This window comes from Vibrio sp. 10N.247.311.51 (assembly GCF_041467855.1).
GTDB lineage: Bacteria > Pseudomonadota > Gammaproteobacteria > Enterobacterales > Vibrionaceae > Vibrio > Vibrio coralliirubri.
The window spans coordinates 1-56,775 of sequence record NZ_JBFSVK010000026.1 but is presented as its reverse complement, the minus strand read 5'-3'; the positions used below and the strand labels follow the sequence as shown (position 1 = coordinate 56,775).

At 44.4% G+C, this 56,775-nt stretch carries 56 protein-coding genes; 26 read left to right on the top strand and 30 right to left on the bottom strand.

The features are described from left to right. Window positions 1-176: 176 nt before the first annotated feature. A complete protein-coding gene (nagB, locus tag AB6E85_RS19895) occupies window positions 177-977 on the bottom strand; it encodes a glucosamine-6-phosphate deaminase (protein ID WP_019819998.1) in 801 nt (266 codons plus the stop codon). A gap of 607 nt (window positions 978-1,584) precedes the next feature. Then, complete coding sequence (locus AB6E85_RS19890) at window positions 1,585-1,938, bottom strand: DUF413 domain-containing protein (protein WP_019819999.1); 354 nt, start codon at window positions 1,936-1,938, stop codon at window positions 1,585-1,587. Window positions 1,939-2,092: 154 nt separating this feature from the next. Here AB6E85_RS19890 and AB6E85_RS19885 point away from each other — a divergent pair, with 154 nt between their 5' ends. Beyond that, window positions 2,093-2,983: a LysR family transcriptional regulator gene (locus AB6E85_RS19885; protein ID WP_029405267.1), complete on the top strand. Its 891-nt coding sequence runs from the start codon at window positions 2,093-2,095 to the stop codon at window positions 2,981-2,983. A gap of 215 nt (window positions 2,984-3,198) precedes the next feature. On the opposite strand, the gene AB6E85_RS19880 is transcribed toward AB6E85_RS19885, so the two are convergent. Continuing rightward, window positions 3,199-3,402 carry a hypothetical protein gene (locus AB6E85_RS19880; RefSeq protein ID WP_048614087.1) on the bottom strand — a complete coding sequence of 68 codons (204 nt, stop codon included), beginning with the start codon at window positions 3,400-3,402 and terminating at the stop codon, window positions 3,199-3,201. 243 nt (window positions 3,403-3,645) lie between these two features. Between AB6E85_RS19880 and AB6E85_RS19875 the strand changes: the two genes are divergently transcribed. The 3 genes from AB6E85_RS19875 to AB6E85_RS19865 all read left to right on the top strand — a co-directional run bounded on the left by AB6E85_RS19875 (window position 3,646) and on the right by AB6E85_RS19865 (window position 6,087). Continuing rightward, window positions 3,646-5,022 (top strand): AlkA N-terminal domain-containing protein, encoded by a 1,377-nt coding sequence (locus tag AB6E85_RS19875; RefSeq protein ID WP_372143862.1) that lies wholly within the window; start codon window positions 3,646-3,648, stop codon window positions 5,020-5,022. 25 nt (window positions 5,023-5,047) lie between these two features. Further along, window positions 5,048-5,530: a methylated-DNA--[protein]-cysteine S-methyltransferase gene (locus tag AB6E85_RS19870; protein ID WP_372143860.1), complete on the top strand. Its 483-nt coding sequence runs from the start codon at window positions 5,048-5,050 to the stop codon at window positions 5,528-5,530. Between the two features lie 170 nt (window positions 5,531-5,700). Continuing rightward, the gene (locus tag AB6E85_RS19865) at window positions 5,701-6,087 is read left to right on the top strand and encodes a hypothetical protein (RefSeq protein WP_372143858.1); all 387 of its coding nucleotides are present in this window, start codon (window positions 5,701-5,703) and stop codon (window positions 6,085-6,087) included. A 14-nt stretch (window positions 6,088-6,101) separates the two neighbouring features. Here the strand turns inward: AB6E85_RS19865 and nhaD are convergent, their stop codons facing one another. Further along, window positions 6,102-7,541 carry a sodium:proton antiporter NhaD gene (nhaD, locus tag AB6E85_RS19860; protein ID WP_372143856.1) on the bottom strand — a complete coding sequence of 480 codons (1,440 nt, stop codon included), beginning with the start codon at window positions 7,539-7,541 and terminating at the stop codon, window positions 6,102-6,104. 254 nt (window positions 7,542-7,795) lie between these two features. Beyond that, window positions 7,796-7,972 (bottom strand): hypothetical protein, encoded by a 177-nt coding sequence (locus AB6E85_RS19855; RefSeq protein WP_017061524.1) that lies wholly within the window; start codon window positions 7,970-7,972, stop codon window positions 7,796-7,798. Between the two features lie 526 nt (window positions 7,973-8,498). On the opposite strand from AB6E85_RS19855, the gene AB6E85_RS19850 reads away from it, so the two are divergent. From AB6E85_RS19850 to AB6E85_RS19835, 4 genes are all read left to right on the top strand, one after another. Further along, window positions 8,499-9,236 (top strand): nucleoside recognition domain-containing protein, encoded by a 738-nt coding sequence (locus tag AB6E85_RS19850; protein WP_048610036.1) that lies wholly within the window; start codon window positions 8,499-8,501, stop codon window positions 9,234-9,236. After that, window positions 9,236-9,703 carry a YjiG family protein gene (locus AB6E85_RS19845; RefSeq protein WP_004737023.1) on the top strand — a complete coding sequence of 156 codons (468 nt, stop codon included), beginning with the start codon at window positions 9,236-9,238 and terminating at the stop codon, window positions 9,701-9,703. Before AB6E85_RS19850 ends, AB6E85_RS19845 begins: the two co-directional genes overlap by 1 nt. Before the next feature lie 626 nt (window positions 9,704-10,329). Next, window positions 10,330-10,716 carry an MAPEG family protein gene (locus AB6E85_RS19840; protein WP_372143913.1) on the top strand — a complete coding sequence of 129 codons (387 nt, stop codon included), beginning with the start codon at window positions 10,330-10,332 and terminating at the stop codon, window positions 10,714-10,716. Between the two features lie 8 nt (window positions 10,717-10,724). After that, window positions 10,725-11,249 carry a hypothetical protein gene (locus AB6E85_RS19835; protein ID WP_017061527.1) on the top strand — a complete coding sequence of 175 codons (525 nt, stop codon included), beginning with the start codon at window positions 10,725-10,727 and terminating at the stop codon, window positions 11,247-11,249. 42 nt (window positions 11,250-11,291) lie between these two features. Here the strand turns inward: AB6E85_RS19835 and AB6E85_RS19830 are convergent, their stop codons facing one another. Both AB6E85_RS19830 and AB6E85_RS19825 read right to left on the bottom strand, forming a co-directional pair. Next, a complete protein-coding gene (locus AB6E85_RS19830; RefSeq protein WP_050632577.1) occupies window positions 11,292-11,927 on the bottom strand; it encodes an START domain-containing protein in 636 nt (211 codons plus the stop codon). A gap of 181 nt (window positions 11,928-12,108) precedes the next feature. Next, a complete protein-coding gene (locus tag AB6E85_RS19825; protein WP_372143853.1) occupies window positions 12,109-12,585 on the bottom strand; it encodes a YHS domain-containing (seleno)protein in 477 nt (158 codons plus the stop codon). 110 nt (window positions 12,586-12,695) lie between these two features. On the opposite strand from AB6E85_RS19825, the gene AB6E85_RS19820 reads away from it, so the two are divergent. Continuing rightward, a complete protein-coding gene (locus tag AB6E85_RS19820) occupies window positions 12,696-13,520 on the top strand; it encodes a cupin domain-containing protein (protein WP_372143851.1) in 825 nt (274 codons plus the stop codon). 231 nt (window positions 13,521-13,751) lie between these two features. After that, entirely contained in the window at window positions 13,752-14,630 is an 879-nt protein-coding gene (locus tag AB6E85_RS19815) for a 6-carboxytetrahydropterin synthase (RefSeq protein ID WP_081229076.1), read from the top strand. 125 nt (window positions 14,631-14,755) lie between these two features. On the opposite strand, the gene AB6E85_RS19810 is transcribed toward AB6E85_RS19815, so the two are convergent. After that, the gene (locus AB6E85_RS19810) at window positions 14,756-15,796 is read right to left on the bottom strand and encodes an acyltransferase (RefSeq protein ID WP_372143849.1); all 1,041 of its coding nucleotides are present in this window, start codon (window positions 15,794-15,796) and stop codon (window positions 14,756-14,758) included. A gap of 123 nt (window positions 15,797-15,919) precedes the next feature. After that, window positions 15,920-16,876 (bottom strand): AEC family transporter, encoded by a 957-nt coding sequence (locus AB6E85_RS19805; protein ID WP_048610304.1) that lies wholly within the window; start codon window positions 16,874-16,876, stop codon window positions 15,920-15,922. Between the two features lie 161 nt (window positions 16,877-17,037). On the opposite strand from AB6E85_RS19805, the gene AB6E85_RS19800 reads away from it, so the two are divergent. Continuing rightward, the gene (locus AB6E85_RS19800) at window positions 17,038-17,631 is read left to right on the top strand and encodes a TetR/AcrR family transcriptional regulator (RefSeq protein ID WP_065676404.1); all 594 of its coding nucleotides are present in this window, start codon (window positions 17,038-17,040) and stop codon (window positions 17,629-17,631) included. A 192-nt stretch (window positions 17,632-17,823) separates the two neighbouring features. Next, window positions 17,824-18,672 (top strand): alpha/beta hydrolase, encoded by an 849-nt coding sequence (locus AB6E85_RS19795; RefSeq protein WP_048610017.1) that lies wholly within the window; start codon window positions 17,824-17,826, stop codon window positions 18,670-18,672. 158 nt (window positions 18,673-18,830) lie between these two features. On the opposite strand, the gene AB6E85_RS19790 is transcribed toward AB6E85_RS19795, so the two are convergent. Both AB6E85_RS19790 and AB6E85_RS19785 read right to left on the bottom strand, forming a co-directional pair. Then, the gene (locus AB6E85_RS19790) at window positions 18,831-21,365 is read right to left on the bottom strand and encodes a glycosyl hydrolase family 18 protein (RefSeq protein ID WP_372143847.1); all 2,535 of its coding nucleotides are present in this window, start codon (window positions 21,363-21,365) and stop codon (window positions 18,831-18,833) included. Window positions 21,366-21,763: 398 nt separating this feature from the next. Then, window positions 21,764-22,228 (bottom strand): DUF2850 domain-containing protein, encoded by a 465-nt coding sequence (locus AB6E85_RS19785; protein ID WP_372143845.1) that lies wholly within the window; start codon window positions 22,226-22,228, stop codon window positions 21,764-21,766. A 307-nt stretch (window positions 22,229-22,535) separates the two neighbouring features. Here AB6E85_RS19785 and AB6E85_RS19780 point away from each other — a divergent pair, with 307 nt between their 5' ends. Then, complete coding sequence (locus AB6E85_RS19780) at window positions 22,536-22,817, top strand: pyrimidine/purine nucleoside phosphorylase (protein ID WP_017057600.1); 282 nt, start codon at window positions 22,536-22,538, stop codon at window positions 22,815-22,817. Between the two features lie 211 nt (window positions 22,818-23,028). Here AB6E85_RS19780 and AB6E85_RS19775 read toward each other — a convergent pair whose 3' ends face one another. Continuing rightward, complete coding sequence (locus AB6E85_RS19775) at window positions 23,029-23,901, bottom strand: pirin family protein (protein WP_372143843.1); 873 nt, start codon at window positions 23,899-23,901, stop codon at window positions 23,029-23,031. Between the two features lie 157 nt (window positions 23,902-24,058). Between AB6E85_RS19775 and AB6E85_RS19770 the strand changes: the two genes are divergently transcribed. Next, the gene (locus AB6E85_RS19770; protein ID WP_048610314.1) at window positions 24,059-24,343 is read left to right on the top strand and encodes a hypothetical protein; all 285 of its coding nucleotides are present in this window, start codon (window positions 24,059-24,061) and stop codon (window positions 24,341-24,343) included. 25 nt (window positions 24,344-24,368) lie between these two features. On the opposite strand, the gene AB6E85_RS19765 is transcribed toward AB6E85_RS19770, so the two are convergent. Beyond that, entirely contained in the window at window positions 24,369-25,559 is a 1,191-nt protein-coding gene (locus AB6E85_RS19765) for a GGDEF domain-containing protein (RefSeq protein ID WP_372143911.1), read from the bottom strand. A 302-nt stretch (window positions 25,560-25,861) separates the two neighbouring features. Between AB6E85_RS19765 and AB6E85_RS19760 the strand changes: the two genes are divergently transcribed. Then, a complete protein-coding gene (locus AB6E85_RS19760; protein ID WP_372143841.1) occupies window positions 25,862-26,200 on the top strand; it encodes a DUF1840 domain-containing protein in 339 nt (112 codons plus the stop codon). A gap of 250 nt (window positions 26,201-26,450) precedes the next feature. Here the strand turns inward: AB6E85_RS19760 and AB6E85_RS19755 are convergent, their stop codons facing one another. Next, entirely contained in the window at window positions 26,451-28,523 is a 2,073-nt protein-coding gene (locus tag AB6E85_RS19755) for an alkyl/aryl-sulfatase (protein WP_372143839.1), read from the bottom strand. Window positions 28,524-28,711: 188 nt separating this feature from the next. On the opposite strand from AB6E85_RS19755, the gene AB6E85_RS19750 reads away from it, so the two are divergent. Then, on the top strand, window positions 28,712-29,614 hold the full coding sequence (locus AB6E85_RS19750; protein ID WP_048609931.1) for a LysR family transcriptional regulator: 903 nt from the start codon (window positions 28,712-28,714) through the stop codon (window positions 29,612-29,614). On the opposite strand, the gene AB6E85_RS19745 is transcribed toward AB6E85_RS19750, so the two are convergent. Further along, window positions 29,611-30,510 (bottom strand): DMT family transporter, encoded by a 900-nt coding sequence (locus AB6E85_RS19745; protein WP_372143837.1) that lies wholly within the window; start codon window positions 30,508-30,510, stop codon window positions 29,611-29,613. The genes AB6E85_RS19750 and AB6E85_RS19745 overlap by 4 nt on opposite strands. 196 nt (window positions 30,511-30,706) lie before the next feature. Between AB6E85_RS19745 and AB6E85_RS19740 the strand changes: the two genes are divergently transcribed. The 5 genes from AB6E85_RS19740 to AB6E85_RS19720 all read left to right on the top strand — a co-directional run bounded on the left by AB6E85_RS19740 (window position 30,707) and on the right by AB6E85_RS19720 (window position 35,142). Beyond that, complete coding sequence (locus tag AB6E85_RS19740; RefSeq protein WP_061037880.1) at window positions 30,707-31,096, top strand: VOC family protein; 390 nt, start codon at window positions 30,707-30,709, stop codon at window positions 31,094-31,096. A gap of 51 nt (window positions 31,097-31,147) precedes the next feature. Continuing rightward, window positions 31,148-31,672 carry a hypothetical protein gene (locus AB6E85_RS19735; protein WP_372143909.1) on the top strand — a complete coding sequence of 175 codons (525 nt, stop codon included), beginning with the start codon at window positions 31,148-31,150 and terminating at the stop codon, window positions 31,670-31,672. 170 nt (window positions 31,673-31,842) lie between these two features. Next, complete coding sequence (locus tag AB6E85_RS19730; RefSeq protein ID WP_372143835.1) at window positions 31,843-33,282, top strand: 6-phospho-beta-glucosidase; 1,440 nt, start codon at window positions 31,843-31,845, stop codon at window positions 33,280-33,282. A gap of 98 nt (window positions 33,283-33,380) precedes the next feature. Then, complete coding sequence (locus tag AB6E85_RS19725) at window positions 33,381-34,379, top strand: LacI family DNA-binding transcriptional regulator (RefSeq protein ID WP_372143833.1); 999 nt, start codon at window positions 33,381-33,383, stop codon at window positions 34,377-34,379. 202 nt (window positions 34,380-34,581) lie between these two features. Continuing rightward, window positions 34,582-35,142 (top strand): sugar O-acetyltransferase, encoded by a 561-nt coding sequence (locus tag AB6E85_RS19720; RefSeq protein ID WP_372143831.1) that lies wholly within the window; start codon window positions 34,582-34,584, stop codon window positions 35,140-35,142. A 45-nt stretch (window positions 35,143-35,187) separates the two neighbouring features. Here the strand turns inward: AB6E85_RS19720 and AB6E85_RS19715 are convergent, their stop codons facing one another. The 9 genes from AB6E85_RS19715 to AB6E85_RS19675 form a co-directional block, all read right to left on the bottom strand. Continuing rightward, a complete protein-coding gene (locus tag AB6E85_RS19715) occupies window positions 35,188-36,114 on the bottom strand; it encodes a LysR family transcriptional regulator (RefSeq protein WP_372143829.1) in 927 nt (308 codons plus the stop codon). Between the two features lie 156 nt (window positions 36,115-36,270). Further along, window positions 36,271-37,626, bottom strand: coding sequence for a GGDEF domain-containing protein (locus AB6E85_RS19710; protein ID WP_372143827.1), 1,356 nt, complete (start codon window positions 37,624-37,626; stop codon window positions 36,271-36,273). Window positions 37,627-37,678: 52 nt separating this feature from the next. Then, entirely contained in the window at window positions 37,679-38,560 is an 882-nt protein-coding gene (locus AB6E85_RS19705) for a hypothetical protein (protein WP_372143825.1), read from the bottom strand. Next, window positions 38,553-40,967 (bottom strand): fimbria/pilus outer membrane usher protein, encoded by a 2,415-nt coding sequence (locus tag AB6E85_RS19700; protein ID WP_122081312.1) that lies wholly within the window; start codon window positions 40,965-40,967, stop codon window positions 38,553-38,555. Before AB6E85_RS19700 ends, AB6E85_RS19705 begins: the two co-directional genes overlap by 8 nt. 44 nt (window positions 40,968-41,011) lie before the next feature. Next, window positions 41,012-41,689 carry a molecular chaperone gene (locus AB6E85_RS19695; RefSeq protein WP_122081311.1) on the bottom strand — a complete coding sequence of 226 codons (678 nt, stop codon included), beginning with the start codon at window positions 41,687-41,689 and terminating at the stop codon, window positions 41,012-41,014. Window positions 41,690-41,741: 52 nt separating this feature from the next. Continuing rightward, the gene (locus AB6E85_RS19690; protein WP_122081310.1) at window positions 41,742-42,404 is read right to left on the bottom strand and encodes a hypothetical protein; all 663 of its coding nucleotides are present in this window, start codon (window positions 42,402-42,404) and stop codon (window positions 41,742-41,744) included. A 122-nt stretch (window positions 42,405-42,526) separates the two neighbouring features. After that, window positions 42,527-43,171 carry a response regulator transcription factor gene (locus AB6E85_RS19685; RefSeq protein ID WP_122081309.1) on the bottom strand — a complete coding sequence of 215 codons (645 nt, stop codon included), beginning with the start codon at window positions 43,169-43,171 and terminating at the stop codon, window positions 42,527-42,529. A gap of 33 nt (window positions 43,172-43,204) precedes the next feature. Continuing rightward, window positions 43,205-43,963 (bottom strand): helix-turn-helix transcriptional regulator, encoded by a 759-nt coding sequence (locus AB6E85_RS19680; RefSeq protein WP_372143822.1) that lies wholly within the window; start codon window positions 43,961-43,963, stop codon window positions 43,205-43,207. 391 nt (window positions 43,964-44,354) lie between these two features. Then, the gene (locus AB6E85_RS19675; RefSeq protein WP_061037890.1) at window positions 44,355-45,545 is read right to left on the bottom strand and encodes an MFS transporter; all 1,191 of its coding nucleotides are present in this window, start codon (window positions 45,543-45,545) and stop codon (window positions 44,355-44,357) included. A gap of 281 nt (window positions 45,546-45,826) precedes the next feature. On the opposite strand from AB6E85_RS19675, the gene AB6E85_RS19670 reads away from it, so the two are divergent. From AB6E85_RS19670 to AB6E85_RS19660, 3 genes are all read left to right on the top strand, one after another. Further along, window positions 45,827-46,708 carry a LysR family transcriptional regulator gene (locus tag AB6E85_RS19670; RefSeq protein ID WP_048609914.1) on the top strand — a complete coding sequence of 294 codons (882 nt, stop codon included), beginning with the start codon at window positions 45,827-45,829 and terminating at the stop codon, window positions 46,706-46,708. Window positions 46,709-46,991: 283 nt separating this feature from the next. Further along, on the top strand, window positions 46,992-48,200 hold the full coding sequence (locus AB6E85_RS19665) for an anaerobic sulfatase maturase (RefSeq protein WP_372143820.1): 1,209 nt from the start codon (window positions 46,992-46,994) through the stop codon (window positions 48,198-48,200). A 30-nt stretch (window positions 48,201-48,230) separates the two neighbouring features. Next, window positions 48,231-49,715 carry a sulfatase gene (locus AB6E85_RS19660; RefSeq protein ID WP_372143818.1) on the top strand — a complete coding sequence of 495 codons (1,485 nt, stop codon included), beginning with the start codon at window positions 48,231-48,233 and terminating at the stop codon, window positions 49,713-49,715. Window positions 49,716-49,844: 129 nt separating this feature from the next. Here AB6E85_RS19660 and AB6E85_RS19655 read toward each other — a convergent pair whose 3' ends face one another. The 5 genes from AB6E85_RS19655 to AB6E85_RS19635 all read right to left on the bottom strand — a co-directional run bounded on the left by AB6E85_RS19655 (window position 49,845) and on the right by AB6E85_RS19635 (window position 53,368). Further along, window positions 49,845-50,519, bottom strand: coding sequence for a Crp/Fnr family transcriptional regulator (locus AB6E85_RS19655; RefSeq protein WP_372143816.1), 675 nt, complete (start codon window positions 50,517-50,519; stop codon window positions 49,845-49,847). A 145-nt stretch (window positions 50,520-50,664) separates the two neighbouring features. After that, window positions 50,665-50,955: a putative quinol monooxygenase gene (locus AB6E85_RS19650; RefSeq protein ID WP_017062386.1), complete on the bottom strand. Its 291-nt coding sequence runs from the start codon at window positions 50,953-50,955 to the stop codon at window positions 50,665-50,667. A 206-nt stretch (window positions 50,956-51,161) separates the two neighbouring features. Beyond that, complete coding sequence (locus AB6E85_RS19645) at window positions 51,162-51,659, bottom strand: hypothetical protein (RefSeq protein ID WP_372143814.1); 498 nt, start codon at window positions 51,657-51,659, stop codon at window positions 51,162-51,164. A 223-nt stretch (window positions 51,660-51,882) separates the two neighbouring features. Continuing rightward, on the bottom strand, window positions 51,883-52,674 hold the full coding sequence (locus tag AB6E85_RS19640) for an oxalate:formate antiporter (protein WP_372143812.1): 792 nt from the start codon (window positions 52,672-52,674) through the stop codon (window positions 51,883-51,885). Window positions 52,675-52,834: 160 nt separating this feature from the next. Next, on the bottom strand, window positions 52,835-53,368 hold the full coding sequence (locus tag AB6E85_RS19635) for a dihydrofolate reductase family protein (protein ID WP_248642147.1): 534 nt from the start codon (window positions 53,366-53,368) through the stop codon (window positions 52,835-52,837). Window positions 53,369-53,461: 93 nt separating this feature from the next. Between AB6E85_RS19635 and AB6E85_RS19630 the strand changes: the two genes are divergently transcribed. Beyond that, window positions 53,462-54,025 (top strand): TetR/AcrR family transcriptional regulator, encoded by a 564-nt coding sequence (locus AB6E85_RS19630; protein WP_050620365.1) that lies wholly within the window; start codon window positions 53,462-53,464, stop codon window positions 54,023-54,025. A 161-nt stretch (window positions 54,026-54,186) separates the two neighbouring features. Beyond that, window positions 54,187-55,719, top strand: a complete 1,533-nt coding sequence (locus AB6E85_RS19625; RefSeq protein WP_372143810.1) for a phospholipase D family protein — start codon at window positions 54,187-54,189, stop codon at window positions 55,717-55,719. A gap of 120 nt (window positions 55,720-55,839) precedes the next feature. On the opposite strand, the gene nfsA is transcribed toward AB6E85_RS19625, so the two are convergent. Further along, window positions 55,840-56,562, bottom strand: coding sequence for an oxygen-insensitive NADPH nitroreductase (gene nfsA / locus AB6E85_RS19620; RefSeq protein ID WP_012600115.1), 723 nt, complete (start codon window positions 56,560-56,562; stop codon window positions 55,840-55,842). Window positions 56,563-56,775: the final 213 nt, after the last annotated feature.

The following is a 56,775-nucleotide window of genomic DNA, read 5'->3' as shown; positions in this document are numbered from 1 at the left end:
GGCGGTTTCTCTCGTTGGAGAAATCGCTTTGTTGTTTTTGTGCTTCTAAAAAATATCCGAAACATCTCCTCATTAAATACAAAAGCAGCAGGCACAAAAAAAGCCACATTCAGTGGCTTTTTCTATTCAAGACGCTCTCTTTATTAAAAACGTCCTACTATTCAAGACTATGAGGATTATAGGTCTTGGATGTTCTCAGCTTCTAGCTCTTGGAAGTAGCGTAGAGTCTTAACTTTTAGCTCTTGTTGAGCTGGCTCATCAGCAACGATGATAGCTTTACGGTGCATCTGTAGAGCGGTAACAGTCCACATGTGGTTTACAGAACCTTCGATAGCCATTTGAAGCGCTTGAGCTTTGTTGTGGCCTAGAGAAAGGATCATCACTTCTTCTGCATCTAGAAGAGTAGCAACACCGATAGTTAGTGCGTATTTAGGAACTTGGTTGATGTCGCCATCGAAGAAACGAGAGTTCGCGATACGAGTGTCTTCAGTCAACGTTTTGATACGAGTACGTGAAGATAGAGAAGAACCTGGTTCGTTGAATGCGATGTGACCGTCGATGCCTACGCCACCCATGAACAGGTTGATTTTGCCGTATGAACGGATTTTCTCTTCGTATGCTGCACAGTGAGCATCGATGTCTTCAGCTTTGCCGTCTAGCAGGTTGATGTTTTCTGCTTGGATATCAACGTGGTTGAAGAAGTTCTCGTGCATGAATGTGCGGTAAGATTCTGGGTGGTTTGGTTCGATACCAACGTACTCATCCATGTTGAATGTTACAACGTGCTTGAAGCTTACTTCGCCAGCTTTGTAAAGTTCAATTAGCTCAGCGTAAGTAGTTAGAGGTGTGCTACCAGTAGGAAGACCTAGTACAAATGGACGCTCAGCAGTTGGAGCGAATTTGTTGATCGAATCTGCGATATGACGAGCAGCCCATTTACCTACTTTTGCTTTGTTGCTTAATGGAATAAGTCTCATTGATTTTGCCCCTAGAAATAAAATTTTATAGTGTTCTGAAACATTAATTCGCATTATAAAATAAGTTATCCAGTTCCGCTATTGTTTTAGGTCAAGTTTTTGCTTTTTTCGTCGTATCTGTGACTGGAACTCTCAAAATTGCACAATTATTGTATGGATATTTGGTGGCGTTAAACAAGATTAATACGTTTGTCATATACAGCAATATCGATCTAATTCAGCACCTGAAAGGGTTGGTGTGTTTCTATGTTTTGATACGCTTTTGCGATAATGGCGTCGCTCTAGCCATTGACGAACTTTGGTGTATTAACGTGTTTCGGCGTATAGACAAGCGTTGGAGGTAAAGTTGAAGCTAGAAAAATAATGATGGCAATGGAGCGCTATCGTGATAAAAGACAGGGGCAGGATGAAGAACGATGAATCTCAGTGGGATGAATACCCATAAGATTGAACGAGAGCTGTGTTTTAGTCACGCTATCGCTATGAATTGTATATAAATATTGGTAAAAATGGACAGGTTGGCTAAACTTACCAATTACAAAGAAGATGTGTGTTTGAAGGCAAAAAAAAAGCCCAAAGTGATGAGGTATCACTTTGAGCGATTTTACTAATCTTCTAACACTAACTCACTTTCGTATTCTTCCCTAGGCACTTCGCCGCGTTTGCAGCCGTTTAGGGTGTGAAAGCGACGGCGTCCACGAGCCAGTTGAATGTACTTCAACCAAACACGCTCTAACTTGGACTTTGCCTTATGAGGGTGAGACAACACTTTAATGAAGTGTTTTTCTTCTGCATTGATTGGTGCTAGTTCACCAGTTTCAAGTGCAAGCATAGTGTCACCAAACAAGGTTAGGATTTCCTCTTCTGAAAGAGTAAAATCACCCGACTTAGCGAACCCTCTCGGGAATTTAATGGTGTCATAAAAACGTTTTTTTCCGTGTCGGAATTCGGTCTCAGACATATCAGCCTCAGTAATGTGGTTAGATAGAAATTAGTGTTTATTGCTCACGCGAAAATATTGTTAAAAGGCTAAAATAGGAAACAAAACGTTTTTGCCTTTACGATAAACAATCCTAGATCGGCTAGTTAGCAGATTTATTACAGAGATGTATTTGATGGATGTGAAAGTATTTAGAACCTTTCTTGAGGTTGCAAGGGTGCGCCATTTTGGGCGTGCAGCTGAAAACTTGTATTTAACACAAGCGGCGGTGAGTGCGCGGATCAAACAGCTTGAAGGCTATTTTGATACTCAACTCTTCATTCGTGACCGCAATAACATCAAACTCACATCTTCCGGTGAACGTTTGATTGGTTATGCCGAAGTGATGGTGTCCACCCTACAACAAGCCAAGTTTGAGCTGTCGTTAGAGAGTGGTAAAGCCTTGCAGTTAACGCTGGGCGGCACGCCGAATATTTGGGATGCGTATCTGCAAAACTGTTTAAGTGTGGTGACTGACTCTTTTGGTGGTTACGGCTTTATGGCAGAGGTGATGGGGCGCGAGCAACTGAACCGTAATTTGTTAGAACGAACCTTAGATATGGCTTTCGCGTTCGATCAGATCAAAGCAGAAGAGCTGAACTGTAAAAAAGTCGCTGACTTGGTTTTGGTGTTGGTATCAACGCAGCAAGATGATCTGGAATCTGTATTCCAACACAAGTATGTGTATGTGGATTGGGGAACACGTTTTGGTTCTGAACACGCAGAACGTCACCCTAAAGTGCCAGCACCGTACTTACGTACCTCTACAGCCCGTATCGCCCTCGATTTCATTTTAGAGAAAGGCGGCAGTGCGTATCTTCCGGTGTCTCTAGTCGAACCTTTTATCGATTCGGGTCAGCTGCATAAGGTGAAAGGGGTTGAAGACTGGTATCGCCCAATTTATCTGAGCTACCGTAAAAGCAGTACTTCGGTTGATGCGATCATGCAGGTTGAGAAGTTGGTTAATGAGATTGACCCGTCGACGGCTTACACATTGCAGCAAGCCGCGGAACAAGCGCCTGAGTAACGGCATTCGTGGTAAGCAATGGCTTTGTTGATTAGATTCAATAAAAAATGGCTCCCAACTAATTGTATAGTTGGGAGCCATTTTTGTTTTAAACCAGAAATGTACTTCTTTTCGGAATTAGAGATCGTTTCTAATTCCATAAATATCGTTTAAGCCTGGTATGTGTAGCCTTTTTTAAAAGCCCTATCACTTCAAAGCACTATTCTTCGAAAATTCTAGAGATTCATTAAATTCTCAATAGACTCTTCAAGAGAGTGTGACATGTACGAATGGATTTTATTGCCATCCGTTGCGTCAATCTCAATCATAGAAATCCCGTTGTCCGCTTTGTCTTCAAGAAAGCTTAGAGACTGCTCGACTGATTGACTGGTGAGAACCTGTTGGTTTGATAAAACAATACGACATGTGTGAAGAACCATAGCCTTTTCCTTTTTATATTTATATTCGATCGGTCTCTGCATCTTGGGCGTGCTAAGTACCGATCGTTGACGTTGTGAGAAGATTGGCTTCTCTAGGTTAAATTTAGTCGAATTGAATAAAATTAAAACCCTTTTTTGTGATTTATCTGACCTTCGCTTCCGAAAGTGGCTAGCGACAATGGTGGTTCACGGTAAACTTTTAGGTATCGGATCAAACGCTATGGTCAATGGGAAGAGTACGGCATGTCGAAAAATATTAATCACAACAGCACCTTAACCAGTGAGCAGTGCCATTTGGCTCGATATGCGCGAGATGCTCGCTTTGATGGGATGTTTTTTACAGCGGTGAAAACGACAGGGATTTTTTGTCGCCCGATTTGCCCAGCAAGTCCGCCCAAAGAAGAAAACGTCGAATATTTTTCCCATCAAGCTCAAGCATTGAAAGCGGGGTATCGTCCTTGTTTACGTTGCCGACCAGACAGCGCGCCTTTTTCGCCGGCTTGGAAGGGCGTCGAAACCACTTTCTTGCGTGCGATGCAGCTGATTGATAATGGCGCACTGAATTCAGGATCTATCGTCGACCTTGCAACGCGGTTAGGTATTTCCGATCGTTATTTACGAACCCTATTCGACAATTACATCGGTGTGTCACCCAAGCAATATAGTCTGTACAGCCAATTGATGTTTGCCAAGCAGTTGCTGCACACCAGCAGCATGAGCATTACGGATGTCGGCTTTGCTAGTGGCTTCAATAGTACGCGCCGTTTTAATGATGCCTTTCAAAAAGAGCTGCAGCTTTCGCCAAGCCAAATTAGGCGAGCGAAGCCAAGTGACACTCTGAGTAATCATATTCAGCTTGGTTTTCATGGACCCTTAGATTGGAACCACTTGTTGGGGTTCTATCGACGAAGAATGATTGAGGGCTTAGAAGACGTTGGCGAAGATTATTATAAGCGCACGGTAAATGTGAACGGGTCAAAGGGTTGGTTCAAGGCGACTTTAGCCAAAGAAAACAGCTTGGATATTGAATTTGAGTTGGATGATATAAGCCAATTAAGAAGCTTGATTGCGAATATCCGCCGGATGTTCGATCTTGATGTCGATATTGCCAAGGTCGAGGCCTTCTTTACGACTATCGATCCTAACTTGGTGGCTAAGAGTGGCATCCGTATTCCTGGCGTGTGGAGTGCTTGGGAGGCAGGCGTGAGAGCGATTCTCGGGCAGCAAGTCTCGGTAACGGCGGCGATTGGTCAGCTTAACTTATTGGTGAAAGAGCTTTCTGATGAGCATGAGAAAGCCAGCTTCCCAACACCAAAACAGATAGCGGACGCTGATGTTAGCTTCTTGAGAATGCCGGGAAGCCGCAAAGAGACCCTAAAGCGTTTTGCCGAATACATGGTCGACAATGAAGCTGAGCATCCTTCCAAATGGATTGAGCTAAAAGGGATTGGGCCTTGGACGATTCAATATGCACTGCTTCGCGGGTTAAGCGAACCTAATCATTTGTTGGTTGGTGACTTGGTGGTGAAGAAGTTTATTGAGCATCGCCCCGCCATCAACACGGAGAGTGTTTCGCCTTGGGGTAGTTACGCCACGTTCCACTGTTGGAATCAGTCTTAATCGGAATACTAAGCTAGGAGATATCATGGACAACCGTTTTACTTACTATGAGAGCCCATTGGGAACCGTGACGTTACAGGCGAACGATGAAGGCTTGCTCGGCCTTTGGTTCGAGACACATACCACCAAGCCGGAACAGTTGGGTGTTCAAGATGATAGCTTTCCAATCTTTGTATTGGCTATCGAGCAGCTAAATCGCTATTTCTCAGGCGAAGCTATTCAGTTTTCTGTGCCGATCGCAGCCAAGGGCACACCATTTCAGCAGTCGGTTTGGCAGGCGCTGACGACCATTCCTTATGGAGAGACTTGGAGCTATGCACAACTGGCTGATGCGATAGGCAACCCGAAAGCCGTTCGTGCTGTAGGTTTGGCGAATGGCAAAAATCCGGTTTCAGTGATTGTGCCGTGTCACCGTGTGATTGGTAAAAATGGCAAGCTGACGGGTTATGCAGGTGGCGTAGAACGCAAACAGCGCTTACTGGTGATAGAGGGAAGAGAGCAAGACTAGCAAGCGATTTGGCAATGAGTTCGTTGAGATGCTGGCTAAGGATCACGTACTACTCATAGTGAAGGCGAGTGGTTCTTAAAATGTGACTTTGCATTAAAATCAACGCTTTCTGGAAAATATTGATTTGGTTGCATATTCTTTGACTATGTTCTCTAGGCAAGGATGCCCAAATGAATAGATTCCCGTTACTTATATCTGGCTGCAGCTCTGCATTATTGCTGACAGGTTGTTTAACTGATACCAGCCGACCTTTCGAGGTTCCACAGCTTGCTCTGTTCAAAGGTATGTATGAGAACGCAGATAATGACAGTTATCTACTTTTTGAATCCGGGCAAGTGACTTATCAAACAACGGACAATTCCGTGACTCGAACCTATCGTGTTGATGATGACTTGATCACCATTGAGTTCAATTCTGGAAGCAGCCGAACTGACTCTAGATTGGTGATGCGAATTCAACATCAGGGCGAGATGTTAACTTGCAACCAATGCCCTGCGATACAATTGAGTAACGTCTGGACACGTGTTGATAAGCCTTTGAAAGACAGTTCGAATTAGAAAAGATCTCCGAATTAGAAAAGCCCACCATTAAGCCATAGGTGAGCAGCGATACTGACGGCATAGCCAATCATAATCACTGGCATCCATTTCAAGTGGCCAAAGAAGGTGTATTTGCCATGCGCCGCGCCCATTAACGCCACACCTGCCGCACTACCAATAGATAACAAGCTGCCGCCAACGCCTGCGGTTAAGGTGATCAGTAGCCAGTTACCCATCGACATTTGAGGCTCCATGGATAACACGGCAAACATCACCGGAATGTTATCGACAATCGCAGATAAGATCCCCACCATGACGTTGGCCCAAATTGGATCCCATTGGCTGTACATCACGCCAGAGGCAAGCTCCAAGTATCCCAGTAGACTCAAGCCACCGACACACATCACCACGCCGTAGAAGAACAACAGCGTGTCCCATTCGGCATGCGACACTCTTCGAAATACATCAAAGGGTACGACTGAACCGAGCCTTTTCAATGCCCCCTCATCATTGTTGGCAATCGCCACCGCTTTTTTCTTCGCCAGAGAATTTGGCAAGGTCTTACGCAAGAAATAGCCAAAGAACTGTAGATATGCCAGCCCCATCATCATACCCATCACAGGAGGGAAGTGGAGCACGGCGTGGAAAGCAACCGCAGTGCCGATGGTCATGATGAACAACAACACGATGCGTCTTGCACCGCGTTTTAATTCAACGTGCTGATGAACCGTGTCAGGTTGAGTTGTGGGAACAAAGTAAGACATGATCAGGGCTGGGACGAGGTAATTCATCACTGAAGGGATAAACAAGGGAATGAATTCACTGAAGCTCACATAGCCAGCCTGCCATACCATTAGCGTTGTGATGTCACCGAATGGGCTGAATGCGCCGCCAGCGTTTGCGGCTATCACGATGTTCACGCACGCTAGGTTAACGAATTTAGGGTTAGATCCTGCGACTTTCAGAACCACGGCGCACATCAATAGAGCTGTGGTGAGGTTGTCGGCAATCGGTGAGATAAAGAAGGCCAGAATACCGGTTAGCCAGAACAGAGAGCGGAAATTAAAGCCTTTGCCTACCATCCATGCTTGCAGCGCATCAAACAGTCTTCTCTCTTCCATGGCGCTGATGTAGGTCATCGCGACGAGTAGGAATAGTAGGAGCTCAGCGTATTCCAGTAAGTTGTGTTCGAGTGCTTGCTTAGCGACTTCAACAAGGTTGTGTTCTTGGTAGATAAAACCAATGATTATCCAGATCAGGCCTGCTGCAAGTAACACTGGCTTAGATTTTCGGAGCTTTAGGTACTCTTCCATCATCACCACGATGTAGGCGACAACGAAAATGGTCAGGGATAGGTAGCCAGCGAATGAGTTGGTGAGCTTGAGTGGTTCTCCCAACTGAGAAGTGGCAGCACCTGCTACCGTAGAAAAGAGTAACAAAGAGAGAACAGCAGAAAGCTGGATACCTAACATGGATTACGCTCCGAAGTTAATAAGTTATTAACACGGGTAAAAGCGTAGACCTAAATAACCATGTGCAGTGTGATAGATATCTTAATAATTCAATAGATTATAGTGAAAGCAATAGACTGTGATGCGAACGAAATACGGTCTTGCATACTCAAAATTACTGTCTTCCACACTTAAGTTAAAGACTAAAGACTAAAGACTAAAGAAAAAGCCCTACCGGACTCAGTGCCGATAGAGCTTATTCGAAATTGCCAACATTATGCAGCATTGAGATCAAACGTCAGTGTTTGTTCTGCTGCACATACTTCAACAGGCCAGCCATAGGATTGGTATTCAAGCGCAAGTTTGTCCGCCACTACGCGAGATACCGTTGCAGTGATCCACATGCCTTTGCCCATTACTTGATATTTAAGCGTTCTCATTTCCATAGTCATCACCGTTCTCCTTCTATATTGGCTGCGCGAAGTCTATAGCACCTCTGAGGGCTGAAATTTCGAATTAAGCTCAAATTCTTTATAAAATGGCTCACTGTTTGAGCTTGGCTCAAAACTCAATCAACTAAGGGAAAACGGTTGCGTTCTGGAAGCGGAATCACTCTTTAAGTCTCTGTATTATAATCGAATTAAAATTGACCAAAAAAGTAATGTAAGAGATCTCTTACAACATTATCAGAGATCGCACTAGGTAAAAACTTCTCACTAGAAGCCAGATTTGTGTGGTGATTGTGTGCGTTTTTGGTTGCGCTGTTGAAGCAATATTTGTTTAGTTTTGTATGTGAAATATTCTAATTTATTTAGCGTATGGTCCTGCTTTTAAATCCAAATCACAGTTTTATATGTTGCTGTGCTTCTTTTATTCAAACCGATACGCTATTTGATTTTGGTCATTAATCTTTCGCTCATTAGTTTGCACTATCTATACGTGTTCTGTTCCACATAAACGAGATGTATAGAGGTCCTTATGACTAATCCAACCAAAACCGATCGTAAAGTCACGATCGGCAGCTATATCGCACTCGCGTTCGCGATTGTGTTCTTTTCAGGCTTAATGCAGTCCAATGAATGGTATGGAGTGTTCGATTTTACAACGCTCAACGGTTCATTCGGTAAGGTCGCTTACGATGTGAGTGAAACGGCCGATGGTATTCAAGCGGCAACGACGTCACTGCGTGGTAAAGGCGGTAGTGGTGCTCGCGACGGTTTCATTTTTGCTTTGACACTTATTCCGACCGTAATGTTTGCACTGGGTATGATCAACGTACTTGAGCACTACGGTGCACTGGATGCGGCTCGTAAACTGCTGACACCTCTGCTTCGCCCTCTGATGGGTATTCCGGGTAACTCAGGCTTGGCATTGATCGCGTCTTTGCAAAGTACCGATGCTGGCGCAGCGATGACACGTCAGTTGAAAGATGAAGGGCATCTCACTAAGCGCGAAACCGATGTGTTCACCATGTTCCAGTTTACGGCGGGTGCGGCGATCGTTAACTTTTTCTCTTCAGGTGCGGTGCTGTTCACTCTAACCGCGATGGACGGCTCTTTAGCGGTGACGTCGTCAATTGGTTTGGCTGTTGCTGTGATGTTTATCTTTAAATTTGTCGGCGCGAACCTGTTCCGTATTTACCTCAACATTACTGAAGGCAAAGAAGACAAACCAAAATCAGACAAAGAACAAAAACTGGAAGAGGAAGTAGCATAATGAGCGAAGTTAAAGCAAAGAAACCAATGGTTACTGATATTTTCGTTGAAGGTGCTAAGAAAGGTTGGGTTATTGCGACTACCTCTACGGTACCGAATGTTCTGATGGCGTTTGTGATCATCAAGGCATTGCAGATAACGGGTGCGCTGGATTTGATGGGCAGTGTATTTGCTCCAATCATGGCGGTATTTGGTTTACCTGGCGAAGCGGCAGCGGTATTGATCGGTGCGTGGATGTCGATGGGTGGCGCGGTGGGCGTGGTTATCACGCTGTTTGACCAAGGTATTCTGAACGGCAACCATATTGCAATCTTGGCGCCGGCTATCTACTTGATGGGTTCTCAGGTGCAATACATGGGCCGTATTATGGGGCCAATTGGTACTGAAGGTCGCTACATCCCGGTGATGATTGCGATTTCGGTATTGAATGCGTTTGGTGCAATGTTCTTGATGAACATTATTTTGTAACGTGACTTTGAACGGTTAGCTGCGAACAGCTTTCAGACGTTACAAAAAAGGAAACCCCGTTTGGCTTTCACCAAACGGGGTCTATTCTTTTCGTAGCCATCCTGCTACTGCGCGTTACTTATCTTTCAATAGGTAACTGGTGCTCCCTGCATCGTTCCTTGACGTGGCTAAATCCTTTAACCTATCCAATTCATCGCCGTCCTAGCGGTGTCCTTGCTAACTCATCATCCTGACAAGTGACTCTATCCTAGAGCATAACTTCCTTGCTGATAACTCATCCTAAGCCATCAAATCTTCATCCTGAAGATACCTAATCCGTTAGGCTTTTTCCTGTTCCTGCCAACTCCCTGTCGACATGTGTATTAAACACTGCAGAGGCTTTACTCACAATCCACCTCAAGAAATAAATGTACCCAGTGATCGAAAGAAATATGCGTGGATTCATACAAAACAATGGCTTGGGTTTGTATTTTAGGAATTTTCTGCGAAGCTTGATTGTGATCTCTTACGTTCGGTGTGAGAGATCTCTTACAAGTGCTCGGGCGCGATTTTCATTTTATCTCGGCGGGTGTTGTCGAACAGATAAGAAAGAACACTGAGTAAACACAAAATAATAGGGAAATATGATGGTTACAGCACTTTACGCAGCCTTGTTGACGGTCGTAATGATTTGGTTAGCGATAGAGGTGATCAAGCAAAGGCGAATCAATCTTGTTGCTCATGCTGATGGCGGTGTTGAGTCGTTACAGATAGCACGTTCGGCACAAAGTAACGCTATGGATTACATCCCAATCACCGTGATTTTGATGGGATTGTTAGAGATGAATGGTGCCAGTGTGTGGCTGATTCATATCATTGGTGTGGCGTTTATTGTGGGGCGAGTGATTCATGCGAAAGGGATCTTAGCGAAGAACTTCAAAGGTCGAAAAGTGGGGATGGTGTTAACGCTTATCTGCATGATCTCTTTGATTGTCCTAAACTTAGCTTACCTACCTTTTGATAAAATGTTCTAGGGAGCATTATGGCGTTGCGTCTTCCTCCTGCTTGGGCGATTGTCCTCGCAGGCTTGATACTCAACATCATGGCGATTGTCATGTCGAGCTTGGTGCTCGATAAAATTGAAGCTGAGAAAGCGGAATACAACGATCGAAAATACGGCAATGTGTACTCAATACAGCTTGCTTGGAATACGATTGAAACCCTAGAGCGCAAGCGTGAAGCGATTCTGATTCACCTTGATAAGCCAGAAACGGTGCAGCCAACCACAGTTCTCGATGAAGCACTGCGTGGGCAACTTAGGCGTTGGGTGAGTAGCGAAGTGCCAAGTATCTCTTTGGCTCACTTACCGAAACTGATGATGCTGATAAACAGTGCACAAGAAGCGCAACGAACCCGAATCGATGACTACTATTTGGATAACCTGACCTTGGTTGAGTTAATCCAAAGGCTTGATGAGAAAATGGCTTTCTATAAGAACATCGCCCTGTTTCTCCAAGTGTTTGGTTTGGCGCTTATCTTAGCTCGCGATCTCGCTAGAAGACCTTAACCTTTAACCTTACTTCCTCCATTTACTTATCGACTTGTACCGTTAGCGAGACTCACTTGGCAGATTAGGGTGCTGTTGGCCTTGGTACTTTGGTAACTGTTCTTTTAGCCCTTTAAATGTGCTCAGTGCACTGCCTATTGATAACTTGTTCATCAACCAATTTGGTAAGATGCCCCCTGCGTTCGCATACGCGGTGTAGGTGATGTAGGTATTGCCATTAGTCAGCGGTTGCAGCGTCCAAAGAGCGTCCACATCGTAGATTCGAATGTACCCCGACTCTTTCGCCAAATAGTTCGACGCATCCTTTATCGACAAGACAAACTGCCCATCCTCGATGCTGTACTTTGAGTAGGTCACCATGTCTCGATCTCTAGCAGGCCACGGTGCTTTGAATTGGGTATAGACGATGTTTTCATCTTCAGATATCTGCATCAACACGCGGCTTTGCGATACATTATCTATCCAGTTTGGCACGTTCTCACTGTCTTCCAATAACAGTAAAAAACCGGAGTAAGTGGTGGGCGTTTGCATTTGCGCTCGTATTTCGACCAAGCCTTCGCTGTGTGGCCTTTTATCAATCATGATGCCATCTTCACTTTTGACGAACTGCCAAGGGTTGGCATAAGTCAGTGTCGATAGGGCGCAGAGGCCAAGTACCAAAATCCTAGGTAACGTCATTATTCTTCCATAAAAAGAAAAGCTTATCTGCTAGAAGTATAGAATAGAAATGGGCTTGGTAGGTGTTGCTAATCGCTTTGGGTTGACCTCTTTGGGGAGATCCCAATGAAAACGGAAGCGTTCGGTCGCTTCCGTTTTATTCGTGGGCAATGGATAAGCGCTATAGACTAGAACTTAGAACCTAGAGCTTATAGGCTTCTACGGTTTTGATGGTTGTCCAGTTGCTGTTGGCGTCTTGGATGAACTCTTGTGTATTCTCCAGCCAACGTTTTTGAACCGATTTGTCTAAGTTCAGATACAACTTCCCATCTTCTACCTTCCAAGCGAGAGGGTCGGTTTCAAACTTCTTACCCATGGCTACTCCAAACGCGCAGTAACCGCCATATTGAGGGGCATAGGCTTCTGGATTGGCTCGAAATTCATCTCTGTTTTCACTGCTCGCAAAGTTATAGATTGCATTCTTATAGGTCGCTGTGAACTCAGATGTGCCTTTTACTGGGCCTTTATTGGCAAAGTAAGCGACAGGATCATAGCCTTTAATTGCGAGGTCATTGCTGTCGACACTCATATCAAGGTCTGCTGCCATTAACGAAAAGCTGGTGCCTAGTAACGCGGCAAATAGAGTGATTTTTTGACTGGTCGATTTCATGTGTGACATATCAAGTTCCTTGTCAGTGTTGGTTATCTTGTTTGAAATAATTTAGCCCACTCGTCCGGTCTATAGAGGGACAAAAGAACTAAAAACTAAGCGAATCGTTCGGAGGATGCATGGATCTGCTTTCACAACTCATGGAACACTTCTCGATACGCACTGGCGTTTTCTATTCTGGAAACCTGTGTGGAGTATCGTCATTTAACGCGCAACAAGGTAAAGAGGGCCACCTTCATGTATTGAGCGCGGGGGAGTTGAGCTTGTCTAGCGCTCACACGGAACACAGGCATTTGTCGCAGCCTTGCATTGTTTATTTGCCGAATAGCACGCCACATGCGATTGAAGGCGTGGGAGACGGCGCGGAAGTGGTGTGCGCGAACGTGGAGTATCGTTCAGGGCAGATGAATCCTTTATTGTCGGCTCTGCCTGACGTGATAGTGATTCCGTTTGAGGAGGCTCCTAACTTAATGCCAGTGATCGAGGTGTTATCTAATGAGTCGAGCCAAGAATCGTCGGGGCAGCAGTACTTAATGGACAAATTGAGTGACGCTTTGATGGCTTTGATTTTCCGCCATCTCATCGAACAACAGAAAATTGATAGCGGCGTTTTCTCGGCACTTGCTCACCCTCGATTGGCTTCTGTGGTCACGGTTATTCATCGATTACCTGCTCGTCACTATTCGATTGCTGAAATGGCGTCACTGGCCGCGATGTCTCGCACACAGTTTATTGAAGCGTTCAAACGAGAAGTGGGTGAAACGCCGGGAGATTATGTGCAAAAGTGGCGAGTCTCTGTGGCTCAATCTCTGTTATTGCAAAATAAGCCGATCAATTGGGTCGCTGATGAAGTGGGTTACAATAGCTACTCAGGATTCTCACGTGCTTTTCAACATGTTGCGGGAGTGTCGCCGCGCCTTTGGCTAAAGCAAAATGTGTCGTGAAGCGCCGGGCAACCCCACCCGATTTATGGCTATTCGTATCTGGCTGGTCTATGTTTTAGCGGAAATTGTATGTAGTTTGTTCTTTTATCGGAAGAGGGTGTAAAAAGGTGGACTTTATAAGCGCGTTGTAACATCCTGCCCGTCCTATTTTATCTAGACACCAATGAGACGAAGTGCCTGCTGAACATTATTCAGCCTCCCGTATCTCATTAAAGTATTAAGGAGTTCAACTTGAACCTATTTGTAAGAGACCTTACCGTTATCGATTCTTCATACATCTGTGAACACAGAGGGGTCGTAGGAGATAGTTGGATTTTAGATGTCACCATGTCTGGTGAACTTAATGAAATGAGCATGGTGCTGGATTTTAGCAAGGTCAAAAAACAGATCAAACAGCTTGTCGATGAGCACGTTGATCACCGCTTACTGCTGCCGATGCAAAACGCTGCAATTGTTCTTCAAGCGAGCAAAGCGGGCTACTCTAAGGTTGATGTGTTGCGTGGTGACAAGAGCCTTCATCTACATTGCCCTGATGAAGCATATTGTTTGATTGATGCAGAAGCGATTACTATCGAGAGTGTGACCGCACACGTTTACAATATTCTTCGCGATAACCTACCAAGTAACGTCACAGGGTTAGAGATCACCCTACGTCATGAGAACATTAATGGCGCGTTTTACCACTACACTCATGGTTTGAAAAAGCATGATGGCAACTGCCAACGTATCGCCCACGGTCACCGTTCTCCAGTAGAAATTGTGGTTGATGGTCAGCGTGACGAGCAACGCGAACAAGCATTTGCTCAGCGTTGGGAAGACATTTATTTAGGTTCTAAAGAAGACCAAGTTTCAGTTTCATCACTTAACCTGAGTGAAAACGCGAACAGTGTTAATGATGAAAGTCACTATGGCTTCCGCTACACCGCGCCACAAGGCGAATTTGAGCTAGCGATTGCCAAGAGTGAGACGGAAATCTTGCCGACCGATACCACGGTGGAATTACTTGCGGGCTATATTGCGGATCAAGTTGAACCGAGCCTAGCAGAGAACCAATCACTACAAATCGTCGCTTATGAAGGTGTTGGCAAGGGCGCAATGGCGTTCCGATAACACTTCAACGAGTGACACAGTCTCGTTACTGACATTATGAAATAAAGGCAAGATAATTCGTTATCTTGCCTTTATTTTTTGTAGCTCTTTAAAATTGATTTAGCGGATAGTTTTAGGCATAAACACTAGCGAAGTAGCACGCGTCGCAGTGGTGTTTTCTCGATTCCAACAACCAACCCGAAGCTCAACAATACGGTACCAAAAAATACCGTAACGTCTTTTGCCAATTCCGTAATGCCTAAAACTCCGCAGACATTGAACAACACGATAATGATCAGCAGATGGCTGACGTAGATACCCAGCATGCGATTTGAAATGGCGCGAACCCAAGCGTAGTTACCCATGTTTGGATTTGCTAAAAGCCACATGAACACGCCCATTCCCCACAGCGCCGTGCCAAACAAGAAATCATTCATGTTGAATCCGACGTCGAACGTGGTGAGCCATGCCGCCTCAGCAAAGTGAATCAACATGCCTAACGCTAATAGCCCCAACGCTTTAGTTGATGACACCTTCCATTGATTCTGACGAATAAGGAAACCTAAGGTCACCATTAACGTGCTAAAGAACGGGCCATTACGCGTGAAGAAGGGTGCTTCTAACCCGGTTAGCGTTGCGTAGCTGCCTGCCAAAACACCATAAACGTAAAGTACAATAGCCGCCGGTAATAGCAGTTTGTCGAGTTTCATTTCGATTATCAAAGCAATGATCAAAACGGCACATACGAGAGCGGGAATAAACCATAAATGAACCAATCCACCCTCTAAGAAAGAGTTAAGCGGAGTGTTCATTAAGAAACCCCAATAGCCTTGGCGCTCACCTAGGTATCCAAACTCTTCTACCTTCGCGAGGTTGAATGGCATCACTAGGCAAATGATGCTCCATACCAACCAAACCTTAAGCAGTGGTTTAGAGTAATTAATGACGGTTTGCCACGGGGAGGCAGTCAACTTGGGCTGAATAAGATAACCGGAGATTAGGAAAAACAGAGGTACCGCAAAACGAGCGGTTTGGTTGAGTACATAACCGATCCAAGGTACTTCATCTATTTGCCAATAAGTGAGTGCCATTTGACCGTGTAAACCAATGATCGCCAAGATAGCAATCACTCGGCCTAACTCGATACTGGCGATGTGTTGTGAAGGCGTATGTTGAACGGAAGACATATCAGATCTCTTAGTAAAATTTTTACGAAATCTAGCAGTCTTTATGCCCAACCAGTTAGTCCTAAATCAAGGCTTATGACCTTTGTTTCAAGGCTTGTGTCGGTTTTTTGAAGCCTGTCGCAGCTATATTAAATCCATTGCAGTAAGTACAAAAATACCGAGTGTACAAGTGATAAGAGAAACAACAGTAGTAAGCGCGATGATGTTAGCCGCCAGTGTTGAGTTTCCTCCCATCGCACGAGCCATAACGTAGCTTGCCGCTGCCGTTGGTGCCGCGCTCATCAAGAAGATAAGCCCGAGATCGAGCCCTTCAAATCCTAAGTACCCAGCCGCCAGTGTAATCAGTAACGGTGAGGCAATTAACTTGTAGCTAGAGGCGAACCACGTCGACAATTTTTCTTGTTTGAGTGAGCTGATATCCAGCGACCCACCAGTACACAGCAGAGCCAAAGGTAACGTCATGTTGGCAAAGTATTGGCCAGCGTCAGTGACCATTTTGGGGATAGGAATCGAAAGTGCATAGAAGACGACCGCTAAGAAAATAGCGATGATCAATGGGTTTTTGGTAATCGACTTGGCGATTACTTTAATCGCTTTCGCGCCTGTGTCTTCGCCTTTGGGTGTCAGTGCAATCACGGCTTGAATGTTATACAGCACGGTTAGAGATGCGACATAGATTGCCGCCAATGCCACGCCTTGGTTGCCATAGATATTAGCCACATAGGCGAGGCCGATGATCGCGGTATTAGCGCGAAATCCACCTTGGACAATCACACCTTGATCTTTCGAACCTTTAAATACTAACTTGGTCGAGAAAATCGTGAACAAGAAAAAGACAAAGTTAGCGATGACGCCAAAGGCAACTAACGCGCTACTGGCTGAAAAGTTGTGATTCGATTGAACAATACTCAGAAATAGCATTGCGGGCAGGGTGACTTGAAATACCACCTTAGATGCGACATCAATGAAATTGTCATTGATTAAGCCGATTCGCTTGAGCATCACACCAAGAAACAGCATTAAACAGATAGGGCCTGTTACCGACGCCGAAAACGCAAACTGTTCCCAAAGTGTGTTCATTGTTTTTCCTTTGTTAGCCGATTTCAATTTCCTTTGAATATTGTCGCATTTTTCCACAATTCTTTGATAATACAAAATGAATACCAAGGGTTAAGTAAAAAATCTTGAAAAAAAGAACGAACGTGCTAAAAATAATGTATCAGATTTATTATTGGTGAATAATGAGCAAGGGAAAGATAACCAAAGAGTATATTTTGAGCCATGCATTCGCGCTTGCGAGTGAGAATGGGCTTGAGAGTTTGACGATTGGCGAGTTAGCCAAGCAGTGTGGCATGTCTAAGAGTGGCTTGTTTGCACACTTCAACTCTAAAGAGAACCTGCAACTCTCTGTACTCGAGTATTCCAACGCTATATTCACCGAAAGAGTCATCATTCCCGCAAGAGAGCTGGGTGATGGTGATATTGAAGCGAAATTGAAGCAGCTGCTCGATAACTGGCTGGGTTGGAACCATTCGTTCCAAGGCAGTTGCATGTTTATTGATGCATGGAAAGATGCGGGCAGTGAAACGTCTGTGATTCAGAAAGCACTGCAGAAAACGATTTCAGTGTGGATTGATTACTTGACGATTCAGGTAGCAAAAGCGGTTGAGAGCAAACAGTTCAGAGCCGATTTAGATCCTAAACAGGCTACCTTTGAGTTATACGGCCTCTACTTGAGTGCGAACTTGTTCTACTCGTTGCGAGGCCAACAAGCGAGCCATACCCATTTTTGGAGTGGCGTACAGCGCTTAATCGCTAGTTGGAAAGCGGTTTAACTCGCCAAGTCATTTAGTTCGCAAAGCATGTGACTTTGTTTCACTAAGGTTTGCAAAAGATTTTAGAGAAGTGGCGACAAGCAAGCATAAAAAGCGCTATCGCCATTTTTTACACCAACAAATAGCACGGTCGTTCGGTTTTTTAGGACCGAGCTCGATCCGCCAATGATGATGGCGATACAAGGAACGGTCATGAGTGACAAAATCTACTTTAATACATCGAACAAATTCAGCTTCAAGCGCAGCTTAATTGGCGCAACAACCAATCTTCATTACATCCTAGCGCCGAGTCATGCGAAGAAAACAGCACGTAAGCTGCTGCTCACTCCAATGCGTACTGAGCAAAAAAATGCTGATCCCCAAGGGCTTATCAAGAGTGAAATTGAAGGTCGTGATGGCGTTCTAAAAACCTATTCTTTAGGTACGGGGCCTGTTTGGGTGCTGACTCATGGTTGGTCTGGCACCGCGAGTCAGTTTTTCCCTCTGATGGAACATATTGCTGCTAAAGGTTTTACGGCTCTGGCTTACGATCATCCTGCTCATGGTGGCAGCGATGGTGTACATGGTCATATTCCTGCGTTTGTGAACGGTCTTGAAGCCATTCTAGATTCGGTGGGGGAAGTGGCAGGTTTGGTCGGTCATAGTATGGGGACGGCTTCTGCGTTGGAATGTAAGCACGTTAAATTGGAAAATAAACCACTATTGCTGATTGCGCCTGTACTGGATTATCTAGAAAACCTATTTGGCAGCGTTGCGCGTTCTGGCTACTCAATGAAACTGTTTGAGGCGGTAGTCGGAGAAGTCGAAGAGCAGTTTAACTACCCAATTCAGTCTGTTGATCCCTATGGAAAGCTAGCGCTTCGTGAGTCTCAGACGATCATCGTTCATGACGAGCAAGACAAGTTTACTAAGTTTGATGTGTCTCAGCGTGCTGCTAATGAAATGGGTCGCGTTACTTTAATTGCGACTCAAGGACAGGGCCACGGGCGAGTAATGAAGTGCCCACAAGTATTCGAGAGCTTTGATAACTTGATTGGCTAAGTCCAACGATCGTAAGTCAGTAGGACGCCAGTAAAAAGATCGTAAGCTCAAAGGTCAGAAAACATAAATAAAAAGGCCAACCAGACATTATCTGGTTGGCCTTTGTTTTAGGGATTTAGTTGATGCTTAGTCAGTATTTAACTAAGCACTACTTTTAGTTAGCAGCTTGCTGGGCCGATCTCTTTCCACACGCCCCATTGGCCTGTCGTTGTTGGATCTTCACCGGTTGTCCACCATTTCGCTTCCCAAATCTTACCGCCTTGAGTCACTTGGTCGCCACCAGTGTAAACCGCGCCTGAATCCCAAGCGTTAGTACACGTACCGCCGCCTGTGGTTTTCTTAAGAACTTTCACTGAAGTAGCCGCAACCGATGTATCAGTGCCATCGCTGACCGTTACAGAGAAGTTCAGCGTTGTATCTTGCGTGTATTCCGCCGCGACAAAGCTCACTGAAGAACCTTGAACCGTTGCATCGATACCAGCAGGTACATCCCACGTGAAGGTCAATGTGTCTTGGTCTGAATCGCTTGAAGCCGAAGCATCAACCACGACTACATCACCTGCATTCACTTCAGCCGGAGCCGTAACCACAGCAACTGGTGCTGTATTGACTGGGCCTGTGTCTTTAGGAGTTACCGTTACAACAACGGTGTCAGTTGCAGTAGCGCCTTCGTTATCAGTTACCGTTAGGCTGAACGTGAGTGCTTCTTGTTGCGCGACTTCAACCACATCGAAGCTTGCAACAGCCGCATTAGCGTTCGCCAGCGTTACTGCCGTACCGCTTACTTGTGACCAAGCGTAGCTCGCAATTGTGCCGTCGCTGTCTTTTGAAGCGCTGCCATCTAGAGAAACAAAAGCTGGGCCTTCAACGGATTGGTCTGCGCCTGCGGCTGCCGTTGGTTTGCGGTTGACAGGATCTGTTGTACCGCCCGCTAGGCCTTCATGCATTGCATTCAGAATGTCGCCGTTATCTGCATCAATTTCCCAAGAGAATAGACCCGCAAGGCCAAGGCTACGAACGTACGCGCCTTTTGCTTTTACCGAGCGGTCGTCATCAAATGTGATTAGCTGACCTGAAGTGCGGTTCCAAACGTAAGGTGCTTCTGCCAATTCGTCGTAGCCATATTCGAAGCCGTTGATGCCTTGGTTATTCGCACCAAGCATGTTCGCTTTAATGCCTTTGTAATCAATAACGCCATCTTCCCATACGCCTTGCGCAGAGCTACCTTTCAGTTTGCCGTTACCTACGCCAGTCATAGGATCGCTAGGATCTGAAAGTGATGATGGTAATACGCCTTCCCAACCACGACCGTACATCGCTATACCAACCACAAGTTTGTTCGCTGGAACACCTTGCTCAAGCAACAATTGGATGCCGTTGTCTGTGGTGTAAGCTGGGCCTGTGTACTGTTCGCCATTTTCATCAATGCCTGTGCCATCACATTGACCAGGACGCATGAAGTTACCGCAGTTGAGCGCAGTTTGGTGACCTAACACGTTGTTCCAACCGCCGTAGAAGTCGTAAGTCATTGCGAAGATGTAATCCATGTATTGGATAGCATCGCCGTAGTCCACGTCTTCAATCTTATCGTGACCAACACCGATCGCTGATGTTAGCTCGTAAGTACGGCCGTTCTCGGCTTCTAGCTCATCTAACATCACGCGCAGCTCTGCCATCAATGCAATGTAAGCTGGGCCATCATTTACAGGATCGCCAAGGTCTGGAGCAGCACCGCCTCCACCAGGGAATTCCCAATCGATATCCACACCGTCGTAGAATTTCCATGTGTTTAAGAATTTCTTAACAGACGCTACAAAGGTGTCACGGTTGGCTTTGGTTGTGAAATCAAAGAACGGGTCAGACAGCGTCCAGCCACCAATAGATGGGATGATCTTCAAATCAGGATTACGCTGTTTGAGCGCCATCATCATTGCGTAGTTACCCTTGATAGGTGAGCTGTATTCGTGTCCCGCTTGAGGGAAACTCTTCTGGAATGCCGCCCAAGGGTCATGAATTACCACTTCGTAATCGTTAACACCCTGACAAGCTGTCATGAGTGCGTTGTAGCTATTACCGCCTACTGATTTAACTGATTCGTTCGGACCACAAATTGGGATGAAGCCATAAAGGATATGGGTCAAGTTGTCAGCGGGTAGGTTATCAACGGTGTAATCACGACCGTAAATACCCCACTCAACAAAGTAAGTACCGACTACCGTGTTTGGATCTGTGTTGTACGACTTGTTGTTCGGATCCACATTCATCGCAAGTGGCGCTAAGTGTGAGCCATCGGTATCAGCGATAGTGATTTGAGCCGGTGCGCTCTTGCTACAACCTGTTTCATCACACGCTTCGATTTCCATCTCAAATAAGCCGCCTTGGCCGTATTCGAAAGAAGCTGTGGTTTGGCTGCCAGTGATTGGGCCGGTGGCCACTTTAACGCCATCAAAGTAGATGTTGTACGTGTTTCCTGACGTTCCGCTCCATTGGTTGAACTTAACGTCGACCTTCGCTTGGTCGTGATATTTCACCATCTGGTTGTAGCCAGAGGTGGTTTCCATCGCGAGTTCAATTTTAGAAAATTGCAGGTTGTTGGAACCGTACATGTCGATGCTAGGTGCTGTTGGAGCAGCTAATGCTGTACCAGATAGCGCTAGAGCAATGCTTGCAGCACAGGTATTTATACGAATCATACTATTTCTCTCATTCCTTGAAGATTACGAGAACCAATTGGCCCCATAAACGGCTCCAATCAGTTTTGAAGGAGCTTCCCAGTCAGTATTCGAGAGAGTTTTAATTTCATAACTGAAAATAAATCCGTTTTCGATGGACAACTAAAAAATTGTATATTGTTACAATTCTGTTGCTTAATGAATGAGAGGCTGAGTCCATGTTTTATAAAATAAAACATCCTTCAGTAGGAAAATCTCACAAGTGAAAATTCACGACATGAAGTTATGAAAAGGTGCGACAAACTATAAGAAAATACTGTGAATCGAAGCAGAATCACAAAGTGAAGTATGTTGAGCAAGTGTGTTCGATCGACGAGCAAACTTGAAGACGAATGCTTATGGCAGTATGGATAAGAGGGTTATCTTTTGAATTGCTCAGCTAAGGAAGCACGTCGTTGTTGCATGACACTATGGGTATCACCAGTCGCAGTATCTTCGTAGCCTTCTTTAATAAATTGCTGAGATGGTACGCTTGGCTCTAATCGCTTCAAGCGAGGCGAATCGTAAGTACCACTGATGGTGTAAACGGTGGTTCCAGAGCCAGTGTTGATCGTGACGATCTTCCCGTCAAAATCGAATGAGGTAGTGATAAGACGATGATTCATCATCACACCGTTCTCTGAAAGTGTCAGGATATCGGTGTTGTAAGGTGGCGCCGCAATCTCTATCCATGTGCCATAGACGTTGCTTGGGCTGACAGATTGCTGGTGGGCTTGGTAAGCAAAATAGCCGGCGGTGAGGGCAACCATAAAGCCAGCTAATAGGAAGCTGTAGAGTAACGAGTTGGCAAATAGATCTCTGCTTTTAGTCGGCTTTTTTGCCATTATCTCTTCATTTTTCGACTGATATTGTTTTAGATTCTATTAACTAAAACCTTAGTTTGCAAAAATTGTTCTAAGAGTTAGAAGCAGGATCGAATGTTCTAATAAATGTGGTTGCGTTAGTGATTTTTAGCCTTGCTCCTCATTATTTACGTTATCAATGAAAGCGAATTCCAGAAATGCTTAAGCTATGCGTATTTATTTCTTGTAGGAAAGTCTCGAATTGGTTAAAACAATTATCACCTAAATTTACGCATAGGCTTACTCGGTGAGCTCAATAATTGCAATTTGAAGATAACAAGGAAGTACAATGATTAAAGAAAACACATACTTTGAAGGTGGCGTTAAGTCGTTAGCGTTTAACCAGTCTGGTGCTGATGTGAGTGTTGGTGTAATGGCAGCTGGTGAGTACACGTTTGGTACTGCGGCTCCAGAAAAGATGACCGTTGTTAAAGGTGCTTTGATTGTAAAGCGCGTTGGCGATGATGACTGGACGACATATCAATCTGGTGAGTCTTTTGATGTTGCAGGTGACTCTTCATTCGACCTACAAGTAAAAGAAGCGACGGCTTACCTGTGTGAGTACTTGTAATTAGATCTAAATTTGTTCAACCAGGGCATCGTTTGCCTCTGATTGAATAGAAAAAAACCACGCTCTAGGAGCGTGGTTAAATAAGTGATAGTAACCGGCAGTGGATAGTGTCACTTGTTTTTGTAGTCATCAAATGGATAACCAAATCGTTGTTCGTTGCAAAATATCTTCAATCTTCAATCTTCAATCTTTTAAGCGCTAAGCCAAGACATCAGTAAGTCTCAAACACACCGTTGTTGTAGTCTTGAATTGTCTGTTCAATCTCTTCCATCGAGTTCATGACAAACGGACCATAGTGCACTACAGGTTCATTAATCGGTTCACCAGAAAAAATCAGTACCCCTGAATCTTCCAAGCTACCCAAAGACAGCAAGTCAGCTTTGGTGAGCAGGGCAAGTTGACCTTGGTTGATCACTTTGTCGCCGATCTTAATACTACCCTTGTACACGTAAGTCATGGCATTGTGATTAACATTAGTCCCTAACGTGACTTTTTGCCCAGAATGAGAGCGCCAATCCGCAACGCTTAATGGCACACCTGTTTTCTGTAATGGCCCCTGCGCTCGTAAAGCCTCTGCATCATCGTCAGTTTGGTTGTACAGTTCAAACCCTCCGGCAATCACTCTTAACAAACCACTTTGTTCACTTTGACGCTCTGCGATGCTTTCACTTTGGAAATCGTGATACTGCGCTGGCTGCATTTTGTGTGTCGCAGGTTGGTTTATCCAAATCTGAAAACCATGCAGCGCACCTTCTTCCATCATTGGCATTTCGCTATGAATGACACCACGGCCTGCGGCCATCCATTGAGCGCCACCGCTGCGTAGCTCTCCAACATTCCCCATATGGTCTTTGTGTTGGAAGTGACCCTGGAGCATGTAAGTGAGCGTTTCTATCCCACGGTGAGGATGTGGAGGAAAGCCGCCAACATAGTCTTTGCTTTCATCCGACTTAAGTTCATCAATCATTAAAAATGGAGAGAAACGTGCGTTATTAAAACCTGCGAGTCGTTGGATTTTGACGCCATCACCATCTGAGGTGGCATGTGCTGTAATCACATGATCTACTGCTCTTACATTCGTCATTTTGAAACCCTCATAAACTTGAATAGCTGTAGTTTATGTAATTTGATTTAAAAAGAAGATGGCACAGCGTTGAGTGACTTATTCGAAAATCTTGAACAGGTCACAATATGAAATTATGTCTATACTCAATAGAGAGTATATCGCCAAGGAGGCCGCTATGGCAGTTCAGCAAAAACATGGCGAAAGGCATGGTCGGATGGGTTTTGATAACGACTTTACAACGGAGCAAAGCCAGCGCTTTACAGAGGTTGCAAACAGTGCCGTTAAACGCCGCGTGAAAAAGCGTGAGATTGAGGCACCGTTTATTCAGTCAGCTAAGCAAGCTGCTTTTAAAACCGTGGTGAGGCGACCTAAAGGGAATAACCCAAACCGAACACGTCAAGTCATATGGATTATTATGATCGGGTTAGTGAGCCTTTGGCTTATGTACTTTGCAGGTTAGCAGCGCCACTCAGTTATAGGAATGGCTAGCGTTGGCGCGTTTTTAATAGCGTAACATTGTTCCCTTCGATCTTCGCTTCAAAGCAATCTTCAAGTTCAGATGAATCCGGTGCTGAGCTAACAAGGCTCGTTGGTAGTTCTTCTATCAAGGTCGATACTGGGTTGTCGTGATAATAAGCGTAGCGGTTTTTTCCTGAATGCTTGGCCACATACATCGCTTTATCAGCACATCTCGTCAGCTCATGTAATTCTTGTGCATCTTGCGGATACAAAGAAACCCCAACACTGAGCGTCAACTCCTTGATTCTCTCGTTTGTTTGGCAGCCGCTTTCGAACAGCCCGCAAATCCTATCTAGAATGCCGTCTAGATCTTTACGAGTTGGCACATCGTAGAGCATCAGAACAAACTCGTCTCCAGCAAAGCGCGCGATGGAATAATCGTATTCATGGCTTTTTCTGTCTCTGGTTCGAATGTTGTTGCTCAAGCGATTGGCAAAATGCTGTAAGACACTGTCTCCCACATCGTGCCCGTAGCTGTCGTTAATGCCTTTAAAGTCATCTATATCCAAAAAGACCAATGCCGTAAGTGACCGCTCACTATCGACTGTAGCTAGTTTTTCTGTCGCCCAGCGTTCAAAGCTCCAACGGTTTGCCAAGCCAGTTAACTGATCTCTGTAAGCGAGATCTTCAATGCCTTCTTTATACAGGCGTTGAATATAACTGACGGCTTTTGTGTAGTAATAGGCGGATGTGTGGCACACCAAGCTCATGGTAAATAAGCTAAGGACAAATCTGTGTGTGCTGTTAAATGGCAAAGAAAAGTTGTTAGGCATTGCTGTAATCAAGGTGCTGATGAACAGACAAAATGAGGTGCTGAAGATAATGCCAATTCTGAAATCATTAATGAAAATGACCGCGGCCAGAATTGGGTAGAGCCAAAGTATGCGGTCGGGGATGGCGTGACTGTACAAGAATAGGATAACGCCTTGGACTAGAAGAACACCACTCAGAATCAATTCGGAATACTCAGGATTGATGACTTTTCTTACATATAAAGCGTTAGAGATGGCAATGATGGCGAAGCACAATTCGAACATTGACAGCGTGTAATGCTGGCCTTGGAAGTAGGCCCAAGTATAGAAAATAAATAACGCAGCGGCAGTCAGTGAAAAGGAGTGGACAATTTTTTGCTTGCGGGTGGATCGTATGTCCGCCATTTCTTCTAGGTGCCTGCCGACGAGCCTTTTCATGTGATTTGTGCCAAAGTTTTTGATAATGGTGTTAATAGTAGATTAAATAATAGTCATTGCGGAGTGTTAGTCGTCTTTTTAGTGTGACTACTATCAAGGTTTCATATTAAATCGATGTGACTCATAATAATTGTTGATGCGTGTCACTGAAGGTGCAGAGTTTTCTGATGACGAGCGAGGTACTTGGAGCGATTTGAATATTATCTACTTGCTTTCCAGTGAGTTACTCCACATAGTTTGTAAACGACCAAAATTAAGAAAGGCTCATTATGTTAATTACCTTTAGTTGTAAAGCTCATGCTAGCGTCACGATGTTTGGTGAAGTTGGCCTTCAGTTCATCAAGATGCTTGGGCATAGCGGCTCCATCCCAGGCGCTATGGATGCTTCAGAGGTTCCTCAAGCTCTGGATAATCTACGTGCTGCGATTGCAGCAGAGCAGAGCAAGCCCGTAGAGCAAGAAAATACTGATAACGACAATGAAGAAGAGGTGGTTGAAGCACCTGTTAATATCGGTAGCCGAGCGTTCCCACTGGTTGAATTATTAAAGGCCGCCATCAAGGATGAGTGCGAAGTGATGTGGGAAGACGGTAGCGGCAAGCGACTATAGTACTTTAAATAACAAGTCGTGGGGGTTTGGTTAGCTTTGCTTACTTTATTCGACTGTTTTTACTTTGCTAAAGCACACGAAAATGGACCGGGTGCAAACCCTAGTAAGAACGTGAAGTGAGGCACATGAAAAAGCCAACAGCTAACGCTGCTGGCTTTTCAGGATACTGTCAACGTATGTTAGGACGAGACATCTTTATAGAACGTTTTTCTAGCTAACTGCTGTTGTTTTTATTTAGTGTATCTGGCGTTTAATGAGCGTGTACCGCTGAATCTTGGTATAGCTCTGCATCAACTTCTTCGCCTTTATTTGGACGCGGTACAATCTCAAAAGAGGTGTCAGCTTCTGTCAGTGAAGACAGCAGTTTGTTAAGTGATGTCTTATCACCTTTCACGCCTGCTTGTCCGTCTTCTAACAGTTTTCCAAGGTTTGTTTTCTTAAGCACGATGTCAGACACGTCAGACTTATTGATGATCAGTGTCGTATCGGCGTCTTGTAGCTCGTTCACTTGAATGTTGTTCAGGTTACCGTTAGACATTTCAACGTAGTAGAACTCTTGCACATCTGGTAGCTGAATATTTAACGTAAATGGTGTTTCTTGCGCTTTTAGCGAATCCACTTTTACGGCTAAGTAATCGAGTAGGTTTTCAATGGTCATATTCGCCAACACATCCGGAGATGCAGTCTTTGGTGCGCCCGGTTGTGTGCCAATGCGAAGCTCTTGTGCGCCGGTTAGGTAGATGTTTCTCCAACCTGCACCTTCTGATTGATAACCCAATTGCTCATAAGTATCTGCCAATAAGCCACGTGCAACTTTGTTCTCTGGCTCAGCTTGAATCACCTTATTCAGTGCTGTTGCAACGAAGCGGTATTCACCTTCTTGGAAGTCTTGTTGTGCTTTCTCAATCACAGCATCGCTGCCGCCCATGTACTCAACAAACTTCACCGATTCTGGCTTGATTGGTAATGGGTTTAGGTTGGCTGGGTTCATGTCGAAGTAACCAAGGTACATGTTGTACACAGCGCGAGCGTTGTGAGAGTAAGTGCCGTGGTAACCGTTGGTGTGCCAAGACTGTTGAATGCTGTCTGGCATTACCTTGTAAATCTCGTCACCGATGTCTTGCAGAACCACACCATTGTTGGCTAAGCGAAGCGTTTGGTTATGAGTAAAACCGTAAGCGTCACGCTGCATTTTTAGGTAATCAGAGATCTCTTGTTCGCCCCAAATTGGCGATGAGTGAGACGCAAACAGCACCTCTGTATCTTCGCCCCAAGTGACTAACATCTCGTTGATCTTCTTCGACCATTTCAAGCCGTCACGTACTTTAGCGCCACGCAGCGTGTACAGGTTATGCATGCCTTGGTAGGTCAGTTCGCCAGTCCAAAGTGCTTTCATGCTCGGAATATACGTCACCATTTCAGAGGCCGCTTCGGTACCTGAAGCATCCATGAATTGCATTTCTAGGCCGTCGATAACCAGAGTTTCAATCTCTTCGTTATGGTTCAGCTCGTAGTCTGGCAGTACGTAAGTAATGCTACCGGTTGATAGGCCTTTCGACAGTGCCGCATCAACAATACCGTGTTCGTGACGGTTCAGGGTTGCGCCATATTGATAAGCGGTACGACGAGACATTGCGTTACCCGCCAATACGTTTTCGTCGACGATTTCTTTAGTAATGTTTTTCGAACCGTACACTTTTACATCTGGGTATGCGTCTTTGATTGCTCTTGCGCCACCAAAGTGATCAGCGTGCGAGTGAGAGTAAATCATTGCAACGACGGGCAGTTCGCCGCCATCAGGCACATTGTTCTTGAAGAATTTTAGTGATTTAGCAGCCGCTTCTTTGGTAAGAAGTACGTCGTAAGCGATCCAACCGTTGTCACTACGAATGAAAGAGATAGACGCTAAGTCAGCACCTCGAACTTGGTAAACTTTACCCGGAACAACTTCATATAAGCCTTCTGCTGCTTGGTTCAATACCGCTTGGCGCCACAGTGAAGGGTTTACTGAATCTGGTGCTTGGTCTGCATTCGTCACACTTGGGTCGATAAAGTTAAAGCTATTGCGAATGATGTCGCCCGTCTCTTGGTCGAAGCTAGCAATAAGACCCTTGTTGTTATTGTCGAAAGCGCGAGTGTCGGCAAAGTTAAGTGTTTTTGCGAACTCTTGGTTTGCCTTGGTCGTCATCTCGGTTGCGCTTTTGCCACCTTGGTCGCCAATTTCGCTGAAGTGTGCGTGGTCATGGTTAGCTGCAACTGCAGGGAATGCGAGCGAGATAGCTAGGAATAGTGATGCATTTTTGAACGTGCGTGAAGTCGTCATAAGAGCCTCTTCATTTCAGAATTTTGTTTCGTTGAGGCGATTATAGGAATAAGACATATAGCAAAAAATAAAGTAAGCTTTATTTAATACATCACGATTGGCTATGTATTGAGTCATACAATGGTTGGGGAACGAACACGAATCCTGACCTATGATTGATTAAGACCACATTGACAGGGAGAGTAACGGTGAGCGACGTGGAAAAGTTGGATTTAAATCTATTGAGCGTGTTCTTAGAAGTGTATCGATTAAAGTCGATCACGCTTGCATCAGAATCGCTTGGTATGACTCAGCCTGGGGTTAGCGGGGCATTGAAGCGATTGCAATCTCAGCTTGATACCGACCTGTTTATTCGTGAAGGGCGTGGGATTATTCCGACTAACGCTGCGGTGCAATTGGCAGACCGAGTAGAGCCTGCTCTAGAAGGGATAAGCAGCGCAGTAAGCACTTTAAAGACATTTGATAATCAGCAGCATCATGTGTTTCGTATCCTGGTGAATGAGATCGGTTTAACCAAGCTTCAACCCCTTGTCGAGCAAGATGAGACGTTGGGCAATATCTCGATTGAATTCAATATGGTCCCGAACAACGAAGAAGAATTATTGCAAGGCTTGAGCATGCAACAAGCTGATTTAGCGATTGATATCCATTACCCGCAAGTTAACGGCTACATGAAGCAGCCTGTGATTGAGGATGCACTCGTATTGATAGCTCGAAAGGGGCATCCTAGAATCAATGGTTCAGTGACTGAAGAGCAATATTACAACGAAAAGCATGTTACTTTTAGAATGCGTCGAACCCGTTTATATACGGCAGATTATTTTACCAAGTCACCACTGAAACAGAGAAAAGTGAGTGCAGAGTGTGACTCACTGATGACCATGTGTGTGCTGGTATCGGGCTCAGATTGTGTTGGCAGTACGTCGCGTGATTTTGCCAATCAATTTTCTGAACCTTTCCAGCTTCAAGTCCTTGATCAGCCGTTTGAAATCTTACCGATGCAGCAATACATGATCTGGCATAAGAGAACCGATTTGAATCCTGCTCATCAGTGGTTGAGAAACAAGATTCAACAATACATGGCTGATTAACGAGCCGCTCTTGCTGCTCGTTTTTGTTTGGCGCTCTCTATCATCTTAGAAGGCGTCATACCGGTTACTAACATGGTACCGGTAATAACCAGAACCGATCCGAAAATAGTATTAAGGCCAATCGCTTCGTCTAAGAAAAGGTTGCCCCATAAGATGCCAAACACTGGAATCAAAAAGGTAACAGACAGAGCCGAAGGCGCACCCAATTCAGAAACGAGATTGAAGTAAAGCAAGTAAGCAAGGCCAGTACACACGGCGCCTAATAAGATCACCGATGTGGTGATGGTTAGATCCGGAGCCTCTCTTATCGGCATAAAAAAGACAAACGGCAATACGATTAAGACCGCCGCCCACATGCTGCCATGTGCATTATTGAATGCCTCAACTTTAGGTGCTTGTTTGGTATAGTTTGATGCTATTCCGTAGCTAAAGGCAGCCATCACCGCAGCTAAAATAGGAAGTACAGCCTCATGGCCAATGTTTATTGCATCCCAACCAACGAGTACTCCTACTCCCGCTACCCCAATCCCAAGTCCTAATAGAACTCGCGCCTCGAGTGCTGTTTTAGTCCATACCGCACCAATGATTGCTGCCCATATTGGCGCGGTAGAGTTCAAGATGGCGAGTGTCGAGGCGTTCAGTGTCTGCGCGGCATAAGCGAACAGTAAAAAGGGAACTGCGGTATTAAACAACCCAAGAATAAAGAAGTGTTTAGCATGTGAATTGAACGACAACTTCTTTCTTAAGTAGATAGCGACCAATAATAGAGTGATGGCAGCAAACAGCACTCGCGCTTCAATCAACACCGCAGGGCCCAATGGATTAGCGGCAATTCTCATGAACAGAAACGAACCACCCCATATTGCAGCGAGAGTTATTAATTTTAGAAAGTTCACGGCTTATATCTCAGAATGTGTAAAACCCGACTATGGAGGAAAGATAACTATTACACAAACATAGATACCAATACTGTGCAGTTATGGACATAAGTTTGAGTCGTTAAACAGGAACATCTTCGATGAATTTCGTTCTGTTTATTGATCCTGATTTGATGAGTAATCTAACGTTAGACATCAAACTTAGGTGAACAAAATGAAGATTGAACACATCGCAATTTGGACCAAACAACTCGAAGTACTGAAGCGATTTTACGAAGACTATTTCGGCGCGACATCGAACTCAAAATATCACAACCCAACCAAAGGTTTTTCTTCATACTTCCTCTCATTTGAGACTGGAAGCCGCCTAGAGATCATGGAAATGGACTCGGTGCCTGAATCAAAAGATGACATCTATGATCAGTTTACAGGCTTTGTTCATATGGCGATTTCACTCGGGTCGGAAAAAGCGGTCGATGCACTCACTCAACGCTTGGTTGAAGATGGCTATGAGCGCTTAGATGGCCCAAGAAGAACAGGCGATGGCTATTATGAGAGCTGTGTGCTCGATCCTGATGGTAATCGCTTGGAACTTACCGTTTAATGTAGAGACTTAATTGAGTTACTCATCTACTAACGGAACTGAGGTATGACAATGATGAAGCTTGCTGTGACTTTCCTTTTTAGTCTTGGGCTTATGGGATGTACTACCTCAGAACCGGTGTATGAGCAGGAGACGGACTCGAAACCTGAACCATCACAACCTATAGGTTACCTCGGTTTTAAAGCTCACCAAGAGTGGGCCATTAAGTTTAATGACTGTACCGTTTATGATTTAACCGGCGCACAGCCTTACCAATGGTTTGATCGTACTTCAGCCTCTGTGAGCTGTTATACGTTCAAGCCAAACGATGCCATCGAGCCATTATCAGTCTATGCCGACGCAAACTTCGACAGTAATAAGCTAACCCCGATTAACCACTTTCAAGAGCTGCAGGTATCAGAGTCAGGTTGGGGCAAGTTTCCTGCCGTCTATGAGGCAAACGGCACCAATTGGCTGAAAGTCAAAGAGGGTTGGATTCACCTCACACTAGCCGATCAGACACTCGTCCAGTTCTATCCTGGAAGCCAAGACCAATCTGGCAAATCGCAGCATGATCAGTATTTTGAGCAGCATTGATCGTAATGCAGGCTTTTGATTAGTCTGTAGTTCGATCAAAAAAGATCTTTTACTTATTGCTGAAACCGGTTTCAATCTGTATCTTTGCTTTTAATTGAAATCGGTTTCAGAGTTGTGAGCGCAGCTCTAATCCTGGTCTTTTTCACGAATAACTTGTAGCGAGTAATGGTATGAACAACGAATTTCCGAACGATTTTTTATGGGGTGGTGCGGTTGCAGCACATCAGTTAGAAGGCGGCTGGGATGTGAATGGTAAAGGTGTCAGTGTTGTTGATGTATTAACAGCGGGCGCTCATGGTGTACAACGTCGAATCACCGATGGCGTGATTGATGGCGAAAACTATCCAAACCAAGTCGCAGTGGATTTCTACCATCGCTACAAAGAAGACATTAAGTTACTCGCTGAGATGGGTTTTAAGTGTTTCCGTACCAGTATCGCTTGGACGCGTATTTTCCCAAATGGCGATGAAGCTGAGCCGTGTGAAGCGGGTTTAGCATTTTACGATGATCTGTTTGATGAGCTGTTGAAATACGACATTCAGCCTGTGGTCACACTGAGCCACTTTGAAATGCCTTACCACCTAGCCAAAGAATACGGCGGCTGGATGAACCGCAAAGTGATCGACTTCTTCGTTAAGTATTCAACTACGGTGATGGAGCGATACCAGCACAAAGTAAAATACTGGATGACGTTTAACGAGATCAACAACCAGATGAACACTTCGGCAGACATCTTCGGTTGGCTGTGCTCTGGCGTGAAGTTTCCACAATGCGAAAAGCCGCAAGAGGCGATGTATCAAGCGGTTCACCACCAGTTTGTTGCCAGTGCTTTGGTGGTTAAGAAAGGTCACGAGATTAATCCAGACCTTCAAATCGGCGCAATGTGTGCGATGGTGCCTTTCTACCCTCGTTCTTCAAAGCCAGAAGACATCATGGTGGCGCAGCAAGCGATGCGTTACCGTTATTTCTTCTCGGACGTAATGGTGCGTGGTCATTACCCAAATTACGCTAAGCGTGACTGGACAATCAAAGGCTTCAACATTGAGATGCAGCCTGAAGATGAGCAGATCCTAAAAGAAGGCAAGGCCGATTACTTAGGCTTTAGTTACTACATGTCGAATACCTTGGATTCTTCTTCTCACCAATCGACTGAAGAAGCGATGGACGGCGGTCATGAAAACTCGGTCGATAACCCGTTTATCCAGTCTAGCGATTGGGGCTGGCCAATTGACCCAACGGGTTTACGTTTCTGTTTAGCGTCTCTGTATGAACGTTATGAAGTGCCATTGTTCATCGTTGAGAACGGTTTTGGCGCTGTTGATACCATTGAAGAAGATGGCAGCATTAATGACGACTACCGCATCGCTTACCTTGGCGACCACATCAAAGAGATGAAAAAAGCCGTTGCGATTGATGGTGTTGATTTGATGGGGTATACACCTTGGGGCTGTATCGATTTAGTGTCGTTCACCACAGGCGAGATGAAAAAACGCTACGGATTCATTTACGTAGATAAACACAACGATCAATCTGGCTCACTAGAACGCAAACGCAAGAAGTCGTTCGAGTGGTATAAAGGCGTGATTGCATCTAACGGTGCCACTATTTAGAATGCATTCCCCAGCGCAGTTAGTGAACTGTGAGCTGTCATTTTGCAATGAATTAGTCGGCCTATGTCGGCTAATTTTTTATAAAGGAAAAGAAGCGAATGGTAACCATGCTTGATGTCGCAAACCGCGCAGGCGTATCTAAATCGACCGTTTCTCGTGTCTTAAATGGCAAGAACATCGTGCGCCCAGATGTGGTGAAAAAGGTATTTGATGCGATTCAAGAAACAGGTTATCGCCCGAACTTGTTGGCCCAGCAATTGGCGACCAAGAAGACCAATTTCATCGGCTTTGTAATCACCAATGAGTTGTTCAATGGCCCTTACTTTTCTTCCTTGATGTATCACGCGGCTTCTTATAGCGAAAAGTCGAATCACCAGCTGGTGATCACCGATGGCAAACACAGCGCTGAAGACGAAAGAAAGGCGATCAACTTCCTGCTGGATATGAAGTGCGCGGGCATCATCATCTATCCGCAATGCTTAACCGAAAGCGAGATTGCAAAGATCATCGAAAGCACTGACACACCGATTTTATTGCTCAACCGAGAAATGCCGTCGAAGCCTAATCATGCCATTACCACCGACCATTATCAGAGCGCTTGTTTGATGGTTGAACACATCATCGAGCAAGGCCATACAGACATTGCAGTGATTCGAGGAAAAGCCGGTTCTTCGACCGATGAGCTGCGTTACCAAGCCTATCAAGATGTGCTAACTAAACATGGTATTGCATTGGATGAGGCCAAAGTTGTTCAAGGTGATTGGACGATGGAGAGCGGTTATCACGCGGCTCAGGCTCTGGTAAAAAGCAAAGTAACATTCACTGCTATCTTGTCGGAAAACGATGACATGGCGATAGGTGCGATTAAGGCGTTAACCGAACTTGGGTATTCATTACCTCAAGATGTTTCTATCGTTGGTTTTGATAACAGCAAAGTGGGGGCGTTTTTAACGCCAAGCTTAACGTCTGTTAGTGTGCCATTAGAGCAAATGACGCAAAAGGCGATCCTCCAAATTGTCGGTGAAACAGAGCAAGCGACCACCATCAAAACCACTGGCAGTTTGGTGTTACGTGATTCGATAGCGAAGCTAAATTAGCACTGATCGAATTTCATATTTCACCTACAAAAAGTGACGAGCTGCGCATCTCTTAAACTAAGCTCAAACACTCCTTATTCACCGTTATTTAGATGTGCGATATTGCGTTTTTGGTCGATGAATTGACCAGCATTAGTTAAGTAATGTGAAACTAGATCAGTAATATGAAAATAACTAATTGATGTGAGAACAGGTAAGTAACGTGAAAACAGAAAAACAAAAAATGCTAGCAGGTGAGCCTTATCAGGCTTGGGATAAAGAGCTTTATGCCGCTCGTATCGAATGTCGCAAGGTGCTTCAAAAACTCAATAACAGTATTCCTGACACATCGGAATGGGAAGCAGCAACGCAAGAGCTCATTCCGGGCTGTGAAAATGCACATTTAGAACCTCCATTTCGTTGTGATTACGGCTCGAACATCAAGCTGGGCAAGAACTTCTACGCTAACTTTAACTGTGTGATTTTGGATGTGGCTGAAGTGACCATTGGCGACAATGTGCTGCTTGGCCCGAATGTTCAAATCCTGACTGCAGGTCACCCACTCGATGTGAAAGGCCGTGTAGAAGAAGGCGTTGAGTTTGGCACACCGATTAATGTTGGCGACAATGTTTGGCTTGGCGGTGGTGTAATCATCTGCCCCGGTGTCACCATTGGCGAAAACAGCGTGATTGGCGCAGGCAGTGTGGTGACCAAAGACATCCCAGCCAATGTGGTTGCCGTCGGTAATCCATGTAAAGTGCTGAAATCGATCGATAACGAGTAAACTCGTCGATACTTGAGAAATGATTTAATTGTTTTGACTCAGGTGTTAAGAGTATTTCAATGACAGCTGTTTAGATGTTTCAGAAAAAATACTCCTAAGCCATTGATGGCTTGGGTCATTGTTTCTTGATGCATGCCAGAACATTGAAATACTCAACCAATCAGGTAAGAAATCGCATTGCAATGTTTTCAGGTTGAAATGACGAAAGTACTGATCTAAAAGTGTGCTTGGAAATATGCCGATATAGTCGTTTTGTTCAATAATCGGCAACATTTCCGTGATGCTGTTCGAGTGCCATGCAATGTCTCGTTTTCTTAATAACCTTTCTGCAGTTAGCCCTTTATTCAGTAAATAGCTTTGCACCTGACCGGGTACCGTATGTGTGACATGTCTTTCATTTAAAAACTCTGTTGCTGTAATAGTCGAACCAGTTAATCGAGGGTGTTCTTTGCGGCAAATAACATTGAGCTGGTTTTTGACGATCACTTCTGAACATAGTTGTGGGTATTGACCATAATCAACGTCTAAGGTGATATCGAACCTTTTTCCCAACATACTTATTGTCTCTGATTGGCTTACATGTGCTTCTGCTTTGATGCTTGCCAAGGGAGCTGCTTGACCAATAAGCTTTGATGCGACAGGTAGGATGCTTAAACCGAATACACTTAACGCAGAGACGACAAACTCTCGCTCACAATGTTTTGGGTCAAAGGTACGATAATAAGGTGTAGTGAGTTTGATGTCTTCGACCGCAGAGGCTAGCGTCGGATAGATACTGATTGCCATTTGAGTAGGTGTTATTCCATGGCTTTCACGGAGAAATAAGGGGTCATCAAATAGAGCCTTAAGTCGAATTGCACTTTGGCTTATTGCAGATTGACTGACACCAAGCCTTTTTGCAGCGCGGCTAAAACTGCGCTCTTCCATAATCGCAACGAAAGTTGGAATAAGGCTAAAGTCTGAATATTTCATTGGTCATCGTGTTGTCGGCATATTGATTGTTCAACTTATACCGACTGTTGTGCTAAAAATCACCATTAATAGAGGTGGAATGAGACTTTATAGGCTTTCTTTAATGTTCATTTATCCCGAATGATTTCATTCGATGCTATATCCTTGTTCATCGCCTTAAATTGAGCTCTGTACTAGGTTTCTGCCTCGGTGCTTGGCTTGATATAAAAGTTCATCAGCAGAAATGATGGCCTCTTCAATTGATTGACCTGTTGATAAGTCCACAAGCCCTAATGAAGCTGAAATGCCTCCGTTGACTTGATTGTGCAACTGCTGATCGCTTGATATTTTAGCGCGAATACGGTTGGCGAGTTTTACGATATCAGATTGCTTCTCTGTTTTAATGATCACAATAAATTCATCACCTCCGATCCGATAGCACTCATCGTGTCTTCTAACACTCTCTAACAATATTTCACTCACTCGAACCAAAACACAGTCGCCTATGTGATGGCCATATTTATCATTGATCATCTTAAAATGGTCGAGGTCTATGGCGATAACGCCGACACAGCGAGCTTGTTCATGTTGTTGGGTTTGTTCGATACGCGAACTTGCAGTTTCAAGGTAAAGCCGGTTTTTAAGCCCTGTAAGCGTATCTGATTGTAGTGCTTGCGCTGTTCTGTCTTGATAGCGAGAAAACGCCTGCATTAATACGTAGAACAACCCCAACAACAGAATGATCTCAATGAGATTTTGCAATGAGACAATGATCTCAACAACGGAGGAGGTCATGTTGTCGAACACCAATAAGTTCGCGTTTAGTTGGGGGAGAGGCACTGTGATCAAATGAAAATATCGATTGTCGTCTGAGCTGAGCCTAAAGAACGGTAAGTTCCCGAGGTGTGTCTCGGTAAAGTGGAGGGTTGAATCAGCATCTACTTGATCGGATCTAATGAGGTTGTTGGTGAACGTGATTTTCGCTGGCTCACCAGAAGGCATGAAGACTTCTTTTTTCTCATTCTCAATCATTATGATGGTGTTCCACCCTGAATTAATTTTCGGGAAGTAGGGCATTAAGTCAAAATGGGTTTCAAAATAATTGGGTGGTTTTATGCTACCTGCGATTAGATGTACTTGAGAGTGTGCTTGGTCATAATCTAACCCCCAAAGTGTATGTTTATGTTTGATTGCGTTGGTAAATGTAGACGACTCAGGGTTTAAACCAAAGCGACGTGCGACGATTTGAACATCGCTACCACTGAAAGGAGATGAAGATGAATGAAGTACCCCTTCTAAGCTATTAATATCGACGTGGCCAAGTGAAGGCGATAACGTAGCCCCTAATATTTCTAACGTTCGGGATATATTATCTTGGACAAGAAACTGGATGAGCTGAGTTCTATGTTGTTGGTCTTTTTCAACAAACCCAATCAGCTTTCTAATATCACCAATGTGCAAACATAAGATACTCAGTGCAGCACAGGCTATCATCCAGTGGCGTTGTTTGATGATGAATTTCAATATATTCATATGGTTCACCCTTGTCTCGAAAACTCAAAGCCCGTGAGTATCCCCTGCTCATTCAGTAAATGGGGTCTATGGCTTTTACTTGTATCTGTAGCTCTTCTTTGTAGTGTCCTGCTCGCGATAGGTTTGTATTTCCAGTGATTTTTAAGTCAAAAGGGATATTGTGTTTTCCCCTTGAATAACGCTTTATCGGAAGCATTTGATGCGTTGGTGATATTTCAGTCCCGTCAACGATAAGCTTGTACTCAATCGTCCATTTTGGATTCTGAGAATTAACCAACTGTCGATATTTGGGTTTTACCCATAGCTCGGTGCGTGAATTTGAACTGATTACAAAGTCGGTTTGATAGCGCTTGTTGTTTGATAGAACACCCAAAGCCCAGCGATACCCTGATGTTGTTTTATGAAAATTGTTACCTTTGCCAGACCAATCCAAAGAGACAAATGACTTAACTTTGTAGTTTGCGTTTGCTGAGAGTGTCACGGTCTGGTCGTTTTTGAACTGCAATTTGACGAGAAATGGCACCGCATACTTGGCCGCATAATTAATTTTTGCTTTGGGATCGACTAATGAGAAGCGAACCGGACGATTCTGCTGAGAGCTAAGTAAATATTCACGCTCTTTGGGGTCATAGGACAGCATAGTTTGATTCTGATTAATGAAGTGAATATGTGAAGATTTTGGGCGGTCTAACACCTTTAAACGTACAGATTTCAGTGCACATTGTTCAGTTTTAGAACGAAGTTTTTTCAACTCAAATCGGATGCTGGCATAGCCGGATTTATCAAATTCGAGCGGGGTGTTGCTCGATTGGGTTATATCCCAGACGCCTGCACAATTCGTGGCAAAGGCCATTGAGGGGTATGCAATAGCTGACGCAAGTAGATATGACGTCAGTAGCCATTGCACTGTCCTCATCAAGAGTTTTCTATTCATGACTCGCTCCTTGTATGAGTTGAATCTCTGGAAGACGAATTAAATTGTCCTCTGATTCCGGGATGTTCATGTGTCCTTTAATCTCTGAGTTCATGGGTTGAATTTTGTAGCGTCCACTGCGGATCCCTTCCACAACGAACCGACCACCTTTATTGGTGAAAAATGGGATCGAATCGCCTGTATCGCTGATAAAGTAACCCTGAGTTAGTGACAACGGTTTTCCATCGCTTAAGCTCAATCTTCCGATCACGGTTTTGGATGCGTCTGAGCCAACAGTGAAAATGTGACTGGTGTATGCGCCTGGAGTAACGTTGTAGAAGTAATTACCAATGTCGTACCCAATCGGTGCATCCGGTGCATCCAACGTGAAGCTTTGGGATGTATGTGCGGTAGAAAGGCTCACGGCATTATTGAGTCCATTTGAAGAGATGGCTTCTGCGTTGTCATCGTCATCACTGTTGATAAGAACTTCAGACTCTAAGGTGTTATGAACTTGCACTACCGCTGCCGCACCGTATATGGGGCGAGACCAAGATAAAGTGCCATCGCTAATGGTGAATGCGGTGCTTGGTCTAAAAGAGGTGACGACCGTGTCTTCAGATTCGGTTGAGTTATAGTAGGTAACATCACCGTCGTAGCGAATTCGGTTACTCACATAGTCGCCACGTACCTGATATTGGCCTTGGTCAGATTCCACGTCAGCAGATAATGCATAGCCATATTTTCCTACTTGGTTCTTACTTGGCTTACTGAAGTTGGAACGTAATACTTCGGTGTCACTTGCATACCCGAGATCCGCAAAGTATTGACCATCATCTGAACTCCAAGTCCAGTCGACCGAAACCACACCTTCAGTATTTGAAGTTCCCTCGTTCGGATCTTCTTCGTGAGTGACACCTAAGCCAATAACAACATTTGAATAAGACCAAGATGTTGAAGCTTCTGCACTCCATTCAGTATCGTAGCCACTTTCTTTATCTAGGTTGTATGAAAGGGATAAGTAAATATCGTCGGTAATGCCAAAGGTATAACTGACAGCTGCCGAATGGCCAGTAGACCCCTCTTCAGTCCAAGGTTGATAGGAGAAAGAGTCATAAGATTCAAGGGCAATACGCAAGTTGGGTGCACTGTAGTTATTCTGGTCCCAAAGGGAGGCTGCGTAATCCAAACTAGCGATGTACCCCGTTTCGTCATACTCGCTGGATTGGCTGCCCGAGAGTCGGAAGCCTATATTACCCAGTGGTGTACCAAGGGTAGATATACCACCTAATATGAAACCATCTTTGTGATAAAACCCATTCAACCCCAGCGTCAAATAGTCGGTTAAACCATAGTCATAATAGGCGGTGGAAATAAGACTCCCAGTATCGTATTCATAGCGGTTGTCTTCAATTTCAGAAGGGGCACCAAGGTACAAACCAAAATCAGAGATTCCCTCTTTGAGTAGTTTAGAGTTGTAGAACACGCTATAGAGAATGGAATCAGTTCGACCTGATTGATATTCAATTTCCAAGCGAACATCGTTGCTTCCCGAAGAAAGCGGTAGGTCGTCTAATTGGTAACGGCCTGGAGGTAAACGAAATTCAGTGATGTAAGAACCGTTGATGTAGAGGTCAATGTCGGCTGATTCTTCTAGGATGAGCGCTTGTGTACCGCCAACTTGAATACTGCGATTCGGCTGCAATGCTGAGTAATTGCGTTCAAAACCGATCCCACCAAATTGCTCACTTGGTAGATGCCCAGACGTGCTGTTGACTTGGTCGCCAAAAGTTAATCGATAAGGGACATCCGCTCGGTCGACAAAGGCAGATACATCACCACGATAGAAGGTTTGTTCGTCATCGGTTCCGCCATCAAAATACCCTGAAAGTTTATAATTCACTCCCCGAGCACCAGCGAAGTTACCTGTAGATAGCCACTCAATATTCCATTGTTGCTCGTCACTTTGAGTTTCGACTCCTCGTGTATCAGAGACGCCAAAGTTCAAGTTATTAATATTGGTGAAAAATGATGACTTTGAATAGATCGGGGGAGAGTAAGGTGTGTTGAATGTCAGGGTCTGCTCTTTTTTAGCATCTTGAACAAAAGACAATGTAATCTCCATATCAGATGGGGAGAAAGAGAGTAAAACTCCCCACTCTTCAAGGACATCAATTGGAATAAAGTTTTCTTTGTATGAAGATAGCTTGCCTGACACTTCTGATGACAGGACAGGACCAATAAGTGCATTCAGTTGAACGGTGTTCACTTTAGATACGGTTTTACCATCAGAAAATGCATCGATATCGCCCACCGTTGAGCCGAGATAGTTAATTGGGAATGGGAACAACCAATCAGCAGCATAAGCGCTAGGCTCTACAAATAAACATAAAGAGATACACAGGAGGGCTGCGTAAGATCGGATCATGTTCCCCTCCTAGTACTAAAAATGTATAAGCTTTTAATTCAATGTTATTTTTCTTGCTTTACAGATATACCACTCACATTGCCGAGAATCGTTGGGATTGGGTAATGTGCGATCGCACCTGGCATCAAGTAACCACTTGTTTTTGTTTCAATCTCATTCCAAGGAAGGTCTTTTTTTCCATCACTGGTCTGCAGTTCGAACACTGATTGAAGTAGGTTGACGAGCACTTTACTTGTGTTTTCAACAACGATGATATTGTTGTCTTTGAGCGAGGTTTTCATTGTTGGTTCTAAGGCGTTTGGTGAGACAAAGGCGAGGGTTGAAAAACTCAGTAGTGTTTTGATTTTACTTTCTTTATCTTCTTGGCCTTTCACTTCTAATTCGTTGAATTCAATTCGATACAATTTTGTTGTGGTGAGAGCATCACTTGGGATATAGCGAACTCGAATTTTTTGTGAACTTAAGGGGTTAACCATAATTTGAGGGGGAAGAATTAGAAAGCTGTCTTCATTTAATGTGAGAACTTCTCCTGTTTCGTCATAGGTTACATCGTATACGACCACTTCGACTGGAAGTGAACGGTCTTGAGTATTATTGATGGTGTAGCTTGTCAGTGCTTTTCTGCCAAACTCTTGCATCTCTTGGTACATGGGCGTTATTTCATAGCAAAAGGCAGCGACGTGATGCAGTAATAGGCTAAAAATTAAAATAGTTGTTTTCATAAAGCCCTTCCTTGGTGACAAGAGCCCACTTTAGTGGGCTCGAATTTATGAACTAAAATCCGCAAAATGCGTGACAAGTTTTTGCTTGGAGTTTCACATACACAGTTGAGCGATAGTTACCTGCTCTTGCTAAAGCTGCACCTTCTGTTGTGATAGAAAGAGGAATTTCAGCAATTTTGTTTTCTTGATGTTTACCGCTCCATTTGACTTTGAAGTTGCCTGTTGCATGACCAAACAGGCCATCACTTGCGTTGCTCGTATCGAAAACATCGGTTTGATTTGCTTGTAATGTGTAATCGATGCGTTCTTTACCAATGGCCATGCCAAAACGAGTCATTTTGAATGGTGTTGCGGTCATATCGACATCCATTGATTTTCCGTAGTTACACCACGCGCGAAGTTTAGCTACAGGTTTACTAGTTAGACCTAGAATTGTGTTTTTACTGTCATCGAGCATACCTGTTAAACGGATATCGCCATTTACTGAGTTTGCTTGCCCTTCTGCCTGTAAGTTGAGTACACAACGTTGTGGGATAGTGCCTTCCATACGAATATGTGCACCATCGCTGTTACTTGCGTTAGCAAACAGAGCATCATTACTGTATTGAAACCCAACCTCCTGGAAGCTTACTGGAGATGCGCTATTTGATGCTGCAAAACCATTTACACTAAACATCACTCCTGCTACCGCTACTGCTATCATTAACTTTTTCATAATTACTCCCTCATTACCTGTGTTATTACCGACAACAACTAGATAATAATTTGTCGTTAAGATATATGCCTCGCAAAGGTGGGTGATATATCTGATAAATAAGTATGAAAAGAGTGCTAATTTTAAACGGTTAATTTATGTGCTTTTGCAAATAACTCGTATCTAGAGTGAACATCTAACTTAGACATTACATTGTAAGCATGAGTTTTTACGGTATTTATGCTTACATTTGTGTCCTTTGCTATTTGAATATTCGAAAATCCTTGTAACATTAACTCGAAAACGCGCCTTTCCTTTTTCGTCAAAGAAAATTTAATCGTAACTTTTTCTGTTATAGAGATCGGTGTTTTTTGTGTGTCATTAATGCATAGATCAATAATGAAACTTTCCATCACATGACGTGGGAACCATAATTCACCATCTTGAATAGACTTAATGGCTTTAGGCAGAAATTCAAAGTGATTGGTTTCAATTTGACCAAAGAATCCAAGCTGTAAATAGTCATAACAACTTGAACTAGTAATGTTGATCGCAATCCATTTGTCCTTCCTATTTACGATAGATAAACCACATTTGTTTGGCATGGGGATGGTTTGCCTATCGTAAATGACGATGCCTCTATAACTAACATTAAGTTCAGAAAACGATTCAAGAACTTGAAACTGACTCAATGGGAATGCAAATTTCAAAATGTCTTGTATAACCCTAGATAAAACTACATCTCTAGTAATTAAACATATATATGGAGATGGAAGGTGGTGTGACATAAGTACCCTACCTTGTTGCGTTTTTCGACGGAATTATGTGTAAACTAAGCGCGCTGATTTATTCATCAACCACTGGCCTTGTCCAAAGCGTGATATCAGCTGATTTTGATTTTTACATTGAGTTTTGTGAAGAATGCTTTTGATTTGGGTTCTGACTGTTTCTTTGGATACATTGCGTATTTTCGCTACTTCTGAACCAGTTAACCCTTTGATTATTAGTTCTAAAACAACAAGCTCCGATTTTGTAAGAATCGGGGGCAGGGTTGTGGTTGTAGGCTCGGCGTAGCGGTTCCAATGCAATAACATTGTATGGTGAGCTATCCAAGAATTTGCCCAAGCGATAGTGATGTCACAGATGAGCTCAAGTTGGCGGAATTCTTCTGGATTCAGTGCATTTATGCTGTGGAGAACAATGACTATCTCATAATTGTAAGAGAGTTCATCAGTGATTGAATAGTGATTTAGAGGATGGGTAATGATCGACAGCTCTTGATGATCAAAGATTCGATTTTCAATTATGGTATCTTGGCTATGGAATAGTTGACCTTTCTTATCCATTGAGAGTAAAGATAGGTAAGAGTCAAGCTTCTCTGTGACTCGCTTTGAAATAGAGATTCTATCATTAACACTTTTTATATACTTGAAAACAGGTTTTTTGTTTTTTGACATGATAACTAAAGTGGCATGTTCAACCCCAATCTCTATGAGCCCATCTTTAATTTCCTCTTCTAATTCAGAAGGGGATTTATTAAACCCATGATCTAATGGAATTGTGTTTTCTGATATCTGCATCTCTCATTCCTTAAGCTTGCATCAAGCGGATATTTTCATATTGTCTTATGTTTTCCACTATCTTATCTAGATATTAGTCACCAATTGATGTCTTTATCATCACCCAATTGGGTGAAAACTAAATAATATGGCTTTGATTTCGCAAGGTATTATTGTTAATTAATTAGTATTGATCTAAATCAAAGTTAATGAGTAAATTATTAAAAAACAAATTAAATAACTAATTGATATTAAAAAAATACATTTGATAGTATCCATACTAATTATTTCTGAAGCAATGTTGATTCGCTTATATCAGGTATTAGTGGTGAACTTATCAGTAAGGTGATTTTCAATAAAGAAAAGTGGCGAATAGATAGTCTATTCGCCATTTTATTTATTGAGTGACCAACTAGATGTTTTGGATAGGAGAGCCTACTTGTTGACCTCTCTTATCTAACGCACCACTGAATCGAGTCAGAACAAGAGCAATCAAAACGATCACAGCACCTACCCAAGGGGTGTTCATTAATCCAGATTTTGCGACAATCAAACCACCGCCCCATGAGCCTAATGCAATACCGACGTTGAAGGCTGCAATGTTTAACCCAGAAGCGACATCGACTGCGTCTGGTGTGTATTTCTCAGCCAGTTTCACAACATACACTTGTAGCCCCGGAACGTTACCGAATGCGAATGCACCCCAAACCAAAATGGTGGCAACAGCTGCGTAAGGGTTTACTGCGGTAAAGTTGAATACCACCAGTACTGCGGCTAAACCAGAGAAGATAACGGTCAGTGCTTTAATTGGGCCCATCTTGTCGGCCATTTTACCGCCCCAGATGTTACCGACCGCTACTGACACACCGTAAACCAACATGATGAGACTGATAGAGCTCGAATCAAATCCTGATACGTTTTCCAGTATCGGAGCAAGGAACGTAAACGCTGTGAATGTACCGCCATAACCTAGTGCTGTGATAGCGTAAACCAACAGCAAGCGTGGTTGAGTTAGAACCTTTAGTTGTGCCGAAATCTTCGCCGCTGGTGGTTGCTTAAGGTTGCTTGGAACCAAGATAGCGCTACCGATAAGAGCAATAAGACCAAGCAAGGCAACGATCAAGAAGGTTGCTTGCCAGCCAAAGGTTTGGCCGATGTAAGTGCCCAGTGGTACGCCGGTCACCAATGCAACCGTTAAACCCGTAAACATGATCGCAATGGCACTGGCTGCTTTATCTTTTGAAACCAAACCTGTCGCGATGGTCGATCCAATCGAGAAGAACACACCATGGGCAAGGCCGGTCAAAATTCGTGCGGCGATCAGCGTGTTATAGCCTGGAGCTTGCCACGCCAATAAGTTACCAATGACAAACAATGCCATCACAGTCAGTAACACCGCTTTACGATTCCATTTACCGGTTAATGCCGTTAACACTGGCGCACCAATAGCAACGCCAAGCGCATATAAACTGACTAATAGGCCCGCCGATGGCAGAGATACATTCAAGTCGCTCGCCATGGTAGGAATCAAGCCTACGATGACAAATTCTGTGGTTCCGATGGCAAAGGCGCTGAGCGTCAATGCAAGTAATGCTAGTGGCATAATCATCTCTCTTACTGTTCTTTGTTAAATACCGAGCGCGATAAAATGGGGCAGCTTGTGACTGCAATAGGAGCGCTTCGTTTGATGGCGAGGATTATCTAGCAAAATATATTTGTGAAAAATGCTATCATTAACAAATAACCTTTGTGTTATTTGCAATAATCGGAGAGTTAGCCGATCATTGGATTAAGCTGATGAGATCGAAAAGACTCAGATGATTTGAGCTGTGATGAGCACAAGCGAGATGACATTAAACAAAATGAAGATAGCGAAGGAGCCTCATGTTAACCCGTTCAGATGATTTAGAAATGGTACTCACCGTCGTCGATGCTGGTGGTTTTTCTGCGGCGGCAGAGGCGCTGGATGTGCAGGTCGCCAAGGTGTCTCGTTCGGTGAGTAAGGTTGAGTCGCAACTCGGCGTCTCAATATTCAACCGAACAACGAGACGCGTGGAATTGACGGAAGAAGGACGGCAGTTTGTCGATTCAGTCAGGGTGGGATTACAGATGATTCAGAGCGCGGAAGAAGAGATTGTGTCGCGCGGTGAGTTGCCAAAAGGCCGTTTAAGAGTCGATGCCGCCAGTCCATTCGTATTCCATCAGCTAGTGCCGTTGGTGCAGTCATTCAAAGAGGCTTACCCAGACATTGAATTGGAACTCACTTCCAACGAAGGCTTCGTTGATCTTCTCGAAAAGAGAACCGATGTTGCGATTCGAATCGGTAAGTTGTCCGATTCAACATTGCACGCTCGACCGTTAGGAAAAAGTTTACTCCATATTGTGGCGTCACCTGATTATCTCGCTAAGCGTGGGCTACCCACCAAACCTGAAGATTTGAGTTCGCATCAAATTGTGGGATTTTCGGGTAACAAAGTGCTTAACCATTGGCCTTTGCCAAACCAAAGTGATGTCGCGCCTACCGTGACAGCCAGTAATGGTGAAACCGTGCGTCAACTAGTCTTAGCTGGAAATGGGATTGCTTGTTTATCGGGGTTTATGGTGCAGGAAGATATGGCAGCAGGGCGTCTAATCCCTATTCTGGAACAAGACAAACTTGCCAACACAGACCGAGAGCGAGTGAATGCGGTTTACTACAAGTCGTCATCGGTCTCTAAACGTATCTCGGCGTTTATTGACTTTATTCAGCCCCGTTTGAGCTTGTAGGGAAGCATGAAACACTCTTTAGTAGCACACAGCCAAATCGTTATTTGAATCGTTTGAGAACGGGTATTCGTATCAATGTTTGGAGAGCACATATTGTTGTATTGAGATTCGATCAGTGGATGTGATCTCAATAGCGTTTACTGACTCTCACTGATTAAAATCACCGCTTTTCGGACATTTGTCCTATTGACGAAGCTTATCAATTCTTAGCATGCGCATATTGAAATTGAGTCGGTAATCGAAGATGGGTATAGATACTTTTTCACCTCAAGGCTGTCATGTTATGGCAAAGCCTTCGGGTTCTAAATGCAACATTGATTGCAGCTACTGTTTTTATCTTGAAAAAGAAAAACTCTATCCTGAATCTGCCAGTTCACCGACCTCTTGGAAGATGGATGATGCCACGTTGGAGCGTTATGTTATCCAACATATTGAAGCGCAATGCTCCAATGAGGTGACTTTTGCTTGGCAAGGTGGCGAACCGACGTTGTTGGGGCTGGCTTTCTTCGAAAAAGCGATGGCTCTGCAAGCTAAATACGGCTTAGGTAAAACCATCACCAATACTCTGCAAACCAACGGCTTATTGCTTGATGAGTCGTGGTGTCAGTTCTTCAAAGATCATCAATTCTTAATTGGCATTTCGGTTGATGGTCCACAACATCTGCATGATGCCTATCGTAAAACACGCTCAGGGAAACCTACCCACCACAAAGTTGAAGCGGCGATTAATCTGCTCAAATCCTTTGGTGTTGAGTTTAATACACTAACTGTTATCAGCGATGTGAATGCCAAATCTCCCTTAGAGGTGTATCACTACCTTAAGGGGATCGGAAGTGCGCACATGCAGTTCATTCCGTTGGTGGAACTTGAAGCCCAACAGCAAACGGAAGATGGATTAACCCTGTTACATCCTGAACGCTTCGAGGCGGTGTCTCTATGTGATTGGAGTGTTGGCTCTGAGCATTATGGCTTATTTATGGCGGCCATATTCAGAGAGTGGGTACGCCAAGATGTCGGAAAAGTATGGGTGCAACTTTTTGAGAATACCTTTGCAATGACATGTGGCCAACCAGCGCAGTTGTGTGTGTTTTCAGAGACGTGCGGCAGCGCTTTTGCGATGGAAAACAACGGCGATATTTATGCTTGTGACCACTATGTATTTCCAGAGTTCAAGCTTGGAAATATCCATACCGTCACTATCAAAGAGATAAACGAAAGCCAGGCGAATCAAAAGTTTGGCGAGAAGAAAAAACACTCACTTTCTCAAGATTGTTTACGCTGTGAATTTCGCTCTGTATGCCATGGCGGTTGTCCAAAACATCGCTTTGCTTTCTCGTCTTCTGGTAAGCCCGATCAGAACTACCTTTGCCACGGATATAAAACGTTTTTCTCTTACTCAGCCCCTTACATTGATCTTATGAAGAAGCTCTATCAAGCCGGGCATCCTCCTGCTGCCATCATGCAAATCATCAAAAACAAAGAATCCCAATAACTCATCCCCTGAATATTCATGGAGTCGAACATGAAAAAATTTCCGCTTAGTGCGGTTTCAAAAGCGTTCGCGCTTGCGGCAATGACCTGCTCAGGCAGTGTTATCGCTGAAGAAGTCAAACAACCCCAACAACCGAATATTGTGGTCATCATGGCCGATGATCTTGGTGATTGGGCGACAAGTCACCATAACAAATACGTTGAAACACCCAATCTAGAATACCTTTCAGAAACCGGTGTTCGTTTCGAGAATGGTATGACGCCAGCGCCTGTGAGCTCTGCTGCACGAGCTTCATTCCATACTGGTAAAATGCCCTCTCAGCATGGTGTGTATGATTTCTTAGCGGAAGACCCTAAGTTTGATGCCGGTTGGTTAGATGGTGAGAAATTGCTGTCGGAACGTTTACAAGATGAAGGCTATCGTACCGCTTTAATTGGTAAGTGGCATGCCACGACGGACAGCAAAGAGCCGATTCGTGGCTTTGACCGTTGGTTAAGTTACGACGCGTTAGAAGCGGGTTGGAAAAACCAATACCTACATTCAGGAACGGTGTTGTTCTCGCGAGATGGCGAGAATGAAGAACACACCGGTATTCAAGCGCAGTTCTTAACCAAAGAGACCATTAAGTTCATTGATGAGCCAAGTGACAAGCCTTTCTTTGTTAGCCTTAACTATGTTGAGCCGCACTTCCCCTTTGAAGGTTTGCCTGAGCGATTAGTAGAGAAATACCGCGATATTGCCCATAAAGTGGTGTCTTATGGTGGGAACTCTGTGCTTGAACACATGAGTGCTTATACCTTGGTGCCGTCTGATCATGAAGAAAAACTGGCGCAATATCTGGCTGCGGTGACTTTACTGGATGAACAAGTCGGCCAGTTGATCGATGGTTTAGAGGGACGTGGTTTGATGGATAATACCGTGATCGCTTTTGTCTCTGACCATGGCTTATTGATGGGCCAGTATGGCTTATACGGTAAGATCAACGCCAGTTTCCCATACAACTTCTATGAAGAGACGATTCGCGTGCCTTTCATCATCAAAGGCCCTGAAGGCATGGTGCGTCAGAAACAAGTGCGTGGCGAGTTTGTCGATATCTTAGATCTTCATACTACGATTATGGGCCTGGCGAGTAAGGGGGAAGATTACGATACCAGTTATGGTCCGGGTAAATCCTTGTTACCAATGATGAAGGGTGAGCGCGTTCGAGATTGGCGTCAGTACCAATTTTCAGAGCGAGGTAATGCGCGCATGATCACTAACGGTCATTGGAAGTTAGTGCGTTACTACAATAAGAAAAATGAGCCTATCGATCATTGGTATGACTTGAGTAACCCAATGGGTGAGGCGTATATCGCAGAGCCACCACGTCAAGCGGTTCAAGATACGATGACAAAAGCGTTGGATGAATTTTTTGCTCAGTACTCCAGTGATGAATACTCAGGTTTGAACATGTGGAAGATGGCTTACCCTAATTTCACTACTGAGAATATCATTGAACATGAGCTGTGGAACTAACTCATAGTTTCTTCAAGCTTAGTCTTAATGATTGTCGATAATCAAAATAAACGGTGGCCTATGGGTCACCGTTTTACGTTTGTGGGAGCGTTGGAATAAGTGAATAAATTACTAAGTATTAGAATGAAGTTATTGCTTTTCGGACTCTTTCAAACGAGTCGCTTCGAGTTTGTCTAGATTGATGATTCGAATACTTTTGCGTGTGACTGAAATCGCCCCGCTGTCATTCAGCTGTTTCAATATTCGATTGTAAACACGCAGGCTCGTGCCTAATCGCTCACACTCTAAGCTTTTGTTTACGATGTAATCTTTGTCTGGATTCATACTGTGAAACTGCAACAAATCATCAATCACACAGTAGGTAATAGAGTGCAGGATATTGCGCGACATTCTCTCGACGGATAAATACCATTTGGAGGTGAGGTGTTTAAAAGTATGTGCTGCCAAGATAGGGATTTGACAGATGAGCTCTGCAAATATTGCCCCATTCATGATGAACCCTTCACAATCAGATTCAGCTTTTACCGAGTAGAAGCAGGGCTTCCCTGAAAACAACTCCATAAGCCCTAAAAAGCCATTGTGATTGAAAGTGCCTACCTGATATCGACGACCGTAACGTGAGCTGCGAGCGACAGAAATAGCGCCATCGGTGATGAATATGATGTCGGTTATCTCTTGCCCTTGCTGAAAGATAGGCTCGCCTTTCCTTATCGTATGTTTACGAAAAGAGAGTGCTTTGTCGTTCTCGGAGAGAAAGTCGAGGATCTGCGATGTGAAGTAGATATCATCTTCGGTGATCAGCATGAAGTGATTAGCTCGGAGCCTATTTTCAGAGGGGATAAGAGACCATTGTATAAGAAAAACGGTAAAACAAAAGTAACTAAAAAGCCCCACAGTAAAGACTGTAGGGCTGGATATTTGGAGGCTCGTAGCTAGCTTTCATTCACACTTAAGCGATCTTAGTCATCTCGTTAAGTGTAAATGACGTAACACTGCCTTCGGTTGCTGCCATGTATTCAGCAAGGTGGGTATTACCCATGTGTGTTTGCCAAAGTTCACGTGATGTCCAGTTTTCGTAGAAAGTGAAATGTGCTGGGTTTTCATTGTCTTGGTGAAGGTCGTAGTTGATACAGCCTTCTTCAGCGCGAGTAATATCAATCAGTTTTAGCAGCTCTGCTTTAACCAATTCAATTTTGTCTTCGTTAGCGACGATGTTTGCGACGATAGTTAGCTGAGTCATGTTCGTACCTATATTATTTTTCACCGAAATGGTGATTTGTCTGTGTATACAGCGCCACTCTTTGTTCATTGAGCTGCAGTCTGTGTCGATGGATAAATAATAGTAGGAATATTTGAAACGATAAACAGTGCTACATTTGAATTATTTTCAAAAAATAATTGATAATAGCTTGGGTATTATGTGCTACTCGGCGTAGGTGAGGAGTGTTAGAAGCCACCCGCCCAAGCATCGAAGTCATCAATATTGTCGAGTTCTTGCTGGCTTCTTGGTTCAGGGTAATAAGGCAAGGCTAACCTTTGAACGGAAGGTTGCAGTTCCCAATCGGGTGTAATCTTGAGTCGGGTTAACTCATCGTTGAGGCGCACAAACATATAGTAGCCATCGGCATGGGTATTGGCGTAACTCGCGATAGTTGCGATATCACCGGAAGGTAATTTTACGTCTCGACCCTGTGGATAGAGTTGGTGCAATGCGAAACTCACTTTGGGATCTTCAAGTTTGCCTTGCTTAAAGCGTTCTAATCCGATGGCGGTTGAAGTGGTGCGCGGCTTCCACCCTGTGAGGAACAATCCACTCAGGTTATCTTGGAATGGCTTGCCCTTTCTACTGCCTTCATTGGTAATGAATTGAACCGTCAGCGTGTCTCCAGATTCTTGCAGAATTTCTAAAAACTGTTCACCAGTGCGATCGACCAAAAGCTTCATAATATCCAGCTACCATCAAGAATGAGAGACGATAAAGGGTACTACTTTAGGTCGGCTTTTGATAGGAAAGGCGTTAGTGCAGAGAGATGAATAAGAAGGATTTGAAAGCCAGTGAGAGGGAGCTTTTGATGCGCAAAAATGAAAACGCCGATAGCTTTCATACTTTCGGCGTTTAAGGTGTATTAGCAATTGAGCCAGACTGATTGCTGCATTTTTAGTCGCGTTAGCTCAATTCGTCTTGTACGTATTGAAGGCAAAACGACTGAGCATGTTCATCTACAGATACTTGCTCGTTGCTTCTTAATTCTAGGTAGAGCTTTACCGCTTGGTTTAAAGCGGGAATCAACGCATCACGTTCTGGCATTGAAACGGTTTTAGCGAGTTCTTGTGCAAATTCTGGCAAGCGTGCTTCAATTTTTCTCACGCCAGAGGGCGTTAAACCCGCCTGTTTTAGTGCCAGTGGAGACAACACGTTTTGGCGCAGGAATGATAAGAATTCAATGGTCTCAAAGTATTCGCCTCGAGCAATCTTTGTTGCAGCGTAGTGAGTCCAGATCCAGAAACGATCTTCAATCCATTGCGGGTTTGGCTGAGGGTAATCTGGTTCTGCTGTACTGAATACGTCGGTTAATAAGCTGTCTCGCTCCCACAACACGTGGTTGTTATCGACTCGTGCTGCTGCGTCTGGCAGAGAGACGAATTTGAAATCGACGTGCACTGGCTCAGGGCCGAATATCGACACAATTAATCGTGGTTCACCTACGTGTTCACCCGTGAAGGCTGCGACCTTACCACCGATCTGGTCAAGGATGCTGAATCGTTCTTGCATCACGCTGTTGTAGTCGGCTGGGTTTACCGCGATAACAAAATCTAAGTCGCTGTATTTGTCCATAGAGTCAGAACCAAACGAACCACTTGCGGCAATACCACAGATTCGAGGGTCTTGAGACAGGACATCAATCACTTTGATAAGAAGTGTTTTGTGCGGTGCTGGAAGAGTACTTGGGAAGTTCATATTTTACCTATCTTAAAAAGTTAGAACTGCATTACAGTTAGTGCGGTAAAATCAACGCAGCATTGTATAGTGTCAACGTCGGCTTATATTGTCAATAGAATATAAGCCGAATAAGTTTAGAACATTAGAAGCTATTATCTGACTGTGTCGCTAAGGCTTTCTAACGCTTACGTAAGTAATGAGTTTGCACGATCTCATCAAGGTACGTCGTGACGCCTTTCAACGTAAAATCGACGGGAGATACTAAGTCACCAAATAACGGGGACCCACCACCAAGCACGACAGGAATGGTCGAGATGATCAGCTCATCAATCATGTCTTCTTTCAGGAAGTTTTGAATGGTGATGCCGCCATCGATGTACAAGTTCTTTAGGCCTTTGTTATTCAAATCCGCGACAATCTGTTTAAGCTCGCCCTTCATCAAAAATACTTTACCTTCAAGCTCTTGAGGTACTTCATTTAAAGTGTTGCTCAGTACATAGACTGGCTTGCTGTAAGGCCAATCAATGCCAAAGCTCAACACCATGTCCATTGTATTACGTCCCATGACCAGTGCATCGATACGATCGGTGTGGGCGTTGTAACCCATGTCGTCACCGTCTGGATTTGGAATCGCTTGCAGCCAATCTAAGTCGCCTTGTTTGTCTGCAATGTAACCGTCAAGGCTGGTTGCGATGAATACAATATTTGACATTTTTAACTCCGATATCGATGAGAAACTTGGCATCTACACGGTAATAAATTAAAATATTCTACAGTGTAGAAATAAAGTTTAAGAGGTGACGGTATGACTGTCAAGGATCAGAAACGAGGTCGACCAAAGAGTGGATCAAGCCAACTCAGCGCCGAGAGAATTCTCACTATTGCTAAAAGCATGATGCGAGAGAGTGGCAAAGTGCCAAGTGTTCGAGGGTTAGCGACAGAACTCGGGGTTGATGCGATGGCTATATACCATTACTTCAAAAACAAAAATGATCTGCTTGAGGCAATCACGGTTTCTTTGATTGAAGAAGTCGCGCAGCCAGAGTTGAACCAAGACTGGCGAGATAACCTTTATCGGCTCAGTGTGAGTTACTTGTCGATGCTCAACGAATATCGAGGCTTGTTAGAGACCTTATTGACTATGAAATCTCTCGGGCCGATGGAGGTATTTAGTGAACGTTTTGAAGCGGTGTTGAGCCCGTTAGCGTTAACCGAACAGCAAACTAAAAATGCGTTGGACTTGCTGGTGGACTATTTACACGGTTACGCTTTGGCGTTGAACTGTAACCCAGACCGAACAGAGCTCACCATTGAAATGGTCGAAAAGCCGCTGAGTTTATACTGTTTGGCGCTCACTCAACTTAAGTGATCTGTAGGCCAATTTAACGACCTCTAAATTTATACTGGATAATTACCTATAAATTTCAGGATTTAGCAGTAATAATCAATGAATAGATCGGAATAGCTTGTTCATTGAAAAGCTGTACGAAAAGTTTCTAAAGACGCCATCGTGAAAAGGAAGTCAGATACATGCCTGTGCTCCAACGCATCAGTTTAACGCTAATCTTAATCGCCGTTTTAGGTGGGTGTTCTTCACTTCCTGAAGGCATCGACCACCCGACAGAACCGCCAACCTCTCCTGCACCTAGCACTTTATCGGTTCTAACCAATGAATTTCAGCCTGAAGCTTTAGAGCAAGGCACCACTGCAGTTCGTCTGCAAGAGTCTGGTTGGGATGCCTTGGCACAGCGATTAGCGCTGGTCGAAAGTGCCGAGCACGCCATCGACATTCAATACTACATCTGGAACTCTGACGAATCGGGCAGTTACTTAGCCAGTCGTTTGTTAGCCGCGGCCGAGCGCGGTGTGAAGGTTCGTGTAATGCTGGATGATATCAACCTCAACGAACGTGAAGGTTTGCTGTCGGCACTGGATGCGCACCCGAACGTCGAGATTCGTATCTTCAATCCAACACCAACACGCCGTGGCTTCAGTAAATGGCTGAGCTTTGTCGGTGACTTTTCTCGCTTAAATCGCCGTATGCACAATAAATCGTTTACCGTCGATGGCACTTTGTCTGTGGTGGGCGGCCGTAATATTGGTGATGAATACTTTGACCTTTCTGATGAAATCAATTTCCGAGACCGCGATGTATTAGTCATGGGCTCGGTAGTTAACACCATCCAAACCAGTTTTGTTGAATACTGGAACAGCCGTTGGTCTTACCCTGTCGATATGCTGGGGGATGACGAACAACCTGATCTCTCGAAGATAGATAATATTGTCGTGCCGCATTATCAAAATTACCCTGAATTACCATTAGACCGTGAGGCTGCTGATAGCTTACTGAAAGAGGTGATTGGTGAGATGACATGGGTGAATGCGCGCTTTGTTTACGATCAACCCGTTCCTGATGACTCCGATAATACTGATGAACCGAAAGCGACCGCGATTCTTCTAGGGAAATTAGCGAGCGAATCGAAACAAGAGATCTTATTGGAATCCGCTTACCTTGTATTCGATGATGGTCAGCTTGAAGAGTGGCAGGTATTGAACAACAAGGGCGTTGAGATAAAAGCGCTAACTAACTCTATGGCCTCTAATGATCTGGTGACTAATCACTCCGCTTATGCAGGCAGACGTTACGACATGTTGGAGCATGGCATCGATCTGTTTGAGCTAAAACCAGAATCTAAGTTGTGTGAAGCATCGACTCAAGACGTGTCTAAATGTGCGCCTGAGACGGCCTATGGCTTGCACGCTAAATCAGTTGTATTCGACCGCAGCATCGCGAGCATCGGCTCATTTAACTTCAACTTGCGTTCTACCTACCTCAATACGGAATCGGTTTTGATCATCGAGAACAAAGAGATTGCTGAAACGTTAGCTGACACCATTGGGCAAGCGATGAGTGAAGATAATAGCTGGCGCTTGGAACTGGAAGACGGTGATGTGTATTGGTATTCAGGCGACCAACGTTGGGACAGCGAACCTGACACTGGTCAATGGGAACGAATGCAGTCAGGTTTTCTACAGTTGCTACCGATTGAGAAATATCTGTAAGCTAGCCGCCTCCGGATAAATAAAAATGTCAGCGTATATTACGCTGACATTTTTGTTTGTACTGCTGTTTGCTGCTAGCTCTAATCGCTTAACGGCTTAACGGCTTAACGGCTTAACGGCTTAACGCTTGGTCAGCTGTTTGCTGTTTAAGTAAGGCAGGATATGCGGGCGAGATTCACCAGAGAGTTTCTGTGTGATCTGCTGTGACCAACTGCTCTGCTTTTGGTTGCTTGAACGGCTTGCGTAGTAGCTTTGCATTGAATCATCGTAGCTGGCAATTTCATCTAGGCTCAGTGGCTGGTATTGGTTTTCGTGCATCACCACGTGAGCAGGGAGGCGAGGCTTCACCTCTGGTTGCTGTGCCGGATGACCTAAGCACATCCCAAACAACACGGCGGTATGCTGTGGCAGTTCTAACAGTTCATCGACTTGTTGTGCGCTGTTACGCAGCCCACCAATATACACGCCACCCAAACCCAGAGACTCAGCAGCCAGCATGCAGTTTTGCGCCATGATGCCAGAATCTACCGCGCCAATCAGGGTCAGTTCAGTAAAGTCGGTTTTCACTTCAGGGTTGATTTGAGCGTGGCGTTGATAGTCGATACAGAACACCAAAAACTCTGCCGCGTTCTCAACGTAAGCTTGGTTACCTGCGTATTCGGCTAACAGTTTGCGCTTCTCTTTGTCTGTCACTCTCACGATAGAAACAGCCTGCAGTAAGCTCGATGATGAAGCCGCGAGACCAGCCTGAATAATCACATCAAGTTGCGCTTTTTCAATCGGTTGATTTGTATATTGACGAATGGAGCGGTGCCCCAGAATAGTTTCAATAGTGCTGTTCATAACTCTCAGACAGTCCTTGTGATGATGACGTAGAGAATCACAATAACGACAATTACCATGAGCGTAAAGGGCGTTAGAGCCTTTCTGGTTGGCGGAATGATATTCATGAATTTAAAAGGATTGCTGTCACAGCCAATCCTTTTTTCGTACCGTTTCCTGCTAGAAGCTAGAAGCTAGAAGCTAGAAGCTAGAAGCTAGAAGCTAGAAGCTAGA

What these genes read in the sequence shown, in the direction of transcription:
- AB6E85_RS19625 (WP_372143810.1), top strand. Translation starts at nt 54,187, where the DNA reads ATGCCTGTGCTCCAACGCATCAGTTTAACGCTAATCTTAATCGCCGTT.
- AB6E85_RS19680 (WP_372143822.1), bottom strand. Translation starts at nt 43,963, where the DNA reads ATGCAGATATCAGAAAACACAATTCCATTAGATCATGGGTTTAATAAA.
- AB6E85_RS19735 (WP_372143909.1), top strand. Translation starts at nt 31,148, where the DNA reads ATGATGAAGCTTGCTGTGACTTTCCTTTTTAGTCTTGGGCTTATGGGA.
- AB6E85_RS19795 (WP_048610017.1), top strand. Translation starts at nt 17,824, where the DNA reads ATGAGTGACAAAATCTACTTTAATACATCGAACAAATTCAGCTTCAAG.
- AB6E85_RS19665 (WP_372143820.1), top strand. Translation starts at nt 46,992, where the DNA reads ATGGCAAAGCCTTCGGGTTCTAAATGCAACATTGATTGCAGCTACTGT.
- AB6E85_RS19870 (WP_372143860.1), top strand. Translation starts at nt 5,048, where the DNA reads ATGGACAACCGTTTTACTTACTATGAGAGCCCATTGGGAACCGTGACG.
- nhaD (WP_372143856.1), bottom strand. Translation starts at nt 7,541, where the DNA reads ATGTTAGGTATCCAGCTTTCTGCTGTTCTCTCTTTGTTACTCTTTTCT.
- AB6E85_RS19825 (WP_372143853.1), bottom strand. Translation starts at nt 12,585, where the DNA reads ATGTCACACATGAAATCGACCAGTCAAAAAATCACTCTATTTGCCGCG.
- AB6E85_RS19760 (WP_372143841.1), top strand. Translation starts at nt 25,862, where the DNA reads ATGTTAATTACCTTTAGTTGTAAAGCTCATGCTAGCGTCACGATGTTT.
- AB6E85_RS19890 (WP_019819999.1), bottom strand. Translation starts at nt 1,938, where the DNA reads ATGTCTGAGACCGAATTCCGACACGGAAAAAAACGTTTTTATGACACC.
- AB6E85_RS19740 (WP_061037880.1), top strand. Translation starts at nt 30,707, where the DNA reads ATGAAGATTGAACACATCGCAATTTGGACCAAACAACTCGAAGTACTG.
- AB6E85_RS19885 (WP_029405267.1), top strand. Translation starts at nt 2,093, where the DNA reads ATGGATGTGAAAGTATTTAGAACCTTTCTTGAGGTTGCAAGGGTGCGC.
- AB6E85_RS19780 (WP_017057600.1), top strand. Translation starts at nt 22,536, where the DNA reads ATGATTAAAGAAAACACATACTTTGAAGGTGGCGTTAAGTCGTTAGCG.
- nfsA (WP_012600115.1), bottom strand. Translation starts at nt 56,562, where the DNA reads ATGAACAGCACTATTGAAACTATTCTGGGGCACCGCTCCATTCGTCAA.
- nagB (WP_019819998.1), bottom strand. Translation starts at nt 977, where the DNA reads ATGAGACTTATTCCATTAAGCAACAAAGCAAAAGTAGGTAAATGGGCT.
- AB6E85_RS19845 (WP_004737023.1), top strand. Translation starts at nt 9,236, where the DNA reads ATGAGCGAAGTTAAAGCAAAGAAACCAATGGTTACTGATATTTTCGTT.
- AB6E85_RS19675 (WP_061037890.1), bottom strand. Translation starts at nt 45,545, where the DNA reads ATGCCACTAGCATTACTTGCATTGACGCTCAGCGCCTTTGCCATCGGA.
- AB6E85_RS19765 (WP_372143911.1), bottom strand. Translation starts at nt 25,559, where the DNA reads ATGGCGGACATACGATCCACCCGCAAGCAAAAAATTGTCCACTCCTTT.
- AB6E85_RS19880 (WP_048614087.1), bottom strand. Translation starts at nt 3,402, where the DNA reads ATGGTTCTTCACACATGTCGTATTGTTTTATCAAACCAACAGGTTCTC.
- AB6E85_RS19710 (WP_372143827.1), bottom strand. Translation starts at nt 37,626, where the DNA reads ATGAATATATTGAAATTCATCATCAAACAACGCCACTGGATGATAGCC.
- AB6E85_RS19855 (WP_017061524.1), bottom strand. Translation starts at nt 7,972, where the DNA reads ATGACTATGGAAATGAGAACGCTTAAATATCAAGTAATGGGCAAAGGC.
- AB6E85_RS19685 (WP_122081309.1), bottom strand. Translation starts at nt 43,171, where the DNA reads ATGTCACACCACCTTCCATCTCCATATATATGTTTAATTACTAGAGAT.
- AB6E85_RS19775 (WP_372143843.1), bottom strand. Translation starts at nt 23,901, where the DNA reads ATGACGAATGTAAGAGCAGTAGATCATGTGATTACAGCACATGCCACC.
- AB6E85_RS19875 (WP_372143862.1), top strand. Translation starts at nt 3,646, where the DNA reads ATGTCGAAAAATATTAATCACAACAGCACCTTAACCAGTGAGCAGTGC.
- AB6E85_RS19695 (WP_122081311.1), bottom strand. Translation starts at nt 41,689, where the DNA reads ATGAAAACAACTATTTTAATTTTTAGCCTATTACTGCATCACGTCGCT.
- AB6E85_RS19840 (WP_372143913.1), top strand. Translation starts at nt 10,330, where the DNA reads ATGGTTACAGCACTTTACGCAGCCTTGTTGACGGTCGTAATGATTTGG.
- AB6E85_RS19700 (WP_122081312.1), bottom strand. Translation starts at nt 40,967, where the DNA reads ATGATCCGATCTTACGCAGCCCTCCTGTGTATCTCTTTATGTTTATTT.
- AB6E85_RS19785 (WP_372143845.1), bottom strand. Translation starts at nt 22,228, where the DNA reads ATGGCAAAAAAGCCGACTAAAAGCAGAGATCTATTTGCCAACTCGTTA.
- AB6E85_RS19810 (WP_372143849.1), bottom strand. Translation starts at nt 15,796, where the DNA reads ATGTCTTCCGTTCAACATACGCCTTCACAACACATCGCCAGTATCGAG.
- AB6E85_RS19655 (WP_372143816.1), bottom strand. Translation starts at nt 50,519, where the DNA reads ATGCTGATCACCGAAGATGATATCTACTTCACATCGCAGATCCTCGAC.
- AB6E85_RS19630 (WP_050620365.1), top strand. Translation starts at nt 53,462, where the DNA reads ATGACTGTCAAGGATCAGAAACGAGGTCGACCAAAGAGTGGATCAAGC.
- AB6E85_RS19635 (WP_248642147.1), bottom strand. Translation starts at nt 53,368, where the DNA reads ATGTCAAATATTGTATTCATCGCAACCAGCCTTGACGGTTACATTGCA.
- AB6E85_RS19755 (WP_372143839.1), bottom strand. Translation starts at nt 28,523, where the DNA reads ATGACGACTTCACGCACGTTCAAAAATGCATCACTATTCCTAGCTATC.
- AB6E85_RS19800 (WP_065676404.1), top strand. Translation starts at nt 17,038, where the DNA reads ATGAGCAAGGGAAAGATAACCAAAGAGTATATTTTGAGCCATGCATTC.
- AB6E85_RS19715 (WP_372143829.1), bottom strand. Translation starts at nt 36,114, where the DNA reads ATGAAATATTCAGACTTTAGCCTTATTCCAACTTTCGTTGCGATTATG.
- AB6E85_RS19705 (WP_372143825.1), bottom strand. Translation starts at nt 38,560, where the DNA reads ATGAATAGAAAACTCTTGATGAGGACAGTGCAATGGCTACTGACGTCA.
- AB6E85_RS19865 (WP_372143858.1), top strand. Translation starts at nt 5,701, where the DNA reads ATGAATAGATTCCCGTTACTTATATCTGGCTGCAGCTCTGCATTATTG.
- AB6E85_RS19670 (WP_048609914.1), top strand. Translation starts at nt 45,827, where the DNA reads ATGTTAACCCGTTCAGATGATTTAGAAATGGTACTCACCGTCGTCGAT.
- AB6E85_RS19835 (WP_017061527.1), top strand. Translation starts at nt 10,725, where the DNA reads ATGGCGTTGCGTCTTCCTCCTGCTTGGGCGATTGTCCTCGCAGGCTTG.
- AB6E85_RS19805 (WP_048610304.1), bottom strand. Translation starts at nt 16,876, where the DNA reads ATGAACACACTTTGGGAACAGTTTGCGTTTTCGGCGTCGGTAACAGGC.
- AB6E85_RS19770 (WP_048610314.1), top strand. Translation starts at nt 24,059, where the DNA reads ATGGCAGTTCAGCAAAAACATGGCGAAAGGCATGGTCGGATGGGTTTT.
- AB6E85_RS19650 (WP_017062386.1), bottom strand. Translation starts at nt 50,955, where the DNA reads ATGACTCAGCTAACTATCGTCGCAAACATCGTCGCTAACGAAGACAAA.
- AB6E85_RS19640 (WP_372143812.1), bottom strand. Translation starts at nt 52,674, where the DNA reads ATGAACTTCCCAAGTACTCTTCCAGCACCGCACAAAACACTTCTTATC.
- AB6E85_RS19660 (WP_372143818.1), top strand. Translation starts at nt 48,231, where the DNA reads ATGAAAAAATTTCCGCTTAGTGCGGTTTCAAAAGCGTTCGCGCTTGCG.
- AB6E85_RS19730 (WP_372143835.1), top strand. Translation starts at nt 31,843, where the DNA reads ATGAACAACGAATTTCCGAACGATTTTTTATGGGGTGGTGCGGTTGCA.
- AB6E85_RS19645 (WP_372143814.1), bottom strand. Translation starts at nt 51,659, where the DNA reads ATGAAGCTTTTGGTCGATCGCACTGGTGAACAGTTTTTAGAAATTCTG.
- AB6E85_RS19850 (WP_048610036.1), top strand. Translation starts at nt 8,499, where the DNA reads ATGACTAATCCAACCAAAACCGATCGTAAAGTCACGATCGGCAGCTAT.
- AB6E85_RS19690 (WP_122081310.1), bottom strand. Translation starts at nt 42,404, where the DNA reads ATGAAAAAGTTAATGATAGCAGTAGCGGTAGCAGGAGTGATGTTTAGT.
- AB6E85_RS19830 (WP_050632577.1), bottom strand. Translation starts at nt 11,927, where the DNA reads ATGACGTTACCTAGGATTTTGGTACTTGGCCTCTGCGCCCTATCGACA.
- AB6E85_RS19725 (WP_372143833.1), top strand. Translation starts at nt 33,381, where the DNA reads ATGGTAACCATGCTTGATGTCGCAAACCGCGCAGGCGTATCTAAATCG.
- AB6E85_RS19790 (WP_372143847.1), bottom strand. Translation starts at nt 21,365, where the DNA reads ATGATTCGTATAAATACCTGTGCTGCAAGCATTGCTCTAGCGCTATCT.
- AB6E85_RS19820 (WP_372143851.1), top strand. Translation starts at nt 12,696, where the DNA reads ATGGATCTGCTTTCACAACTCATGGAACACTTCTCGATACGCACTGGC.